This is a genomic window from Streptomyces sp. NPDC032822, from assembly GCF_055578825.1.
This window is the reverse complement of the sequence record NZ_JBVIOL010000012.1, coordinates 55,953-113,623: the sequence shown is the minus strand read 5'-3', so window position 1 is coordinate 113,623 and position 57,671 is coordinate 55,953. Positions and strand designations below refer to the sequence as shown.

General features: G+C 69.9%; 44 protein-coding genes and 4 pseudogenes. 23 read left to right on the top strand and 25 right to left on the bottom strand.

Annotated elements, in window-relative coordinates:
• Nucleotides 1-564: 564 nt before the first annotated feature.
• Entirely contained in the window at nucleotides 565-1,605 is a 1,041-nt protein-coding gene (locus ACZ5VD_RS30435; RefSeq protein WP_468683916.1) for a DUF418 domain-containing protein, read from the top strand.
• Between the two features lie 325 nt (nucleotides 1,606-1,930).
• Here the strand turns inward: ACZ5VD_RS30435 and ACZ5VD_RS30430 are convergent, their stop codons facing one another.
• The 4 genes from ACZ5VD_RS30430 to ACZ5VD_RS30415 form a co-directional block, all read right to left on the bottom strand.
• Nucleotides 1,931-2,710 (bottom strand): IclR family transcriptional regulator, encoded by a 780-nt coding sequence (locus ACZ5VD_RS30430; protein WP_468683915.1) that lies wholly within the window; start codon nucleotides 2,708-2,710, stop codon nucleotides 1,931-1,933.
• A 214-nt stretch (nucleotides 2,711-2,924) separates the two neighbouring features.
• On the bottom strand, nucleotides 2,925-3,863 hold the full coding sequence (locus ACZ5VD_RS30425; RefSeq protein ID WP_468683914.1) for a dioxygenase family protein: 939 nt from the start codon (nucleotides 3,861-3,863) through the stop codon (nucleotides 2,925-2,927).
• Nucleotides 3,864-3,874: 11 nt separating this feature from the next.
• The gene (locus tag ACZ5VD_RS30420) at nucleotides 3,875-4,930 is read right to left on the bottom strand and encodes a maleylacetate reductase (RefSeq protein WP_468683912.1); all 1,056 of its coding nucleotides are present in this window, start codon (nucleotides 4,928-4,930) and stop codon (nucleotides 3,875-3,877) included.
• Nucleotides 4,930-5,526 (bottom strand): nuclear transport factor 2 family protein, encoded by a 597-nt coding sequence (locus ACZ5VD_RS30415; protein WP_468683911.1) that lies wholly within the window; start codon nucleotides 5,524-5,526, stop codon nucleotides 4,930-4,932. Before ACZ5VD_RS30415 ends, ACZ5VD_RS30420 begins: the two co-directional genes overlap by 1 nt.
• Nucleotides 5,527-6,289: 763 nt before the next feature.
• Between ACZ5VD_RS30415 and ACZ5VD_RS30410 the strand changes: the two genes are divergently transcribed.
• From ACZ5VD_RS30410 to ACZ5VD_RS30395, 4 genes and pseudogenes are all read left to right on the top strand, one after another.
• Nucleotides 6,290-6,931 carry a (2Fe-2S)-binding protein gene (locus tag ACZ5VD_RS30410; RefSeq protein ID WP_468551650.1) on the top strand — a complete coding sequence of 214 codons (642 nt, stop codon included), beginning with the start codon at nucleotides 6,290-6,292 and terminating at the stop codon, nucleotides 6,929-6,931.
• 12 nt (nucleotides 6,932-6,943) lie between these two features.
• The gene (locus ACZ5VD_RS30405) at nucleotides 6,944-7,924 is read left to right on the top strand and encodes an FAD binding domain-containing protein (protein WP_468551651.1); all 981 of its coding nucleotides are present in this window, start codon (nucleotides 6,944-6,946) and stop codon (nucleotides 7,922-7,924) included.
• Entirely contained in the window at nucleotides 7,921-10,107 is a 2,187-nt protein-coding gene (locus ACZ5VD_RS30400) for a xanthine dehydrogenase family protein molybdopterin-binding subunit (RefSeq protein ID WP_468551652.1), read from the top strand. The genes ACZ5VD_RS30405 and ACZ5VD_RS30400 overlap by 4 nt, the downstream gene beginning before the upstream one ends.
• 145 nt (nucleotides 10,108-10,252) lie before the next feature.
• Nucleotides 10,253-10,684 (top strand): annotated as a pseudogene (locus tag ACZ5VD_RS30395) (XdhC family protein); the annotation flags it as partial.
• Here ACZ5VD_RS30395 and ACZ5VD_RS30390 read toward each other — a convergent pair.
• From ACZ5VD_RS30390 to ACZ5VD_RS30375, 4 genes are all read right to left on the bottom strand, one after another.
• Complete coding sequence (locus ACZ5VD_RS30390; RefSeq protein ID WP_468551653.1) at nucleotides 10,602-11,267, bottom strand: response regulator; 666 nt, start codon at nucleotides 11,265-11,267, stop codon at nucleotides 10,602-10,604. The pseudogene ACZ5VD_RS30395 and the gene ACZ5VD_RS30390 overlap by 83 nt on opposite strands.
• On the bottom strand, nucleotides 11,264-12,532 hold the full coding sequence (locus ACZ5VD_RS30385; protein WP_468551654.1) for a sensor histidine kinase: 1,269 nt from the start codon (nucleotides 12,530-12,532) through the stop codon (nucleotides 11,264-11,266). Before ACZ5VD_RS30385 ends, ACZ5VD_RS30390 begins: the two co-directional genes overlap by 4 nt.
• 179 nt (nucleotides 12,533-12,711) lie before the next feature.
• On the bottom strand, nucleotides 12,712-13,167 hold the full coding sequence (locus ACZ5VD_RS30380) for a MarR family winged helix-turn-helix transcriptional regulator (RefSeq protein ID WP_468551655.1): 456 nt from the start codon (nucleotides 13,165-13,167) through the stop codon (nucleotides 12,712-12,714).
• A gap of 253 nt (nucleotides 13,168-13,420) precedes the next feature.
• Nucleotides 13,421-13,876 carry a MarR family winged helix-turn-helix transcriptional regulator gene (locus ACZ5VD_RS30375; protein ID WP_468683910.1) on the bottom strand — a complete coding sequence of 152 codons (456 nt, stop codon included), beginning with the start codon at nucleotides 13,874-13,876 and terminating at the stop codon, nucleotides 13,421-13,423.
• 73 nt (nucleotides 13,877-13,949) lie between these two features.
• Here ACZ5VD_RS30375 and ACZ5VD_RS30370 point away from each other — a divergent pair, with 73 nt between their 5' ends.
• A complete protein-coding gene (locus ACZ5VD_RS30370; protein ID WP_468551657.1) occupies nucleotides 13,950-14,741 on the top strand; it encodes an SDR family NAD(P)-dependent oxidoreductase in 792 nt (263 codons plus the stop codon).
• Between the two features lie 472 nt (nucleotides 14,742-15,213).
• On the opposite strand, the gene ACZ5VD_RS30365 is transcribed toward ACZ5VD_RS30370, so the two are convergent.
• A complete protein-coding gene (locus ACZ5VD_RS30365) occupies nucleotides 15,214-15,987 on the bottom strand; it encodes an IclR family transcriptional regulator (RefSeq protein ID WP_468551659.1) in 774 nt (257 codons plus the stop codon).
• Nucleotides 15,988-16,102: 115 nt separating this feature from the next.
• Here ACZ5VD_RS30365 and ACZ5VD_RS30360 point away from each other — a divergent pair, with 115 nt between their 5' ends.
• Genes ACZ5VD_RS30360 through ACZ5VD_RS30335 form a run of 6 tightly spaced genes read left to right on the top strand, consistent with a single transcriptional unit; the run spans nucleotide 16,103 to nucleotide 24,003 of the window.
• Nucleotides 16,103-17,179 (top strand): cupin domain-containing protein, encoded by a 1,077-nt coding sequence (locus ACZ5VD_RS30360; RefSeq protein WP_468683909.1) that lies wholly within the window; start codon nucleotides 16,103-16,105, stop codon nucleotides 17,177-17,179.
• Nucleotides 17,176-18,006, top strand: coding sequence for a fumarylacetoacetate hydrolase family protein (locus ACZ5VD_RS30355; RefSeq protein ID WP_468551661.1), 831 nt, complete (start codon nucleotides 17,176-17,178; stop codon nucleotides 18,004-18,006). The genes ACZ5VD_RS30360 and ACZ5VD_RS30355 overlap by 4 nt, the downstream gene beginning before the upstream one ends.
• Complete coding sequence (locus ACZ5VD_RS30350) at nucleotides 18,003-18,728, top strand: maleylpyruvate isomerase family mycothiol-dependent enzyme (protein ID WP_468683908.1); 726 nt, start codon at nucleotides 18,003-18,005, stop codon at nucleotides 18,726-18,728. Before ACZ5VD_RS30355 ends, ACZ5VD_RS30350 begins: the two co-directional genes overlap by 4 nt.
• Before the next feature lie 16 nt (nucleotides 18,729-18,744).
• On the top strand, nucleotides 18,745-20,298 hold the full coding sequence (locus ACZ5VD_RS30345; RefSeq protein ID WP_468683907.1) for an FAD-dependent monooxygenase: 1,554 nt from the start codon (nucleotides 18,745-18,747) through the stop codon (nucleotides 20,296-20,298).
• Complete coding sequence (locus tag ACZ5VD_RS30340; protein ID WP_468683906.1) at nucleotides 20,295-22,352, top strand: acetate--CoA ligase family protein; 2,058 nt, start codon at nucleotides 20,295-20,297, stop codon at nucleotides 22,350-22,352. Before ACZ5VD_RS30345 ends, ACZ5VD_RS30340 begins: the two co-directional genes overlap by 4 nt.
• Nucleotides 22,345-24,003, top strand: coding sequence for a (2,3-dihydroxybenzoyl)adenylate synthase (locus tag ACZ5VD_RS30335; RefSeq protein WP_468683905.1), 1,659 nt, complete (start codon nucleotides 22,345-22,347; stop codon nucleotides 24,001-24,003). The genes ACZ5VD_RS30340 and ACZ5VD_RS30335 overlap by 8 nt, the downstream gene beginning before the upstream one ends.
• 126 nt (nucleotides 24,004-24,129) lie before the next feature.
• Here ACZ5VD_RS30335 and ACZ5VD_RS30330 read toward each other — a convergent pair whose 3' ends face one another.
• Both ACZ5VD_RS30330 and ACZ5VD_RS30325 read right to left on the bottom strand, forming a co-directional pair.
• The gene (locus ACZ5VD_RS30330; RefSeq protein WP_468551666.1) at nucleotides 24,130-24,501 is read right to left on the bottom strand and encodes an antibiotic biosynthesis monooxygenase family protein; all 372 of its coding nucleotides are present in this window, start codon (nucleotides 24,499-24,501) and stop codon (nucleotides 24,130-24,132) included.
• A gap of 168 nt (nucleotides 24,502-24,669) precedes the next feature.
• Nucleotides 24,670-25,464, bottom strand: coding sequence for an alpha/beta fold hydrolase (locus ACZ5VD_RS30325; RefSeq protein WP_468683904.1), 795 nt, complete (start codon nucleotides 25,462-25,464; stop codon nucleotides 24,670-24,672).
• A 143-nt stretch (nucleotides 25,465-25,607) separates the two neighbouring features.
• On the opposite strand from ACZ5VD_RS30325, the gene ACZ5VD_RS30320 reads away from it, so the two are divergent.
• From ACZ5VD_RS30320 to ACZ5VD_RS30295, 6 genes and pseudogenes are all read left to right on the top strand, one after another.
• Nucleotides 25,608-26,213, top strand: coding sequence for a TetR/AcrR family transcriptional regulator (locus ACZ5VD_RS30320; RefSeq protein ID WP_468551668.1), 606 nt, complete (start codon nucleotides 25,608-25,610; stop codon nucleotides 26,211-26,213).
• 920 nt (nucleotides 26,214-27,133) lie between these two features.
• Nucleotides 27,134-28,285 (top strand): amidohydrolase family protein, encoded by a 1,152-nt coding sequence (locus ACZ5VD_RS30315; RefSeq protein WP_468551669.1) that lies wholly within the window; start codon nucleotides 27,134-27,136, stop codon nucleotides 28,283-28,285.
• A 230-nt stretch (nucleotides 28,286-28,515) separates the two neighbouring features.
• Nucleotides 28,516-29,220 (top strand): response regulator, encoded by a 705-nt coding sequence (locus tag ACZ5VD_RS30310; RefSeq protein WP_468551670.1) that lies wholly within the window; start codon nucleotides 28,516-28,518, stop codon nucleotides 29,218-29,220.
• Between the two features lie 22 nt (nucleotides 29,221-29,242).
• Entirely contained in the window at nucleotides 29,243-30,373 is a 1,131-nt protein-coding gene (locus ACZ5VD_RS30305) for a sensor histidine kinase (protein ID WP_468683903.1), read from the top strand.
• 857 nt (nucleotides 30,374-31,230) lie between these two features.
• Entirely contained in the window at nucleotides 31,231-32,295 is a 1,065-nt protein-coding gene (locus ACZ5VD_RS30300; RefSeq protein WP_468683902.1) for a quinone oxidoreductase family protein, read from the top strand.
• Between the two features lie 616 nt (nucleotides 32,296-32,911).
• Nucleotides 32,912-33,298, top strand: a pseudogene (locus ACZ5VD_RS30295) (DUF6461 domain-containing protein); the annotation flags it as partial.
• Nucleotides 33,299-33,580: 282 nt separating this feature from the next.
• Here the strand turns inward: ACZ5VD_RS30295 and ACZ5VD_RS30290 are convergent.
• From ACZ5VD_RS30290 to ACZ5VD_RS30270, 5 genes are all read right to left on the bottom strand, one after another.
• Nucleotides 33,581-33,967, bottom strand: a complete 387-nt coding sequence (locus ACZ5VD_RS30290; RefSeq protein WP_468551674.1) for a nuclear transport factor 2 family protein — start codon at nucleotides 33,965-33,967, stop codon at nucleotides 33,581-33,583.
• 423 nt (nucleotides 33,968-34,390) lie between these two features.
• Nucleotides 34,391-34,909 carry a cupin domain-containing protein gene (locus ACZ5VD_RS30285; RefSeq protein WP_468683900.1) on the bottom strand — a complete coding sequence of 173 codons (519 nt, stop codon included), beginning with the start codon at nucleotides 34,907-34,909 and terminating at the stop codon, nucleotides 34,391-34,393.
• On the bottom strand, nucleotides 34,887-35,333 hold the full coding sequence (locus tag ACZ5VD_RS30280; RefSeq protein ID WP_468683898.1) for a transposase: 447 nt from the start codon (nucleotides 35,331-35,333) through the stop codon (nucleotides 34,887-34,889). Before ACZ5VD_RS30280 ends, ACZ5VD_RS30285 begins: the two co-directional genes overlap by 23 nt.
• 447 nt (nucleotides 35,334-35,780) lie before the next feature.
• Nucleotides 35,781-38,981, bottom strand: coding sequence for a SpoIIE family protein phosphatase (locus ACZ5VD_RS30275; RefSeq protein WP_468683897.1), 3,201 nt, complete (start codon nucleotides 38,979-38,981; stop codon nucleotides 35,781-35,783).
• A gap of 257 nt (nucleotides 38,982-39,238) precedes the next feature.
• Nucleotides 39,239-39,616 carry a hypothetical protein gene (locus ACZ5VD_RS30270; protein ID WP_468551677.1) on the bottom strand — a complete coding sequence of 126 codons (378 nt, stop codon included), beginning with the start codon at nucleotides 39,614-39,616 and terminating at the stop codon, nucleotides 39,239-39,241.
• A 200-nt stretch (nucleotides 39,617-39,816) separates the two neighbouring features.
• On the opposite strand from ACZ5VD_RS30270, the pseudogene ACZ5VD_RS30265 reads away from it, so the two are divergent.
• Nucleotides 39,817-40,056, top strand: a pseudogene (locus ACZ5VD_RS30265) (hypothetical protein); the annotation flags it as partial.
• A gap of 142 nt (nucleotides 40,057-40,198) precedes the next feature.
• Here ACZ5VD_RS30265 and ACZ5VD_RS30260 read toward each other — a convergent pair.
• Nucleotides 40,199-41,665, bottom strand: a complete 1,467-nt coding sequence (locus tag ACZ5VD_RS30260) for a non-reducing end alpha-L-arabinofuranosidase family hydrolase (RefSeq protein ID WP_468551822.1) — start codon at nucleotides 41,663-41,665, stop codon at nucleotides 40,199-40,201.
• Nucleotides 41,666-42,567: 902 nt separating this feature from the next.
• Here ACZ5VD_RS30260 and ACZ5VD_RS30255 point away from each other — a divergent pair.
• Nucleotides 42,568-43,998 (top strand): endo-1,4-beta-xylanase, encoded by a 1,431-nt coding sequence (locus tag ACZ5VD_RS30255; RefSeq protein ID WP_468683896.1) that lies wholly within the window; start codon nucleotides 42,568-42,570, stop codon nucleotides 43,996-43,998.
• Nucleotides 43,999-44,098: 100 nt separating this feature from the next.
• On the top strand, nucleotides 44,099-45,406 hold the full coding sequence (locus ACZ5VD_RS30250; protein WP_468684003.1) for an RICIN domain-containing protein: 1,308 nt from the start codon (nucleotides 44,099-44,101) through the stop codon (nucleotides 45,404-45,406).
• Nucleotides 45,407-45,493: 87 nt separating this feature from the next.
• Here the strand turns inward: ACZ5VD_RS30250 and ACZ5VD_RS30245 are convergent, their stop codons facing one another.
• Entirely contained in the window at nucleotides 45,494-45,628 is a 135-nt protein-coding gene (locus tag ACZ5VD_RS30245) for a hypothetical protein (RefSeq protein WP_468683895.1), read from the bottom strand.
• A 285-nt stretch (nucleotides 45,629-45,913) separates the two neighbouring features.
• Nucleotides 45,914-46,933 carry a carbon-nitrogen hydrolase family protein gene (locus tag ACZ5VD_RS30240; RefSeq protein WP_468683894.1) on the bottom strand — a complete coding sequence of 340 codons (1,020 nt, stop codon included), beginning with the start codon at nucleotides 46,931-46,933 and terminating at the stop codon, nucleotides 45,914-45,916.
• Nucleotides 46,934-47,409: 476 nt separating this feature from the next.
• On the opposite strand from ACZ5VD_RS30240, the gene ACZ5VD_RS30235 reads away from it, so the two are divergent.
• Nucleotides 47,410-47,763 (top strand): ferrous iron transport protein A, encoded by a 354-nt coding sequence (locus ACZ5VD_RS30235; RefSeq protein ID WP_468683892.1) that lies wholly within the window; start codon nucleotides 47,410-47,412, stop codon nucleotides 47,761-47,763.
• Between the two features lie 176 nt (nucleotides 47,764-47,939).
• On the opposite strand, the pseudogene ACZ5VD_RS30230 reads toward ACZ5VD_RS30235, so the two are convergent.
• The 4 genes and pseudogenes from ACZ5VD_RS30230 to ACZ5VD_RS30215 all read right to left on the bottom strand — a co-directional run.
• A pseudogene (locus ACZ5VD_RS30230) lies at nucleotides 47,940-48,386 on the bottom strand (XdhC family protein); the annotation flags it as partial.
• A gap of 348 nt (nucleotides 48,387-48,734) precedes the next feature.
• On the bottom strand, nucleotides 48,735-49,631 hold the full coding sequence (locus tag ACZ5VD_RS30225; RefSeq protein ID WP_468551682.1) for an aminoglycoside phosphotransferase family protein: 897 nt from the start codon (nucleotides 49,629-49,631) through the stop codon (nucleotides 48,735-48,737).
• A 131-nt stretch (nucleotides 49,632-49,762) separates the two neighbouring features.
• Nucleotides 49,763-50,704 carry an NADP-dependent oxidoreductase gene (locus ACZ5VD_RS30220; protein ID WP_468683889.1) on the bottom strand — a complete coding sequence of 314 codons (942 nt, stop codon included), beginning with the start codon at nucleotides 50,702-50,704 and terminating at the stop codon, nucleotides 49,763-49,765.
• Between the two features lie 327 nt (nucleotides 50,705-51,031).
• Nucleotides 51,032-53,554 (bottom strand): helicase associated domain-containing protein, encoded by a 2,523-nt coding sequence (locus tag ACZ5VD_RS30215; RefSeq protein WP_468683888.1) that lies wholly within the window; start codon nucleotides 53,552-53,554, stop codon nucleotides 51,032-51,034.
• Between the two features lie 297 nt (nucleotides 53,555-53,851).
• On the opposite strand from ACZ5VD_RS30215, the gene ACZ5VD_RS30210 reads away from it, so the two are divergent.
• Nucleotides 53,852-54,862 (top strand): amidohydrolase family protein, encoded by a 1,011-nt coding sequence (locus tag ACZ5VD_RS30210; RefSeq protein WP_468683887.1) that lies wholly within the window; start codon nucleotides 53,852-53,854, stop codon nucleotides 54,860-54,862.
• A gap of 376 nt (nucleotides 54,863-55,238) precedes the next feature.
• Here the strand turns inward: ACZ5VD_RS30210 and ACZ5VD_RS30205 are convergent, their stop codons facing one another.
• Nucleotides 55,239-56,957, bottom strand: a complete 1,719-nt coding sequence (locus ACZ5VD_RS30205) for an acyl-CoA dehydrogenase family protein (RefSeq protein WP_468551686.1) — start codon at nucleotides 56,955-56,957, stop codon at nucleotides 55,239-55,241.
• Between the two features lie 83 nt (nucleotides 56,958-57,040).
• Nucleotides 57,041-57,607 (bottom strand): PadR family transcriptional regulator, encoded by a 567-nt coding sequence (locus tag ACZ5VD_RS30200; protein ID WP_468551687.1) that lies wholly within the window; start codon nucleotides 57,605-57,607, stop codon nucleotides 57,041-57,043.
• Nucleotides 57,608-57,671: the final 64 nt, after the last annotated feature.

Sequence of the window (57,671 nt, the reverse complement as noted above, 5' to 3'; positions counted from 1 at the left end):
AAGGGTACGGATGTATGGCCGAGCAGCGGGTCGGCCCGCCGGCCGATGCGGGCCACGCCGGACCGGCCCGGCGGCCGAGGCCGGAAACGGCGGTACGACGGGATCGTCGACGGCATGCAGATCCTCAATGTTCTCGACATGGCCCTGGCGGCACTCGCCGGGCTGTGCCTCGTCCTGTGCGCCCTCGTCACCGTCGAGGTCACCCGATGAACTCGTACCGCACGACCACCGGCTCTCCCGCCCTGGTGGGCACCGGTCCGAGGGAGTCCTACGGTCCGACCCGGGCCCTGGCCGGGGTCGACGTGACCGTGTCTCGGCGAGCGTGTCGCTCACCGTCGGCAGCGACACCGACCGGGTTGCCATGAGTGGCGCGGCGAGAACAGCCTCCAGGTCACCGTCACCGTGCCCGAGGGCGCCGAGCCGCCGGATCGCGCCCGCACCGCGCTGACGTCCCTCGCACCCGGCCAGTACCCGGCTTCAGGCGGAAAGATCGGCCAGGGGGCCGAAGGCGATCGGCCCCCTGGCCGAAGCGCCCAGCCGCCACTCGGCAGCATCGTGAGCCTCATGAATCTCACGACTCCGGAGCTCAGCGACAGGGCACCGACTCCCGCGCCCCGACGGGAAACCCCACGGCGGATCACCGCGCTCGACGCCCTGCGCGGGTTCGCGCTCTGCGGCATCCTCCTGGTGAACATCAACCAGATCACACCCATGGAACAGATCTCCAGCACCTCCCACTGGCTGCCCATCCCGGCGTTCCTGGACCTGTTCGTCCAGGAACGCTTCTTCCCGATCTTCTCCTTCCTCTTCGGGCTCAGCTTCGCGGTCTTCCTGGACAGCGCCGCCAAGCGGTCGAACCATCCACGGCTGCTTCTGGTGCGCCGCCTGATCGCTCTGGGCCTGCTCGGCGCCGCCCACCAACTCCTCCAGCCCGGTGAAGCGCTGGCTCCGTACGCGGTCATCGGACTCGTCATCCTGCTGCCTGCCACCTGGCTGCCGACCCGGCTGGTGCTGACCGCCGGCCTGGTGGGCACCGCCGCTTCGGTCACTCTGGTCAGCGGCGGCATTGCCAGCATCCCGGGCCTGTTCCTGCTCGGCCTGGCGGTCGCCCGCCTCGGCATCGCCCACACCCTGGACCGCCGCACCGGCCAACTGGCCGCCGTTCTCGCCCTGGCGGCCCCGGCGGCAGCCGCCGGGGTGTGGTGGCAGCACACCTATGCGCCGGCCGGGCCGTATGCCACCCGCATCGCCGCCGGCGCCGGACTGCTCGGCGCCCTCGCGTACGCCACCGCCCTGCTGCTCCTGCTGCGCACGCCGCTCGGCCGCCCGTTGTCTGCGGTGCTGGAACCGCTCGGCCGGATGGCACTGACCAACTACATCACCGCCACGCTCGCCGTGACCGCCGCCACCCCGCTGCTCGGCCTCAAGGACTCCGCGCGGTGGGACACCGCCATGCTGCTGGCCGCGGGGATCCTCGCGGGACAGGCCGTCTTCAGCAACTGGTGGCTGTGCCGGTTCCGCTACGGGCCCTTGGAGTGGTGCCTGCGCTGCGTCACCTGGTGGAGCATCGTGCCCCTGGCCCGCTCCCTGGGCCCAGCCGCCTGAAACCGGTCAGACACACACGACCGGAAGCGGGATGCGACGACGCGAGGCGGCAGGGTCAGGCAGATTGTCGGGGGCACTCCCAAGACCGTCTTCCGGCCTGCGACTTCGGTGCGCAAGGCCGGAAGGCTCCGGCTGGGCGATGATCCTTGCGATGCGCTACCGCCCCGGACCTGGCCGAGATGCCGGTGCCCCCGCACACCAAGCCATCTGACGTGCAGTTTTCACGGTGCACCCGGCTTGTTGACGGTGCGCATCGTGGCTGCCGATGAGCGGTGGTCTGTCCGTCTGACGAACCTGTCCGTCGAGGGGCACAGGCCGGCGGAGATTACGAGGTGTCAATGGGGATGCCCGGCCGCCAGCCGAGACTCCTGGACAGTCCCAGCCCGCTCGCGACCAGGGAGGGAACGGTCGCCTGCAGCTTGATGGAGCCCGCGGCCACCACGACCGACAGTGCCGCGACGACCTTGCCGCGGCCGTCGACGATGCGCGTCGCGACGGACTCGGCCCCCTCGCTCAGCTCCTCCTTGACGACCACCGTTCCGGTCGAGCGACAGGACGCCAGTTCGCGACGGAGTTCGACCGGATCCACGATCGTCCTGGGCGTGAAGCGTTGCAGCCTTCCCGCCAGTACCCCATCGATGAAGGCCGGACTGCTGTGGCTCAGCAGCACCTTGCCCACCCCTGAGCAGTGCAGCGGCAGAAGGCCGCCGACCTGGGATGTCAGACCGACGGCGTTGACGGCCGACAAGCGCTCGATGATCACGGCCCGGTCGCCCTGGAGGACAGCCAGCTGCACATGCTGACGAAGGGCCGTGTACAGGTCCTCCACGAACGGCTGCGCGGCGCTGCGCAGCGTCTCGGCGCGCGGTGCGAGAGTCCCCAGGCGCCACAACCGCAGACCGATCGCGAACCGCTTGTCGCGGGTGCGCTCCAGCGCGCCGGCCTCCACGAGTTCCAGCGCGAGGCGTCTGGCGGTGGCGTGCGGCATGCCGGTGCGCCGGACCAGGTCGGCGAGACTCAGCTCGGTGTGATCGGGATCGAAGGAGAACAGCAGGTCCCACAGTCGAGAGCTGACTGAGCGTCCTGGCTCGTGCGCGCGAGGCATGGGCCTCTCCTCCATTGACCGCTTTCGCGGACTCGGTCCCGCTGCCGGCCGGAGCGGACGACGAAATCCAACGCGTCGAAGTCTCCGGATTGTGCCGCTCCTGGTTGGTCGGGTGCTCACGCTCCGCGCCTGCCGTGCGGACCGCTCCGGTCGTTTGCCACCGGGCCACCTCGCTGTGCGTCGGCATCGGCACTGAACCTGACGGCACACACGGTCATACGTCCTTGGGGGCGAGGACGATGTCGAAGCGGACCCGGCTCCATATGCCGTCGAGGACGCGGCCGTCGGGTGTCGGTGTGCCGGCGGGCTGCCGCTCGAACTGCTTGATCAGGGAGTCCTTCACGCCGAAGACGGTGTCCTTGCGGCCGATCGGGTCGCCCTCGGGAAAGATGTGGGTCACCAGCGTGCGCCTCCCTTCGTGGGACACCATGAAGTGCAGGTGGGCGGCGCGCAGCGGTGAGCGGCCGACGGAGCCGAGCATCTTGCCGACGGGTCCGTCGTCGGGGATGGGGTACGGCGTGGGGGTGAGGCCCCAGAAGCGGTAGCTGCCGTCGGCCGCGGAGAAGAGGTGTGCCCTGCCGGCGCGCTTGCCGGCCTCGTACTGCACGTCGTAGAGCCCGTCCTCGTCGGCTTCCCAGACCTCGATGAGCGCGCCGCCGAGCGGGGTGCCGTCGGTGTCGGTGACGGTGCCCTCGACCCAGCAGGGCTCGCCGGGGGCACCGAAGGCCAGGTCGTCGCCGAGTTCGATGGCGGGGGAGTCCTCGACGAAGAACGGCCCGAAGACGGTGGCCTCGGTGGCGCCCTCGTGGGCCTGGTTGTTGACGTTGATCGTCTGCATGCTCGCGCCGAGCGTGTCGGAGAGCAGGATGAACTCCTGCCGGACGTCGTCGGTGATGTGGCCGGCCTCGGTGAGGAAGCCGATCGCCGTCTCCCACTCCTCCTCGGTCAGCCGGACCTCGCGGATGAAGGAGTGCACGTGCTTGACCAGGGAGATCATGAGTTCCCGCAGCCGCGGGTCCCGGCAGGTGTCGAAGGAGGCCACGACGTTGTCGACGAGTTGCTGCTCGACGGCCTGCTCCTCCGGTGACACCTCGCGGCAGATGGTGCCCCGGGCGCCGGCCGGGGCCGAGCCGGGGTTGACGTAGGTAGCCATGACGGCCTCCTTCAGTTGATCGGTTCGCCGGCCCAAGCCGCCTTCAGCAGCGCGGTCAGGTTCTCGTCGGTGACAGGGGCCGGGTTGTTGTCGGGGATCGCCTGCGTGATCGGCCCCAGCGCCTTGGCGATGCCGTCCTCGGGCATGCCGTAGTCGCGCAGCGCCCTCGGCGCGTCCAGCACCGCGCGCAGGGCGGCCAGTCCGGCACCGGCCTTCCGGGAGCCGAAGGCCTGGGCGATCCGGGCCTCCTCCTCGGGAGCGTGCGGGGCGTTGAAGGCCAGCACGTAGGGCAGCACGACCGCGTGGGTCTGTGCGTGCGGGAGGTGGAACATGCCGCCGAGGACGTGGCAGATCTTGTGATGCATCCCGGAGCCGGCCGAGGCGAACGCGACGGCGGCGAGGTAGGCGCCGTACAGCGTCTGCTCGATGCCCTCGACGCCGGTCGAGTCGTCGGCCACCGCCGGCAGACCGGTCGCGAGTGCGCGGATGCCCTCCTGCGCGAGCGCCCGGTCGAGCGGGTCGGCACGCGGTCCCCACATCGAGTCCACGCAGTGCGCCATCGCGTTCAGGCCGCTGGCCACCGTCATCTCGCCGGGCAGGGAGGTGAGCAGACCGGCGTCGTAGACGACCGAGGCGGGCAGCACTTTGTCGTCCACGCCGGTGGTCTTGGTCTCGCCTTCGGTCAGGCCCCACACGTTGGTCGCCTCGGAGCCCGCATAGGTGGTGGGTACCGCGATGATCGGCAGCCCGGTGGTCAGCGCCACCGCCTTGGCCAGCCCCGTGGTCGAACCGCCGCCGACGCTGACCAGGATGTCCGCGCCCGCGTCGACCGCCGTCCAGCGTGCGCGTCGCGCGACCTCGACCGGTACGTGCATCACGACCTCCTCGTGACGCAGGACGACGGGGATCTCCTGGGCGATCGGGTCGGCCAGCTCCTTCTCGCGGTCCGACGCGATCAGCATGACCTGGGAGCCGCCGAGTGCCTCGACCTCTGCCGCCACGGCGGCGGGTGACTCCCCGGTCGCGAACACCACTCGTTGGGGGAGGGTTTCGTGGGTGAACCTCATCAGGCTCCCGCCAGCCATTGCTCGCCTTCGCCGTAGAGCTGCTCCACTGCTGTGCCGGTGAGGCCGGGAAGCCCGTCCTTCACCGTGAAACCCGCCTTGGTCTGCACATAGCCCAGGTGCCGGTAGCCGGTCGGGAACCGGTTCAGGAGTTCGGGGTCCAACGTCAGTGAGGCGGCGGGGTCCACGACGTCGAGCCGGTCCTTCTCGTAGATCGGCTGCCGGCGCACGAGGGTCCAGCGACCCTCGTGGCGGGAGAGGAAGTCGTAGAAGCGGCCGGTGCACACGACATCGACCTCGACACCGTCGACGCTCGCGCGCTGATTGATGGTCATCTTCGTCTGGGCGACGGCCCGGACGCCGACGATGTCCGCGGTGTGGCCACCCAGGAAGTGCAGGATGCTGACGCCGTTGTCGAAGCCCTCGCGGCTGGCCTTGATGAAGTCGGTGGCGCTTCCCTGGAACCAGGTGGCGCTCATCCGGCCGTCGCGCGGATGCCAGACCGTGGCGAAGCGGCCCCAGTCTCCGGCATCGCGCCACAGCACCCAGTTCTCGACGAGCTGCCGGATCTCATGACGGTCGTTGTCGGTCTGCGACATCGTTCACTCCTTGGAGGGCGGAGATGCTGGAACGGGGGCGTCGTCAGATGGACCGGGAACTCTTTCAGCTCGCGGTCGAGTTGCTGGGACCATCCCTGTACGTCGAACTCTCCGCCCCTGGTGTCACGTCACGAACCCTGATGTCCGTTCATCGAACAGTCGCGTGTGGGTGAGGCGGTCGACTGTCCTCCCCGGCGACCCCTGTTCCGGGCAGGGGCGTCGAGTCTTCGGAGAAGCGAGTATCAAGATGCTTGATGCAAGCGTACTTGCTTGGTGCGAATCAAGAGGTTAATGCTGGGCGGGTGCACCGAACCCTGATCACTGACGGCTCCTCGGTCGGCGGTGACGCTCGCGCCGCGACATCGGCCGACGTCCGTGCCCTCCTCCCGGTGGCTCTGCCGGCGGACCCGTCGAACGGCCTGGCCATCGAACCGCGCGGGTCCGACACGGCCGTGTCGGACCCGCTGACCGCCGGTGACGTCCCGCTGCCGGAAGGCCTCGCCGGAGTTGGCGGCTTCGCGCTGCTCCGCAGACCTCGCCGGGCTGCGCCCGGCGGAATGGGTGTGCCTACCGGGCCTGGAAGGCCGGTGAGCCGCGCTCGACACACCTCTGGGCGCCGAATCGGCCCTGCTGTCCGGCGGCACCACCCCTCTCTTGTCATCGCGCCGGCGGGAACAGCAGTCCGCACGGGTCTTCGCGGTGCGGCTCGGCCATCGATACGCCCCTGACCATCACCCGCACCCCCCACCGAGGGAGAGTGGACATGTCGACCGAACGTCCGCCCCAAGCCGCGACCTCCCCCAGCGAGTCCCCCACACCACCCACCCGGCGTACCTTCATCGCCGCGACCACCGTTGTCGGAGGTGCCGCCGTGGCGGGTGGACTGATCGCGGCGCCGCCCCTGCTCGCCGCCGAGGAAGCGGTGGCCGCCGAGGGCCCGCCAGGCAGCCGCCTCTCCTTGACGGTCAACGGTGTCCGGCACACCGTCACGGTCGACAACCGCACCTCACTGCTGGACCTGCTGCGCGAGCATCTCGACCTGACCGGCTCGAAGAAGGGCTGCAACGCCGGTGCCTGCGGCGCCTGCACGGTCCTGGTCGACGGACGCCGGGTCAATTCCTGCCTGACGCTCGCCGTGCGACTGGAGGGTGCCGAGGTCACCACGATCGAGGGCCTGGCGCAGGGTGACCGGCTCCACCCACTGCAACAGGCGTTCATCGACCAGGACGCCTTCCAGTGCGGCTTCTGCACGCCGGGCCAGATCGTGTCCGGCGTCGGGTGCATCCAGGAGGGTCACACCGGCTCGCCGGAGGAGATCCGGGAGTGGATGAGCGGCAACATCTGCCGCTGCGGCTGCTACGTGAAGATCGAGCGGGCGGTCGAGCAGGCCGTCGGCCGGAAATGAGGGCAGATCCCCATGCACCCCTTCACCTATACCAAGGCCATGGACACGCGAGATGCCCTCAACGCCGGTCGACGCGGCGGCCGTTACATCGCCGGCGGCACCACACTCGTCGACCTGATGCGGGAGACCGTCGAACGTCCCGGCTCGCTGGTCGACATCAACGCCCTGCCGCTGCGCGAGATCACCGTCACCGAGCGCGGGGGCCTGCGCATCGGCGCCCTGGTCCGTATGGCCGAGGCCGCCGCCCATACCAAGGTGCGTGTCCTGTATCCCGTCATCTCCGAAGCGCTGGAGCTGAGCGCCTCGGCCCAGCTGCGGAACATGGCGACCATCGGTGGCAACATCATGCAGCGCACCCGCTGCACCTACTTCCGTGACGTGAGCGCCGCCTGCAACAAGCGCGAGCCGGGCTCCGGCTGCGCCGCGCTGCAGGGCTACAACCGCAGCCACGCCATCCTCGGTACCTCCGACTCCTGCGTGGCCACCCACCCCTCCGATGTCGCCGTGGCCTTCGCGGCGCTGGAGGCGAGCGTGCACCTGCTGGGCCCGGACGGGGAGCGCCGTGTCACCATCGCCGACTTCCTGCTGCGGCCGGGCAGCACGCCCAACCGCGAACAGGCCCTGCGCAAGGGCGAGTTGATTACCGCTGTGGAGATCCCGGCCCATGTGCGCCCGCTGAAGTCCGGTTACCTGAAAGTGCGCGACCGTCAGTCCTACGAGTTCGCGCTCACCTCGGCCGGGGTCGCGCTGCACATCCGAGGTGGCGTCATCCGCGAGGCGAAGGTCGCCGTCGGCGGTGTGGGCACCGTGCCGTGGAAGCTGTCCGCCGTCGAGCAAGCCCTGATCGGCGAGCGGCCCTCGGACCGGCTGTGGGCGGAGGCCGCCGGGCATGCGGCGGACGGGGCGCGCCCCCTCACGCACAACCGGTTCAAGGCCGAGCTGCTCACGCGCACCGTCGAACGCCAGCTGAGCACCGTAGGAGGCAGCAAATGAGCCAGCCGCAGGCAGCGGTCGGTGCGGCGGAGCCCCGGGTCGACGCACGGCTGAGGGTGACCGGGCAGGCGAAGTACGCCGCCGACAACAGCCCTGACGGGGTCGTGCACGCGGTGCTCGTCGAGAGCAGGGTCGGCCGGGGCCGTGTCACCGGCATCGATGCCCGCGCCGCCGAAGCCGAGACCGGCGTCGTGAAGGTGATCAGTCACCTCAACGCGCCCAAGCTGCCGCCCGTCCAAGGGGGATTCCCGCCGGGCCAGCCGCTGCGTCCCTTCCAGGACGATCGCATCCGGTTCTTCGGCCAGCCGGTCGCGGTCGTGGTGGCGACCACGCTGGAGACCGCCCAACACGCCGCCGGCCTGGTGCAGGTCTCCTACGACGCCGAACCTGTCTCCACCGACATCAGCGACGCCGAACCCGCCGACGACCCGGAGACCTATGCGCGCGGTGACGCCGACGCAGCCCTGGAATCCGCCCCTGTCCGGCTGGACCTGACGTACCGGATGGCCCGCAACCACCACAACCCGATGGAGCCGCACGCCACTGTCGCCCGCTGGGACGGTGGCCGGCTGACCGTCTGGGAGAAGACCCAGAACGTGGTGGGCGCCGTGCGCACCCTGTCCGGTGAGTTCGGCATTCCCCCCGAGGACGTCCGCGTCATCTCGCCGTTCGTCGGCGGGGCCTTCGGCAGTGCCGCCCGTACCTACGTGCACTGCGTCACCGCGGCCCTGGCCGCACGCGAAGTGAAACGGCCCGTCAAGCTCGTGCTCACGCGCAGGCAGTTGTACTTCGGCGTGGGATTCCGGCCCGCCTACGAGTACGACCTGAGTCTTGGCGGCAACCGGCAAGGCCGCCTGACCGCGTCGGCGCACGACATCCGCACCGAGAGCTCCCGCTACGAACGGCACAGCGAACACGTTCTGGAACCCGGCCGGATGCTCTACAGCACGCCCAACGTCCGTCAGGCCTACCGTCATGTCCCGCTGGACGTGAGCACCCCGTGGTTCATGCGCGGCCCCGGCTACGCCAGCGGCGCCTTCCCCGTCGAGTCGGCGATGGACGAACTCGCCCACGAACTGGGCCTGGACCCGATCGAGTTGCGGCTGCGCAACGAACCCTCGGCCGACGAGTCCACCCATCTGCCGTTCTCCACCCGCCGCCTACGCGACTGCTACCGGGCGGGCGCCCGCGAGTTCGGCTGGCACCGGCGCAACCCCAAGCCCCGCTCGACGCGTGACGGCGACTGGCTCATCGGTATGGGCATGGCCGCCGGCGTGTACGACACCCAGCGCAGCGCGGCCCAGGCCTCGGTCCGGCTCGACGCCGACGGCACCGCCCTGGTGCAGTCCGCGACCAGCGACATGGGCCCCGGCACGGCGACCTCCATGACCCAGGTCGCCGCCGACGCCCTCGGCCTGACCATGCGCCAGGTGATCTTCCGGCTCGGCGACTCCCTCATGCCCCCGGCTCCCGTCCATGCCGGCTCGCAGACCATGGCCAGTGTCGGATCCGCCGTCCAGGACGGCTGCGACAAGCTGCGCCGGCAGGCGATCACCCTCGCGGTCGAGGACGAGGGATCACCGCTGTACGGGGCCGACGCCGCAGACATCGTCGTACGAGGCGGCCGGCTGTATGTGAAGGACGAGCCCACACGCGGGGAGACGTACCAGCGCCTCCTGGCCCGCAACAACCGCCCCCACCTCGAAGCGATGGGCTCGTACGCCGGGGCGCCGGAATCGGAGAAGTTCTCCTTCTACGCCTACGCCGCGACCTTCGCCGAAGTCGCCGTCGACGCCCGCCTCGGCCTCGTACGGGTGCGGCGCATGGTCGGCGTGTACGACGCCGCCCGCATCGTCAACCCGAGGCTCGCCGACAGCCAGGCGATCGGGGCCATGGTGGGCGGCATCGGTCACGCCCTCCTGGAGCACACGGTCACCGACCACCGCGACGGCCGGATCGTCAACGCCAACCTCGCCGACTACCTCGTGCCGACACACGCGGACATGCCCGACATGAAAGCCATCTACATCGATGGCGAAGACTACGAGGCCGACCCGATCGGCGTGAAGGGACTCGGCGAGATCGTCATCGTCGGAGTGGCGCCCGCCATCGCCAACGCGGTCTTCAACGCCACCGGCCGCCGCATCCGCGAACTGCCCATCACCGCCGAAGCACTGCTCTGAGCCCCCGGGTGGCCGGTGTGCCCACCCGGCCACCCGGGCCCGCAAGCGTCCGGCGGCTTGCGACGCCACACCGCCGGGCACCAGGGCCGCCGCCGCAGCCTTCTCCCCTAGGGCGCGGCGGCGGTCCCCTGAAGTCACTCACGACGCCACGTTCGACATGGCCCGACTGCGTCTGGCACTGGCCCTCCTCGTCGGCCACGTCGACGCCATGGGCTCGCGACGCACTCACGAGCACCGCATCGACCTGCTCCAGGAAGCCGGCATCTCCCCGGGCCCGTTGGCCCGTCCGCACTCACCGATCGGCCTGGAGATCGGTGCCCGTACTCCCGAGGAGACAGCGATCTCCATCACGGCGGAGACCATCGCCCACGCCAACCGCGGCACGGGCCGGCCTCTGTCGCACGGCACCGGCCCCAGCCGCCGTCCCGCGCGGCCTCTGCCCGGCCTGGCGACGGCGGTGTGCACGTCAGCAGCCGCCGTCCGCCTGCAGTCGGTCATGCGCCGGGGTGGGCGTGGCCGGTCTGGTAGGCGATCACGACGAGTTGGGCGCGGTCGCGGACGTCGAGTTTGGTCATGATGCGGTTCACGTGGGTCTTGGCGGTCGAGGGCGAGATGTGGAGCTGTTCGGCGATGGCGTCGTTGGACAGGCCGGCGGCCACGAGGACGAGCACCTGGCGCTCGCGTTCGGTCAGGCTTGTCAGCTCCGGGGGCGGAGTGCTCTTCATGTCGGGTGTGGTGAGGTAGTGGGCGATGAGTGCCTTGGTCGCCCTGGGTGACAGCAGCGCCTCTCCCCGGGCGACCAGCCGGATGGCGTCGAGGAGGTGGGAGAGGTCCACGCTTTTGCCGAGGAACCCGCTGGCTCCGGCTCGCAGCGCCTGGAAGACGTGCTCGTCGGCTTCGAAGGTCGTCAGGATCAGCACCCGTACGCCCGCGAGATCCTCGTCCGCCGAGATGGCGCGGGTGGCGGCGAGGCCGTCCATGTCGGGCATCCGGATGTCCATCAGCACGACGTCGGCGCACGTGCTGCGGGCCAGTGCGACCGCTTCTCCACCCGTCGCGGCCTCTCCGACGACCTCCATGTCCGGCTCCGACTCGATGAGCATGCGGAAGCTGGTGCGTACGAGGGCCTGGTCGTCGACGAGCAGAACGCGGATGATCATCCTTGCCTCCCTTCACCGGCGGTCGCGCGCGGGGCTGTGCCGGACCGATCCGATGCGCGGGTGTCGGTCGGTGGTCCGGCTGCGGGTATCGGCAGACACACAGCGAGGCGATAGCGGCCGTCGGCGTCCGTTCCGGCGCGGAGGCTGCCGCCGACTGCGTGGGCGCGCTCGCGCATTCCCGTCAGCCCGTGTCCGGTGCCCGCCGCGGCCGACGCCGGGGACGGGCTGGTGCGTGGCAGGTTGGTGATCTGGATACGGAGGTCGCCGGGCCCGTAGTCGAGGAGCAGGTCCGCCTCGGCGGTCGCGCCGTGTTTGTGGGCGTTGGTCAGCCCTTCCTGGATGACGCGGTAGGCGGCCAGGTCGATGGTGGTCGGCAGGGGGCGTGGGTGGCCGGCCTGTTGACGGCGGACGCTCAGCCCGGCGGCGGCCAGCGATTCGAGGAGCGCTCCGAGGCGGGACAGGCCGGGCACGGGGTCGGTCGGTTGTGCCTCGTCCGTCTCGTCGTCGGACCGGCGTAGGACGTGCAGCAGCGGGCCCAGTTCGTCCAGGACCATGCGGCCGGAGTCACGGATGTGGCCGAGCGCCACCTCGGCCTGGTCTGGTCGGCCTCGCAGCAAGTGACCGGCGACCCCTGCCTGAATGGTGATCAGGGCGATGTGGTGGGCGATCACGTCGTGGAGTTCCCGCGCGATGCGCAGCCGTTCTTCGGCGACCCGGCGGCGGGCCTCTTCCTCCTTGGTCGCCTCGGCCCGCAGCGCTCGTTCCTCCATCGCGGCGGCGTAGGCGTGCCAGGTGCGGACAGTGGCCCCGACGGCGGCGAACATCCCGGTCCAGGCGAGCACGGCGCCGGCCTCCGGGCCGGTGGCCGAATCGGTAGCGTAGGTGATGACGGCGTACAGGGTGAGGGCCGTGCCCGAGACGGCGATCAAGGCGATCCGTCGGCGGACCGTCCGGGCCACGGTGTAGACCGCGATGAACGCGGTGATCTTGAGTACCCGCGACGGATACGACGCGAGGACGGTGAAGGCCACCTCCCCGAACATGGTCAGCGCCAGGACGGGTAGTGGTGCCCGGCGGCGGGCCAGCAGGAGCAGGAACGCGGCCGCCGCGGCGACGGCGTCGGCGCCCGAGGGGCGTATGCCGTCGGGCCACCGTCCGAACAGCAGGGGCAGCAGGCCGATACCGCCCACGAGGGTGGCGAGGGCGGCGTCCAGCAGGCGTGGGTGAGCGCCGGTGACCCGCTGCAGCGACACAGGTCCGATCACGGCTTCACCGTCCCTTCGTGCAGATCCTCGGTTTCGGACGGAAGTGGCCGCCTGTCCTCACGCCCGAAGACGTACGAGCGGGCGACGGCGTGGCCGCGGCAACCGGGATCACGCGTCGCGTCGCTCGGACAGCACGGCCGCACCGGCCAAGAGGCCCGGGTCGGCAGGCCGCCAGTGGCTCATGCTTCCCGGACCACGTCGGCGACTTCGTCGAGCAGTGTCCTCAGCTGTGTGGCCTTCTGGGGACCCAGCTTCTCAGCGATCAGCTGTTCGATTCCTACGATCACGGTGTCGGCGTCGCGCAAGGAGTCGTGGCCGGCGTCGGTGAGGTGCAGCTCCTGCACGTGCCGGTGGCGCGGGTGCGGTCGGCGTTCCAGGTGGCCGCGCTCCTCCAGGCGGGCCACCTGGGAGGCCACGGCTTGCGGGGTGACGTTCAGGCGGCGGGCCAGTTCCGCGCCGGTCAGGCCGGGATCGCTGTAAATGTTCATCAGCAGGGTGTACTGCGCTGCCGCCAGGCCCAGCGGTCGCAGCCGCTGATCCTTCCGGGCCTGTACCGCCCACTCCGCCCGCCGAAGCGCCCATGTCACTCGCTCCAGTGCGTTGGCAGTGATGGGCCGCTCGTCATCGTGGTTCACGCGGCGAGAATACGGCACCTGGGCAGGTGTAAACCGCCTGGCATGCATAAAGCAGCAGAAGGCCAAGACGGTACGACCGCTCCGCCGGGCGGCTGATGCCCCGCGCGAGGTGCGGGACGGTGTCCAGGTGGTCATCCATGCCCCCGGGATCGGCCTTGTCCGGTTCGTCCACCGGCCGCCGGGCGCTGTGCGGCACGTGACGCGGGCTCTCGCCTGGCCCGACGGCGGTCAGGCGGAGATTGCCGTGGCGCGGTCAGTCCTCGCGTATCGTCTCGGCCACGCGGTTGAGCAGCGCCCGGAGCTGCGCCGAGTCCTCCGCACCGAGACCACGGGTGACCTGCAGTTCGATGCCGGCGATCACTTCGTCGGCCGCGTGCAGCGCCTCCCGCCCGGCGTCGGTGAGATGCAGTTCCTGCACGTGCCGGTGGCGCGGATGCTCGCGTCTTTCCAGCTGTCCGCGGCTCTCCAGGCGTGCCACCAGTGAGGCGACGGCCTGAGGGGTGACGTTGACGCGGCGGGCCAGCTCGGCGCCGGTCAGACCCGGTTCGTCGTGCACCGAGATCAGGAGTGTGTAGTGCGGGGCCGCCATGCCCAGCGGGCGCAGCCGTTGTTCCTTGAGTGACTGCACCGCCAGTTCCGCGCGGCGCAACGCCCAGGTCACCCGGTCAAGGGCGTAGGGCCCGACGGGCTCCTCATTGTTTCGTATCACGGGAGAAGGATACGACACTTCACCACTGTCAAACGTTTGACACATGCTCGTCGTTTGGCTCATACTCATGCTCATGACTCGTACCATCGCTCTGATCACTGGCGCTTCCTCCGGCATCGGCGCCGCTTACGCCCGGCTCCTGGCCGACGACCACGACCTCGTCCTGGTGGCGCGACGCGCCGACCGGCTCGCCGACCTCGCCGGGGAACTCCGCGCCCAAGGCGCAACCGTCGAGGTACTGCCCGCCGACCTCATGACCCACGACGGCATCACTGCCGTCACCGACCGCCTGGCCGCCGGGGACGTACGCACTCTGATCAGCAACGCCGGCGCCGGCGGCTACGCCCCGCTCGCCGACGTCGAGTCCGCGGACGTCGACCGCCTGCTCACCCTCAACGCCGTCGCCCCCGTCCGGCTCGTCCACGCCGCGCTCCCCGCCATGCTCGCGGCAGGCGACGGCACGATCGTCACCGTCGCCTCGCTCCTCGCCTTCAGCGGCGGGCTGGCGGACCCGCGAGCCCCCCGGCGCACCCTGTACGTCGCCGCGAAGGCCGCCACCCTGGGCTTCACCCGCACCCTCGCCAACGAACTCGCCGACACCCCGCTCCGGGTCCAGGTGCTGTGCCCCGGAGTGGTGGCAACCGAATGGAACAGCGGTGCCGGCCACAACATCCCCTGGGCGATGACGCCGGAGGACGTGGCATCGGCCAGCCTGGCCGGACTGCGTCTCGGTGAGACCGTCTGCGCCCCGGGACTGGAGGGCCAGGACTCTGCCCTCGATGCCCTGCTCAGTGCAGAGACGGCCTTTGTCGCAGGTGGCAACCAGCCCGCACTCGCGGCCCGTTACACGACACCGCGGGCCTAGGACGGCCGCGACCGGCAGGCAGCCGACGGCGCCTGCGGCCAGGTGACGGCGGGAAGAGTATTTTGCCGGTCCACCGGTGGCCGTCGACGTAGGTGAGGGCTCCGGCGGGCTCGATGATCCGGTGGAGGCGGTGCCCCTCGCGCGGCGGGTCGACGACTGTCCGGCGCACGTGGTCGCTGGTCGTCCGAGACGGTTCGCGGGCTTCGCGGCCCTTGCGCCGCAGGATCCGACGGCTGCGGTCGTGGAGCTGCGCCGGGCGGTGGAGAAGCTCGGAGAACGGCCAAGGTGTCGGCCTGCGGAATCAACCCGGGCGAGGCCGCGATCCTGCAGTGGCTCTGCCCGACAGGTCTCCGGCGACGTTCCGCGGGGTCAGGCGGCGACCTGGTGGGGGATCATCGACCCCGCGGGCGCGGCGAGGCACGGGACCAAGACGGAGGCTGCGCGGCGGCAGGCGGCAACGTCCTGCACGGCCTCACAGCGCCTGACCGATGTCCCGTGCGGTGCTGAGCAGAGGCTGGGACAGCTCGGCGAGCCGCGCGCGGGTGCAGCGGACGGACGGAGCCGCCACGACCACGGCGGCTACGACGGCGGCCGTGCGGTCGCGCACACAGGTGCCGACGGCGTGTACTCCGCGCTCGCTCTCCTGGAGATTGAGGGCGTAGCCGTGGCGGCGCACGGACACCAGCTCGTTCATCAGGCTCTCGAAGTCCTTGGAGGCTTTGGCGCGGTCCTCGGGGAGTCCGTTGGGGTAGAGGGCCCGGAGCCGGTCGCCGGGCAGTGCCGCGAGCAGGGCCTTGCCGCCCGAGGTCACGTGGGCGGGCAGGAGTGTGCCGGTGCGGTAGCTGACACGCAGCGCCTGGGGGCCCTCCACGCCGTCGAGGAAGCGGCTGCCGTTGCCCTCCAGCACCATCAGGTGGGTCGTCTCTCGGACGGCGTCCGCCAGTCGTCGCAGGTGGGGATGGGCGATGGTGATCAAGTCCGGGGGAGGGGCCACCTGGCTTCCCCTGATGGCCTGCAGCGCGGGACCCGGCCGGTACACCTTGTGGCGGTCCTGCACGGCGAAGCCCTCGAAGACGAGCATCGCGAGGATCCGATGCGCGGTCGAGCGCGCGACGCCGAGCCGGTCGGCGACGTCCATGACGCGAAGCTCGTCGAGCTCGTGCAGCAGGCGGACGACGCGCAGTGCGTTGCCGGCGGCGCTCACCGGATACGAGGGGCCGGGCGAAGGGCTACCTGAATTCTCCATAGCGGAATCCTACTCTTCAAGGATTCCGCTGAGGGGAAACGGTACGTAGCGTCAGGGACAGCGCGGAACGCACTGCGCTTCCGGCGGTCGCCGCGCACACGACCTGGAGGTTTCCGTGACCGACACCACCAGCGAACAGGCCGAGCGCAAGCTGCTCGACGAGCTGTACGCGGACTTCGAGGACGCGGGCCTGATCCCGCTGTGGACCCAGGTGGACGGCCTCATGCCGATGTCGCCGCAGCCCGCGGCGGTCCCGCACCTGTGGCGGTGGGCGGAGCTGCTGCCCATCGCGCAGCGCTCCGGAGAGCTCGTGCCGGTGGGGCGTGGCGGCGAGCGCCGTGCCATGGCCCTGTCCAACCCCGGCCTCCCGGGCCTGCCTTACGCCACTCCCACCCTGTGGACCGCGATCCAGTACCTGGGCCCGCGCGAGGTCGCCCCCTCGCACCGGCACAGTCAGGGAGCGTTCCGGTTCGTCGTCGAAGGCGAGGGCGTGTGGACCAACGTCGACGGGGACGCGGTGGCGATGCGGCGGGGCGACCTGCTGCTCACCCCGAGCTGGGCCTTCCACGAGCACCAGAACGTCTCCGACGAGCCGATGGCCTGGCTCGACGGCCTCGACATCCCGCTCGTCTCCAAGCTGGACGCCGGTTTCTTCGAGTTCGGACCCGACGAGCTCTCCACCCGTGAAACCCCTGCGCGCTCGCGCGGCGAACGGCTGTGGGGGCAGCCCGGTCTGCGCCCGATCAGCCTGCCCGACCAGCCCAACTCCCCGCTGAACGCCTACCGCTGGGAGCACACCGACGCCGCCCTGACCGCCCAGCTGGAGTTGGAGCTGGAGGGCGTACCGGGGGTGCTGGAGCCCGGGCACGCCGGAGTCCGCTTCTCCAACCCCACCACCGGCAGGGACGCCCTGGTCACGATGCGCACCGAGATGCGCCGACTGCGGGCCGGCACCCAGACCGCCACCGTGCGCTCGGCCGGCTCCGCGATCTGGCAGGTGTTCGAAGGCGAGGCGGTCGCCCATGTCGGCGACAAGGTCTTCGAGATCGCCAAGGGCGACCTGTTCGTCGTCCCGTCCTGGTGCGAGGTCTCCCTGTCCGCCCGCACGCAGGTCGACCTGTTCCGTTTCAGCGACGAGCCCGTCTACGAGGCGCTCGGCCTCGCCCGTACCTCCCGAGGAGAACACAAGTGAAGCTCGCCACCATCCGGGTCGAGGGCACCACGCGCGCCGTCCGCGTCGACGAGGACAAGGCCGTCGACCTCGGCGAGAACGACCTGGTGGCCTTCCTGCGCCACAGCGACTGGGCGACGCGTGCCGCGGACGCCGACGGTGAGACGTACGAAGGCGCCCTGGACTACGCCCCTGTCGTCGTCGCACCGGAGAAGGTCGTGTGCGTCGGTCTCAACTACCGCACCCACATTCTGGAGATGGGCCGCGAACTGCCCTCGCACCCGACACTGTTCTCCAAGTTCGCGCGAGCGCTGGTCGGTGCGTACGACGAGGTGACCCTGCCCGCCGCGTCCACGCAGATGGACTGGGAAGCCGAACTCGGCGTCGTCATCGGTACCGAGATCCGGCACGCCGACACGGAGCAGGCGCGGGCCGCGATCGCCGGGTACACCGTGCTCAACGACGTCACCGCCCGCGACTGGCAGTACCGCACCACCCAGTGGGACCAGGGCAAGACCTTCGAGGCCACCACCCCCATCGGTCCGTGGCTGGTGACCGCCGACGACCCCGCGGTCTTGGCCCAGGGCCTGAGCCTGACCTGCGAGGTCGACGGCGACACGGTCCAGAAGGCCGACACCGGTGACCTCGTCTTCGACCCGGCCGCACTGGTCGCCTACCTGTCCGAGATCGTCACCCTGGTGCCCGGCGACGTGATCGCCACCGGCACTCCGGGCGGGGTCGGACACGCCCGCAAGCCCGCCCGCTATCTGCAGGACGGTTCCCTCCTCGTCACCCGGATCGAGGGGATCGGCGAGACCCGCAACACCTGCCGCCGGGAGACACGGTGAGCGCCCGCCCGGCCACGATGCTGGAGCGGGCGGCCAAGGGCACGGCGGCCTTCGAAGCCGCAGTGCACCGGCTGACCGACCCGGCACTCACCAGGCCTTCGTCCCTGCCGGGCTGGAGCCGGGCCCACGTCGTCGCCCACGTCGCCCGCAACGCCGACGCTCTCGTCAACCTCCTGACCTGGGCACGGACAGGCGTCGAGACGCCCATGTACGCAAGTGGCGACCAGCGTGCGCGTGAGATCGAGGAGGGCGCCCGGCGGCCGGCCGGGGAGTTGCGTGCCGAGTTGCTCGCGGCCGGGAGCCGTCTCGCCGAGGAACTGGCCGCGCTGCCCGAGGAGCGCTGGGCGGCGACCGTCCGCACCGCGCGAGGGCGTGAGGTGCCCGCCTGCGAGGTGCCCTGGATGCGGGCGCGCGAGGTATGGGTCCACGCCGTCGACCTGAACATCGACACCGGCTTCGACGACGTGCCGCACGACGTGTGCGCGGCCCTCGTCGACGACGTGGCCGCCTCCTTCCGGGGGCGACCGGAGTGCCCCTCCGTCCGGCTGCGGTCCAAAGACAGTGCCCACACCTGGCTGCTGGGCGACGTGGCCGGCGGCGAGCCGGTCGTGGTGAGCGGTGACCTGCCCGGCCTGGCCGCCTATGCGACCGGGCGGCCCGCGCCCGGCCCCCTGTACCCGACCGGCGGGGGGCCCCTGCCGAAACTGCCCGCGTGGCTGTGAGCGCGAAGGAAAAGCCATGAAAGTTGCCTGCATCGGCGCAGGTCCCGCAGGACTCTTCTTCGCCACGCTGCTCAAGCGGAGTCGGCCCGACGCCGACCTCGTGGTCTTCGAACGCAACCGACCCGACGACACGTTCGGCTTCGGAGTGGTCTTCTCCGACGCCACCCTCGATGCCATCGACGCCGCCGACCCCGTCCTCAGCGAGGCGCTGGACAAGCACGGCCGGCACTGGGACGACATCGAGGTCCGCGTGCACGGAGCACGAGAGCGCGTCGGCGGCATGGGCATGGCGGCTGTCGTACGCAAGACGCTGCTGAGCCTGCTGCAGGAACGGGCCCGCGCCGAAGGCGTTCGGATGCGCTTCCAGCACGAGGTCCGCGACCCCGCCGAGCTGGACGACTTCGACCTGGTCGTGGTGTGCGACGGCGCCAACAGCCGCTTCCGCACCCTGTTCGCCGACGACTTCGGACCGACCGCCGACATGGCCGGCGCCAAGTTCATCTGGTTCGGCACCACCTACGCGTTCGACGGGCTCACCTTCGTCCACCAGGACGGCCCCCACGGTGTCTTCGCCGCCCACGCCTATCCGATCAGCGACGCGCTGAGCACCTTCATCGTCGAGACCGACGCGGACTCCTGGACCAGGGCCGGACTCGACGCCTTCGATCCGTCGACCCCACCGGGCGCGAGCGACGCGAAGACCCAGAGCTACCTGGAGGACCTGTTCCGCGAGCAGATCGACGGGCACCCGCTGGTCGGCAACAACTCCCGCTGGGCCAACTTCGCCACGCGCAGGGCCCGTTCGTGGCGGCGTGGCAAGTGGGTGCTGCTGGGCGATGCCGCGCACACCGCGCACTTCTCTGTCGGATCCGGCACCAAGATGGCCATGGAGGACGCGGTCGCGCTGGCCCAGGCCCTGGGGGAGGCGTCACACAGTGTGCCGGAGGCGCTGGACCTGTACGAGGAACGCCGCCGCCCCAAGGTCGAGAAGATCCAGAACTCGGCACGGCCCAGCCTGTCCTGGTGGGAACACTTCGGCCGCTACGTCCACTCCTTCGACGATCCCACCCAGTTCGCCTTCCACTTCCTCACCCGCAGCATCCCACGGGGCAAACTCGCCGTGCGCGACGCGTCGTACGTGGACCGCGTGGACGGATGGTGGCGGCGACACCACCAGGCGGATCCCCTGCGGACGCCATTCCGCGCCGGGCCGTACCGCCTTCCCTCGCGCCGGGTGACGGCCGGCCAGGACCTCCTGACCGGAACCGACGGCACCACCATCCCGATGGTCCCCTTCAGCGGTCAGTCCTTCGGAGCGGGCGTGTGGATCGACGCTCCGGCCACGGAGGAGAGGCTGCCGCTCGCCTTCGACCAGGTGCGTGAGACGGCGGAGGCGGGCGCCCTGCTCGTCGGTGTGCGAGGCGGCACGGCGCTGACCCGCGTGCTGGTCGCGGAGGAGTCCCGGCTCGCCCACAGCCTGCCCGCCGCGATCATCGGCGCGTACGACGACGACAGCGCGACCACACTCGTCCTCTCCGGCCGGGCCGACCTCGTCGGAGGCACCAAGTGAGCTCCCTGGACGCACTGTTCGCACCCCGAGCCATTGCCGTGCTCGGCGCATCAGCCGCGCCGGGGAAGCTCGGCGCGGCGATGGCCGACTCCCTGGCTTCCTTCCCGGCGCCGGTGATGAAGGTCAACTCCGGCCGCCCGGACCCCGATCGGGGCTTCTATCCCACCGTCGGCGAGGCTGCCGCGGCACACGGCATGCCACCCGACCTGGTCGTCTCCTGCATTCCGGCCGGCGCGACCGCCGACGCCCTGCGCGAGGCGGCAGCCGTCGGTGCCCGCGCCGCACTCGTGTGCGCCGGTGGGTTCGCGGAAGCCGGAGCCGAAGGCGCGCCGCACCAGCAGGCGTTGGCCGAGGTGGTGCGGGACACCGGTATCCGGGTCCTCGGCCCGAACACCTCAGGCTTCCTCGCCCCCCACCGGCGGCTCACGGCCAGTTTCGTCCCGGGGGCGCCCGACCTGAAACCGGGTCCGGTGGCGGTCGTGGCCGCGAGCGGCGGTGTGAATCACGCGCTGGCCTTCGCCCTGGCCGAGGCCGGTGTCGGCCTGCGCCTGGGGGTCGGACTGGGCAACAGCCTGGACGTCACCCAGGGCGACGTCCTGCGCCACCTCGCCGAGGACGACGGCGTACGGGCCGTCGCCCTGCACGTGGAGACCGCAGCGGAAGGCCGCCGCCTCACTGAGGCGGTACGACGCCTGACCGCCCGTGTCCCCGTGGTGGCCCTGGTCGTGGGCCGCAGCGACATCGGCGACTTCGCCCGCTCCCACACCGGAGCCCTGGCCACCTCCTGGCGGGTGACCAGGACGGCCCTGCGCCAGGCCGGAGCCGTCCTCGTCGACGACGAGCGCGACCTCGTCGACGCCGTCACCGCACTCAGCCGCATACGGCTCCCGGCCGGCCCACGTCCAGGCATCGGCCTGGTCACCGCACAGGCCGGACCCGGCCTGCTCCTCACAGACGACCTGCGCTCCCACGGCGTCCAGGTCCCGCCGCTGCTCGAACACACGGTGAAGGAACTGCGCGCTCTGCTCCCGGCCCTCACCTATCTGAACAACCCCGTCGACACCGGCCGCCCTTCGCCCGTGCTCACGCAGGTGGTGGAGCGGGTCTCGGAGGACCCCGGCATCGACGTCACCGCCGTGTACGGACTGCTGGAGCCCACGGCGGTGGACCTCCCGGCCGCGCTGACCGCCGCCCGCCCGGCCACCCCGCTCGTCGCCGTCGTCGCCGGACCCGTGGAGCAGGCGCGGCGGACCCGCCGTGAACTCGGCGAAGCCGGCATTCCCTGCGCGGCCACGCCTGCCTCCGGATCGGCGATGGTGCGCGCGCTCGTCGAGGACGCGGCTGCCCGCACCCGCCGGGAGGCCGTCCGCACCGCCTCCTATGCCCCCACCCTGCCCCCGCCGGGCCCGGTCGACGAACACACCGCCAAGGGCGTCCTCGCGGACCTGGGCATCCGCACGCCCGTCCGGCGCGTGTGCGCCGATCCCGCCGCGGCGCACGCGGCGCTCGATCAGCTCGGCGGCCCGGTCGTCGTGAAGATCCTCGACGCGGAGATCCTGCACAAGACGGAAGTGGGCGGGGTCCAGATCGGCATCCGCACCCCCGAGGAGCTCGACGACGCCCTCGCCCGCATGCCCGCGAGCCCCGCGCTGCTGGTCGAACAGATGGCCCCCGCCGGACCCGAACTCATCGTCGGCCTACGCCGCGACCCGGTCTTCGGCCCCGTGCTGGCTCTGGGCGCCGGCGGGACGGCCGCCGAGATCCTCGGCGACGTCTCCCTGCGTCTGGCGCCCCTGTCCGCGAACGAGGCCCACGCGATGCTCGACGAGCTCGCCACCCGCCAGATGTTCCTCGGCGCGCGCGGCGCCACCCCGGTCGACCGTGCGCGACTCACCCACGTGCTGCTCGCGCTCGCCTCCCTCGCCGCCGACAAGGCCGTGGCCGAGTGCGAGATCAACCCTTTGCGCGTCCTGCCCGACGGCGACGTCGTCGCGCTCGACGCCGTACTGCTGCTGCGTGACCCCCGGGATCAAGGAGGATCCGACGATGCGTGAGGGATTCGTACCCTGGCCCAAGGAGGCGGCCGACCGCTACCGCGAGGCCGGGTACTGGCGTGGCAGGCCGCTCGGCGCCTACCTCCACGAATGGGCCGAGACCTACGACGGCACGGTGGCCGTCGTGGACGGCGACATGCGCCTGACGTACCGTCAACTCGCCGACCGGGTAGACGGGTTGGCGTGCCGCCTGCTGGACAATGGTCTCCACCCCGGTGACGCGATGCTCCTCCAGCTGCCCAACGGCTGGGAGTTCGTCACCCTCACCCTTGCCTGTCTGCGGGCCGGAATCGCTCCCGTGATGGCGATGCCCGCGCACCGCGGTCACGAACTGCGCTACCTGGCCTCGCATGCCGAGGTCACCTCGATCGCCGTCCCGGACCGACTCGGCGACTTCGACCACCAGGCCCTTGGGCGGGAGGTCGCCGATGCCAGCCCGAGCGTACGGCTGTTGCTCGTCGCAGGCGGCACGGCAGGTAGCGACGCCACGGACCTGCGCGCTCTGGCCGAACCGGCCGACGACCCGGCCGCCGCACGGGCCCGGCTCGACGACATCGCTCCGGACAGCGGCGACATCGCCGTCTTCCTGCTCTCCGGCGGCACGACCGGACTGCCGAAGCTCATCACCCGCACCCATGACGACTACGAGTACAACGCGCGGCGCAGCGCCGAGGTCTGCGGCCTCGACTCCGACACCGTCTACCTGGTGGCACTGCCCGCCGGACACAACTTTCCCCTGGCCTGCCCCGGCATTCTGGGCACCCTCATGAACGGCGGCCGGGTCGTCCTGGCCCGCACCCCGGAGCCGGGCAGGGTGCTGCCGCTGATGGCCGCCGAGGGCGTGACGGCCACCGCAGCCGTGCCGGCCGTGGTCCAGCGCTGGATCGACGCGGTGGCCTCCGGCCGCCACCCCGCCCCGCCCGCACTGCGGCTGTTGCAAGTGGGTGGCGCCCGCCTCGCGCCGGAGGTCGCCCGCCGCGCCGAACCCGTGCTCGGCGGCACGCTCCAGCAGGTGTTCGGCATGGCGGAGGGACTGTTGAACTACACGCGCCCCGACGACCCCGACGACATCAAGATCGAGACGCAGGGGCGCCCCATGTGCCCGGACGACGAGATCCTCGTCGTCGACGCCTTCGACCACCCGGTCCCGCCCGGCGAGATGGGCGCGCTGCTCACCCGCGGCCCGTACACCCCACGCGGCTACTATCGGGCCGACGAGCACAACGCCCGGGCGTTCACCCCCGACGGCTGGTATCGCACCGGGGACATTGTCCGGCTGCACCCCTCGGGCAACCTCGTCGTCGAAGGACGCGACAAGGACATGATCAACCGGGGCGGCGAGAAGATCTCCGCGGAGGAGGTCGAGAACCTCATCTACCGCCTGCCCGGTGTCGCCCGCGTCGCCGCCGTCGCGAGCGCCGACCCCGACCTGGGGGAGCGGGTGTGCGCGGTCGTGGTCGTCGAACCGGGGACCCGCCTGACCCTCGAAGCAGTACGTGCCGCCCTCACCGCCATGCAGGTGGCGCGCTACAAGCTTCCCGAAGTCCTGCTGGTCGTGGACGAGTTGCCGCTGACGAAGGTCGGCAAGATCGACAAGAAGCGTCTGCGGGATGTCGTCCGTGACGGGGCGGGTTCCGCCGAGGCGGTGTGAGCGGGTTCGCCGCCGCGGCGGGCGGGCCGACGACGCTGCCGTGATGCTCCCGCTTCCCCGCAGGGAGTCGAAGCGGCCCTGCCGGCCCGATGGCGGTACCCGGGGAAACAGTCCCGGGTATCGCCATCACTCCCCTGCGCAGACGCCCTCGACAGCGAGCTTCTGGTAAAGGTGCGGGTAGGCGACGGTGCCGTCAGGGTAGCCCTCCACGTAGGAGGCGAACTCCGGCATGCCGAGCGCTGCACGGAGGTGTTCGGTGGATTTCCAGACCGCGATGTTGGTGAACTGCCGGCTGCCACCGATGCCCCGGTACAGCTGCACGGAGAGGAGGCTCCCCGACTTCTTCAGGTACTCCGCGTCGGCCGTCCAGGCGGCCACCACTTCGTCCTCCTTGCCTTCCGGGGCGACCAACGTGTTGATGACGGTGACCGGGCCGACCTTCTCCTTCTGCTGGTCGTGGACGTGGGTGGACTCGTCGAGCTGGCCGAACTTGAGCATGATTTCTCCAGGAAATCGAGGCGGAAGCGGGTCTACCGATCCACAGGGGATCAAGTGATCCGGGACCGGGAGGCGGCCCGTCCGCCTGTTGGTGAGTCGTGATCAGTGGGCGGTCCGCGGGAGGGGCTACGCCGGTGACCGCCGCGTGGCCCCTCCCGCGGCGTGCGTTCAGGCGTTGTGCTTGCCGAGGAAGTCGGTCATGAGCTGCAGCCACTCCTCGGTCCGCTCCAGCATCGGCAGGTGGCCGGTGGCGATTTCCGCGAGCTGGGCGCCGGGGATGCTCTCGGCGAGCTGGCGGTGCAGGGCGATGGAGGTGAGCCGGTCGTCGGTGGTCGAGATGACCAGGGTGGGGACCTTGATGTCGGCGAGGTCGTCCCGGACGTCGACCTGGCCGACGAGGTCGGTCTGCTCGGAGCTGCCGTCGGCCGCGCCGGCGGCGACATAGCCGAGGGTCTGGCGCAGTTGCTCGGCCGGCATCGACTCCAGCGCCTGGGTGCCGAGGGCCATCATGAGCTGGAACTCGGCGAGCAGTTCGCGGTCGCCGGACGCGGCGAGCTTGCTCCAGACCGAGGAGGCGAGAGCGAGCCGGTTGTCGCGGTGCGAGAAGGCGGCGGTCAGGACGAGCGCGGTGACGCGCTCGGGGTGACGGGCGGCGGCGCGAATGGCGACCGGGCCGCCGAGGGAGTAGCCGGACACGGCGAAGTGGTCGAGGCCTTCCGCGTCGGCGGCGGCGACGAGCTCGTCGGCGAGGTCGTCGACGGACAGCGGGGTCGTGGAGCGGGGGGTCTCGCCGCTGCCGGGGTAGTCGATGCCGACGACGGTGTGGCGGGCGGCGAGCCCTTCCAGCACGGGGCCGTAGGTGCCGGCCAGGCTGCTGCCGGCGCCGTGGGCGAGGAGCAGGCCGGGGCCGGAGCCGAGGCGAGTGCGGGTGAACGTGGGTGCGATCAGGTTGCGAGCTGACATGGCTTGCTGCCTTTCGAATGCGCCGACACACGAGAATCATCCAGTGCGTGTGATTGCTTCCATAGGTCTATCACACAGTGCGTATGATTAGCACCTGTGACGTCAATCACACGCCCCGTATGATGTGCCGGTAGGGTGGCGACATGAAGCAGCCCCTCCACCGCCGCCAGCCGACCCCGGGCAACCCGCGTGTGCAGCGCACCCGCAATCGCGTACTGGCCGTCGCGCGGGAACTGCTGCCTCAGGTGGGACCGGCCGGGCTGACCTACGCCCTGCTGGCCGAGCGGTCGGACGTCACCCGCCAGACCCTCTACCGGCACTGGCCCACCCGGGCCGCGCTGCTCTTCGACCTCGTCCTCGAAGGCCCCGACCTCGGCACCTACCCCGAACCGGGCAGCGACGTGCGTGACGTGGCCACCGCCTGGCTCAAGAGCCTGCGCGCCGGCGTCAGCGTGCCGGCCGTGCGAGCCGCGGCCCTGGCCGTCACCGCCCAGGCCGACCACGATCCCGACAGCGCGAGGGCGCTCGTCCGCATCGGCGAAGACCGCTACGTCGGCTTCAACAGGCTGCTGGAGCCGTCGGGCATCCAGATCAGCGACGACGAGTTCACCCTGCTGTACGGGCCCGTCCTCGCCCGCCTCTTCCTCGACCGCGGCCAGGTCACCGACGCCTTCATCGACGCCGTCGTGACCCAGTGGATCACCACGCTGCAGCCCGCCGACGCACCGCAGGACCCCTCCCGGCAGTAGTCACCGAAAAGTCCTGACAGAGGGAACGACCGCGTTCGGGCAACGAACCGGACTCAGGTCGACCCGTCAACGCCACCGCTGCCGAGCGAGCCTCGACGCCTTGCTGCCGGGCGCTCCCGTCCACCCGGCAAGGCTGCCGGCCGCCCCGCTGCCTGCGTCCGCGTGTGCAGCGCCGTCAGGTGCCCCCGGATGTGCTCGCCGACCCTTTGGCCGACCGAGCCGGCGTGATCGACCACCGACCTGAGCGACGCCCGACACCGGTACGAAGCTCTCGAACGCGCGGGCGCCGGCCCCGCGCTCGGCTTCATGGAAGCTTCATGCGCTGAGTGGTAGGTGCTTTATGGGCCCGCTGTTGTCTTGCGGTCATGCACGTACTCCTCGTCCCGCCGGTGGACAACGTTGATCACCCTGCTGTGCGGCACCTGACTCCGACGGTTGGCACCGTGCCGTCACGGTCTGTCGTGATCGGCGAGTTCCCTGCCCTGGGGTCGGCCACGCACGTGGACCCCGCCGGGCAGAAGGCCGGCGACGACACGCTGCATGACGAAACCAACGGCCCCCTCACCTGGGTGGGGGCGGCGGCGTTGTCCGCCGGCCCACTCCGCTGCCGACTGTCGGCCGACGCGGCCATAACGGCGCCACGGGGGCCCCACGCCTGAGCGCTGGATCGCCCTGCTGGTGGCAACTGGCGTGGCCGAGGAGCGACTTGGCCGCCATGGCTCCTGGATCGACATGGGCCGTGCGCACGCCCACCCGAGGAGAGAGCGATCTCCAGGACGGCGGGCACCAACGCCGTCCTGTGCAGGCACTGCCCGGCCCGGGCGACGGGGCCGTGGCGCACGCACATATGACCTGACTCGCACACAGAACGAAGAGGGGAACCGGAAATGAACCTGCGACGGAACATCTCGCGTCGAAGGATGATCGAAGCGACATCGGCCGCGGCGCTCGTCACGGGGGCGGCGGTCACGGTGCCGTCTGCCATAGCCAGTCCGGAGGCGGCAGCGTCCGGTTCGGGGCTGCCGAAGGGCAACTGGCGTATCGACACCCACGCGCACTACTCGCCCGACGTGTACAACGACTACCTGCAGCGCTACGGCCTCCTCGGCGCCATCACCGGGGCGTACGGTCCGTGGTCGGTCGAGCGGCACGTGGCCTTCATGGACCAGTACCGGATCCAGGCCAGCGTTCTGTCGTTCGGCGACCTCCAGGTCACGGTCGGCCCGGTCGACGACCGGCGCGCCACCGCCCGCGCGGTCAACAACTACGCCCACAACCTCGTGCAGACCCGCGGTGACCGGTTCGGGATCTTCGCGGTCACCCCGATGCCCGACATCGACGGCTCGGTGGCCGAGGTGGACCGGGCGCTCGGTGAACTGGACCTCGACGGCATCTGCCTGCTCACCAACTACAAGGGCGTCTACCTGGGGGATCCTTCGTTCGCGCCGCTGTACGAGATCCTCAACGACCGCCATGCCTACGTCTACGTCCACCCGACCGGTCCGGAGAACAACCCGGCTCCCAAGCTCTGCTTCGGCCCGGACATCCCGGCCGGCAACAACGTCTTCGAGTACACGTTCGACGCGACGCGTGCGATGACGAGCCTGATCTACAACGGTGTCCTGCGGGACTACCCGAACATCCGCTGGCACTTCACGCACAGCGGCGGGGCACTGCCGTTCCTGGCCTTCCGGCTCGCGACCCGGCACTCGGCCTTCCCGCCGTTCAACGAGGTACTGCCGGAAGGCCCCTTCAAGTACATGAAGCGGATGTTCTTCGACAACGCACAGGCGTTCACCGCCGCGCAGCTGGAGCCGCTGTCGTCCCTGGTGCCCGACGACCACATCATGTTCGGCAGCGACTGGCCGGCCACCCGCCACCTCTACGCGGCCGACAACGCCGAGACGATGCCCTTCCTCAAGGGCAGCCTGCCGAATCTCAGGACAGGCGACCCCGAACCGACCGTCGACGAGATCTACAACCGGCGCCAGCGGATCGCCCTTGAGCGGGACAACGCCCTTGAGCAGTTCCCGAAGCTGAAGGCGCGCATCCGCCGCTCCGGCTCCCGCTGAACCGCGACCGTACAGCCGGCCCGGCCCGCCGCCCAGTGCCCCGTCGAAGCACACCGACGGGGCACTGGGCAAAGGCCGGCGCCGGCTGTACGGGCCCACAGAACGTCGCCGGCCACGAAGAACACCGTACGCTGGCGGCATTCGAAGCCTGCCCCCATGCCACCGCTGCCCCCGCGGTCATGACGGCCTTCCCCCTCCCTCTTCCCCCCCGGCGATGGAAAGCGAGCACGATGAGTACGCAGCGGGTTCTGGTCGTCGATGACGAGCCCAAGATCCGCATGACCGTGCGCGGCTACCTGGAGGCGGACGGCTTCGACGTCGTCGAAGCCGCGGACGGGCCGTCCGCCCTGCAGGCCGTCACCCGTGACCGGCCGGACCTCGTGGTACTCGATGTGATGCTTCCGGGCCTGGACGGATTCCAGGTCCTGCGCCGCATCCGGGAGGCGAGCCAGATCCCGGTGATCATGCTCACCGCCCGGGACGAGGAGGTCGACCGGCTGATCGGCTTCACCACCGGCAGCGACGACTACGTCACCAAGCCGTTCAGCCCCCGTGAACTGGCACTACGGGTGCGCGCCATCCTGCGGCGCACCGACAGCCGGTCCGAGGCGGACGACGAGGACGGCGTGCTGCGCTTCGACGGACTGGCCGTCGATCGCGTGACGCGGACCGTGCTGGTCGATGCCGACCGGACGGTGGAGCTGTCCGCCCTCGACTTCGACCTGTTGTACGCGATGGCCCGTGTCCCCGGGCGGGTCTTCACCCGGCGCGGCCTGCTGGCCCAGGTATGGGGCGATGACTTCTTCGGCGACGAGCGCGTCGTGGACGTGCACATCCGCACTCTGCGTCGCGCGCTGGGCGACGACGCGGGCGCACCCCGGTTCGTGGGGACCATCCGCACCATCGGCTACCGGTTCATCGGGCGCCCCGCCTAGCGGCCAGGAAGGACACCCACCCATGCCCGCCCCCCGCTTCCCGGCCTACCACCGCTCTCGTGCGCGGCTGCGCCGCATCAAGGAGCGTCTGTCGCTCCGCAACCGGCTGGTGGTCTCGCACGTCATGGTGCTCCTCCTGGCCCTGGCGGCGATGGCGGCGATCAGCGCGCTGATCGAGGTGTGGCTCGGTTTCGCCGACGTCGAAGGCGACGTGGTCCTGCAGGTCGGCCTTCTCTTCGGAGGGGCCGCGGCTTTCCCGGCGTCCCTCGCCCTGTCCCGGTTCCTGCTGCGTCCGCTCGACAGGGTGCGCGCCGCCACGCGCCGGCTCGCCGAGGGACACTACGACGACGTCCTCGAACTTCCCAGCGAGCCGGGCCTGGCCGCGCTCGTCCAAGACGTCAACACGCTGGCGGCGGCCCTCGCCGACACCGAGCGCCGCCGTGCCCGGCTGATCTCCGAGGTCGCCCACGAGATGCGCACCCCCATCACCATCCTTCGCGGCCAGATCGAGGGCATCGCCGACGGCATCTTCATCCCCGATGAGGCGATGTTCGCCTCCCTCGCCGACGACCTCGACCGGCTGCAGCGCCTGGCAGGCGACCTCTCCAGCCTGTCCCGGGCGGAGGAGGGCGCCTTCGATCTTCGCCGCAAGCCCACCGACGTGGCCATGCTGGCCCGGAACACAGCCGAGCGCCTGCGCCCCCAGTACGACGACCAGACGGTGAACCTCGTCGTTGACGCCGACACACCCGTCGAGACCGTCTGCGACCCGGACCGGATCACCCAGGTACTGGTGAACCTGCTCGGCAACGCACTGGCCGCATGCGATCGGCAGGGACATGTGGCGTTTTCCGTGCACGCTGTACCGTCTCCCGCGCACCACGTGATCGTCCGTGTCGTGGACGACGGCATCGGCATCGCCGAACACGACCGGGAGCGCATCTTCCACCGCTTCGAACGCCTTGAGAACCCCGGACGACCCGCTGCCGCCGGCGGCAGCGGCATCGGTCTGACCATCGCCCGGGGCATCGCCCGAGCCCACGGCGGAGACATCACCGCGGAATCCGCCGGCCTGGGCAAGGGAGCCACGATGACCTTGCGCCTGCCGCAGGATCACGGTTTTGCGGGCGACCTGCCTCCCCTCACCCGCTGACCCATCGGCCCCGATGCGGCGGTGACGAAGCACATCGCGGTCGCCGAGGACGCCGAGCAGCGAGCCTGCCCCGGTGCATGACAGTCCCGGCGTCTCGCAGGACCCGGCCGGAGACGCTCGGATCACCTCGGCGATCGAGGCCGTCCCTGCCAGTGCTGCCCCAGCCCGCCCCGCACTCGCGCTGTCTCTTCAGCCGCTCAACACCTGTGAAGGACAGGGGGAGTGGCACCGCACCTGCCCAACACAGCGGCGTGTCCCGAATCCACCGCGGCGGCGACCGCACAGGACGGGGCGGTCTGGGCGGGAAGACCATCCTGCACGAGGAACTCGGGCGCTCCGAGGTTCTGCGGCTCGCGAAGATCGAGGTGCCGCACGCCTGCGAGAAGGGAGCGCCAGCGGACAGAGCCCGGCTTCATGGAAGCTTCATACGCTCAGTGGTACGGGTTTTATGAGGCGGCTGTTGCCTGGTGGTCATGCAGCATTCCTCGTCCCGCCTTCGATCACCCTGCTGTGCGGCACTTGACGACGACGGTGCACACGACGCTGACCGTTCCGCCCTGCTCGACGTACTACTCCCTCTGGAGACGCGTGGGCCCGGGGATCCCGCTGGACACACGCTCGGCGAGTGAGCGCTGCATGAGGGAACCGCCGACCTGCGCACGGTCCGTGCGGGGACGGCAGCGGATGCGTGGCGTGCCCGCCGGGTGCGGCGGACTCGGTCGCTGTTCCGTTCGGTGTCTGCCCCTGGTGTGCCGTGTGGCCGGGATCCGGTCGTGCATGGTGTCGCCCGGGACGGGTGGTGCGGGCGGCTGTGTGGAGCCTGCAATGAATTGCTAACGACATGAAGGAACGTGACAGTGGAACAGACCATGATGGCGGTCCGCCTGTTCGAACACGGCGGACCCGAGGTGCTGCAGTACGTCGAGGCACCGATTCCCGAGGTCGGCCCCGACGACGTCTTGATGCGTGTGCACGCCACGGCCGTCAACAGCTGGGACCTGCGCTACCGCGCGGGCAACCTGCCGCAGCCCCTCCCGGGTCGGCCGCCGTGGCCCCTGCCGTTCCAGCTCGGCCGGGACGCGGCCGGTGAAATCGTCGCCACCGGCGAGAACGTCACCCGGTGGCGCCCCGGCGACAGGGCGGTGCAGCTTCCGCACCCGCCATGCCGCAACTGTGCCCTGTGCGTACGCGGACTCGAAAACCTGTGCATCGACACCGCCTACCCCGGGCACCAGGTCTTCGGCGGATACGCCCAGTACGTGGTGCGACGCCAGGACGCCATCCTGCCCATCCCCGGCGGCGTCGACTTCGAGACCGCCGCGGCCACCATGTGGACCTACACCACCCCGCTCAACTGCGCACGCCAAGCACCCGTCGGCCCCGGCGACACGGTGGTCATCACCGGCGCCAGCGGCGGCATGGCGATCGCCTGCGCGCAACTGGCGAAGCTGAGCGGAGCCACCGTCATCGGCACCACCACCAAGCCGGACCGCGACGAAGCGCTCAGCAAGCTCGGCTACGACCACATCGTGCACTCCACCGATCCCCGACTGCCGGCACAGGTAAGGGAGTTGACACACGGCCTGGGAGCCGACGCCGTCTGGGACTGTGTCGGCGGCAACGACTTCTTCCAGCTCTCCCTTTCCTGCATACGGCTCGGCGGCACGGTCATCGTCCTGGGCACACCGACCGACCAGGGATCCCGCCTCGAACTGGACGCACTCGCCCTCATCGGCCAGCAGGTGAAAATCGCCAGCGTGCGCGGTGCCACCCTGCGTGACCAGCAACTGTGCCTGGAACTACTGGCAGCCAAGAAGATCACCCCGATCATCGACCGCGCCTACCCCCTGGAACACGCCGCCGAAGCCCACGCGTACCTCGAAAGTCACCGGCAGACCGGCAAGATAATCCTCCTGCCCTGACACCCCGGCAACCACCGAACAGCGCAGGTGGCAGAGCTCCGTCCGAAGCAGTTGGCGCCACTGTGATCGTCCGTCCTGCAGGCGGCCCCTCATCGCCGACTCCCACAAGGACGTCACCTCATGCCACCCGCGCCCGGGGCCACCTCCCGGCCGATGACCGGGGAAGAACTCCCAGGGTCTGAGGGGCCCCGCTCTCCACGGTCCGCCCCACACATCACACACCAGAACCGGCGCATGCGGGCATCAGCTTCGCGCTGCGCATCTGACCGGGTCGGGCACGTCGACGTCGGGTGGGAGTGACTGCGCAACCTGTGGATGCGCACTCGTCGCGTCGTCTGCGCATCCACACGCTGACGAACAGGCGCGTAGCCGCCCGGATCTGAGGCCAGGCCCTCCGCAGCATCGAGGGCGTCGTACACCCGTATCAGGAAGATCAAACGGCAGCTCTACGGACGGGGCCGGACGCGAACCGCTCCGCAGATGATCCTGCTGCGATAGTCTCCGCGGCCATCAGGCAACATCAGCCTGGCTCCCCGTCGCGCGACGCGCACAGCCGGGAACACGGTGGCCGTGCAGGGCCGGCGAGCGGTACACAAGTGAGCGATGGAGGCCGGACATGAAGGCAGACGCGGACATGGATTCGCTTCGCTGGGCGGTGGCCTGGATGTGCGTCACCTTCACTCGCGACCTGAGCCCCGAGGAGGTCTTCACCCGGTACGGGGCCGACCCGGACCAGGCACGCCTGCTGGACTGGGACACAGCCTCTGACCTGGTCTCGGGCGACTCCGACGACGAGATGGTCTCGCTGCTGCGGTCCGGGAGGATCGGTGCATGGGCCTTCTGCGTCGAGGAGGAAGGCGGCATCGGCCTTGGGGACAGAGCGCTCGCGGAGTTGTCTCGCGGTACGGAGACGTACAGTCTGGCGACGACCGAGGGAATCGACGTCTTCCAGTACTGGCGTGATGGCGAGTGTGTCGAGTACTTCGAGCCCGGCGTCGAGCACACCCGGTCCGAGCCGCTCGGCCCCTGGTGGGATCAGGTGGAAACGGCGCTCGCCGCGCACGAAGGAGCGGACGTGGGGATGGCACCTGCGGTGGCCCTCGTGCTGAACCATCTCGGCATCACCCTGGACGACGCCACTCTCGCCGGTCCCTGGCCCAGCCTGACGCTCGTCGAGGACGACGTGCCGTCGGTGCCACGGGGTGACACCTACGCGGGCGAGGGACCGGTTCCGCCCGGGACCTCGAGATCTTGTAGACCCCACAACGGGCCGATGGGCCAAGCGTCAAGGCGTGTGGGTGTCGTCGTGCCAGGTGCCCGTCCAGTCGTAGAGCGGCGCCGAGGTGGCGTACTCCCGGAGACAGGCGATCTTCTCCCCTTCGAGCCTGGCGATCGTTGCGCCCTGGAAGGTGGCAGGCTCTCCCTGCCAGGTGCAGGAGAAGGTCCATTCGGTGACCAGGGCCTCCCCGGCGGTCGCCTGTGAGGTGATCTCCCAGGCGTCGACCGAACCACCGGCATCGAACCACGTACGCATCCACTGTTCGACCCGTTGCCGACCGCGGTAGACCGGCCCGTAGCACTCCGTGATCACGCAGTCGTCGGTCAACGTGGCCAGCACTCCGGCAATGTCGTGACGCCGCCAGGCATCGATGTAGGCATGCAGTTGGTTCATGAGGCCGATTCCCTCGTCTGGGCTGGCAGGCAGTCCGCCGAGCTGGAGTATTCCAGGGGCGGGCGGTTGACATGTGATCAGACCACAGCCTGCCTGAAGCGCTCGGCCGGTGAGCCGTAGTACGCCTGGAGTTCCTCGGCCTCGCCGGTGATCTTCACGAGGGTCTCGGGCCACTTCGACGCCGAGACCGCGCCCACGCCGCGGTCACCCCCTCGGCGTGGGCGCGGTCTCGGAACCGCAGATCCCCCGCACTGCCTTCGCGACTCCCGGCTGGACGGACTTCGAAGGACAGTCCTTTGCATCCTCCCCTTTGCATTTCTGCCTCCGGGAGCAGCGCGACACCGTTGGCGAACTTGTACAGGCCGGGCTCGCCCTGGAGCGGCCATCGCGGTGGGGGAGCGGTAGCCCTGCAACGGCCCTGAACTACTTCTCCCCGGCCTCGAAGTCTTCCAGGAAGTAGCTGTCGTGTCGGATGCGAAACTGCTTGAGCTCTTCGCCACCGCGCTGCGCCATCTCCGAGACCCGCTCGAAGTACTCCTCGCGTGGGGCGCCTGGGGAGAAGAGCATGAGCATGGACACGGGCTCGTCGGTCACGTTCTTGAAGGCGTGCAGGCCGCCGACCGGTACGTACAGGAAGTCGCCCGCGCGGCCCGTGACCCACTTCTCGCCGTTGTACAGCTCCAGTTCGCCGGAGAGGACGTAGAAGGACTCCGACATCGCCTTGTGGAAGTGGGTCTTGGCCCCAGCGGACCGTGCACCCAACTCCACCTTGTACAGGCCGAATTCGCCGCCGGTCGACTCGTTGGTGGCGAGGTAGTGGGTAGAGGCGCCGGGTGAGGAGATGTCCGGTGGGCTGTCGGCCGTGCGGAAGGCCGCGTTCACCGCGCCCTTGTCGCCGCGGTAGCGGGCTTCCGGGTACTCAAGGTATTCCGGGTACGACATGATGCGCTCCTCTTGGCAGGTTCCACCAGCATGGTGGCTCCCGCCTCCAGAGGGGGGCATCGGACTTGCGGATGATCTTGGGTTGGCCCGGGCTGAGGGCTGGGGACCTAGGACTGCAGTGCTGGGTCGTGGACCCTATGGCCGCCAGGAGAGACGTTCGTGTGCGGACTCGTGGAGTGTCGGTCCACCAGGCGTTGAGGCGTTGGAAGGTCATCGCCGTGACCGTGAGCTGGTGGTGTAGCCGGGCTTCCGCCAGGCCGTGATACCGGCATCGCCGCAGGCCGAAGGCGCGAACGCGCTGACAGAACGTACCTTCGGCACCGGCCCGGTGCGCGTACTGCTCCTTCCGCTCCTGGGTGTCTTCCTGAGCCCCGTGGAGCGGACCAAGGCGTTGACGGCCGGTCCGCCGAGGTGCACCCGGCACTGCTGGGGGAGGTGATCGAGCCGTCCCGCATCGCGAGCAGATGGGGCCGCTGGTTGTTTCGACACGAGCATGACGACACCGCTCACGCCCTGTCCGCGGAGCAGGACCACGCCGCCGTCCGCACGCCACCGGCCAGGCCGATGAACGCCAGGTTGGACAGCGCCCTCCGTAACTTGCTCGATCTTCTTGCACGGCGTTTGCACCTGCTCGGCCACCGGCCACCGGCCACCGGCGTCGCCGAGCGGGCCGGAGCAGGGTGCCATCGGGCGATGCGAGCCCCGGACATCGCCTGCGGTGCGGCCCGCCCTGGCCGACATGCTGAGAACGTCGTATGCGGCTGCTCCGCGGACAGCCGGCACGGGAGTGGGCCGGCCGGTGACGCTGTGATCGCTCAGGTCTCCGGCCTCGCCTCCTTCCTGGTCCACCGGCTATGGGTGGGGGAGTGGCTCACTCGGCATCGTGGGGGGTCGGCGATGGCAGGCGGAGGGTGAACCAGACGGTCTTGCCGCCTTCGTCGGGCCGAGTGCCCCAGTGGTCGGACAGGGCGGAGACCAGGAGCAGACCACGTCCGGACACGTCGTCGGAGTCGGGTGTGCGGGAGCTCGGGAGGAGGGGACTGGCGTCGGTGACTTCGACGGTCAGGTCCCAAGGGGTGCGGCTCAGCCGCAGGGTGAGAGGACCCTGGCCGTGCTGGACGGCATTGGTGAGCAGCTCCGACAGCAGGAGGCGGGCCGTGTCGTCCGGTCCCGGGCAGGCCCAGGTGTCCCAGGTGTCGGCCAGGAGGCGGCGTCCTGCGCCGACGGCCTGTGGTTCGGCGGGCAGGGTGGTGACGATGGTGGTGGGCAGGCGAGTGATGAGCAGGGTGACGTCGTCGTCGTGGCAATCGAGGTCGGGGATGAGTGACTTGAGGAGGTGGTCGGCGAGTTCCTCGGGGTCGTGTCCGGCGTTCAGTCCCTCACGCAGGCTCTGGCGCAGCAGGTCGAGGCGCGTGTCGAGGTCGTGGTGGGGGGATTCGACGAGTCCGTCGGTGTAGAGGGCCAGTGCGGATCCGGGGGGCAGGGTGAGGGTGGTCTGGGTGTGGGGGATGCCACCCACACCCAGCGGCACACTTCCTGAGATCGGCAGTGGCTGGATGTCCTGACTGGGAGTGATCAGCAGGATGGGTAGGTGGCCGGCGCAGCTGGCGGTGAGCTCGCGGGTGCGGGGGTCCAGGGTGAGGAAGCAGCAGGTGGCGATCTGGTCGTCGAGGTCTTCCACGGCGGCGTCCAGCGCCTGCATGAGATGTTGCGGGTCCAGTCCGGCCTTGGCCAGGGCATGGGCGGCCGGACGCAGTTGGCCCATGACGGCGGCGGCTTCCAGGCCGCGGCCCATCACGTCGCCGATGAGGATGCCTAGTCTGCCGTCGGGCAGAGAGATCAGGTCGAACCAGTCCCCGCCCATGCCTTCGCCCCTGGAAGCGGGGATGTAGCGCACGGTGGTGGGCAGCGCGGGGAGTTGGGGAGGCAAAGCCATGAGGGTGCGCTGGAAGGTGGCGGCGACTTTACGCTGGCGCTCCTGGTGCTGGCGGCGGACGGCCTCGCCGCGTTTGCGGCTGGTGATGTCCCGGATGCTGGCCGAGATGCCCACCATGGTGCCCTGCGGGTCGCGCAGCGGCCACAGGGTGACGTCGGCGTCTCGTAGGGCGCCTTCCCGGGTACGCAGGACGGTCTCGATGTGGTCGACGCGCTCACCCCGGCCCAGCCGCCGCAACAGGGCGGTGGTCGCGTCCAGTCGGTCAGTGGGCAGGAACAGGTCGATACCGCGGCCTACGGCCTCCTCGGCGCTGTATCCGAAGATGCGCTCGGCCGCCGCATTCCAGTAGGTGAAGACACGATCCGTACTCAGCGACACCATCGCGTCCTCGCTGGATTCCACCATGGCGGCCAGCTCGTTGAGGCGCCGCTCGGCGCGATGCCGGGCGCTGACATCCCGGATGCAGGCGATGACCAGCGGGCCCTCGGCGGTCTGCAACGGGCTGAGGCTGGTTTCCACCGGGAATCCGGTCCCGTCCTTGCGTCGCCCGTGCAGGACCGGCCCGCCCCCCAGCAGTCGCGTCGGCGCAGGGGCGGTGAACTGTCCCTCGTGGTCCGCATGAGGGGGCTGCAGGCAGTGGGGGAGCAGGAGCTCCACCGGACGGTCCAGCAACTGGGCACGCGGATAGCCGAACATCGCCTCGGTCTGAGCGTTGACCAAGACGATCCGTCCGCTGGCGTCCGCGATGACCACGGCATCGGGTGCGGCTTCCAGCAGCGTGCGAAACCGCTCCTGCAACTCCTCTCGTTCACGCTGGATCCGTGCCCGGTCGGAGATGTCGGTGGACACTCCACCCACCGCGTAGATGCGGTCCATGTGGTCTGCCACAGGAAACAGGGTGGTCAGGTGGCAACGCCCCTCCTCGCCCAGCGCCTCCTCGAACTGGAGCGCCGTGCCTTCGGCCACCACCTGCTCGTCGCGTCGCTGGATGCCCGCGGCCCGTTCCCCGGCCACCCGGTCACCGGCGGCCAGATGCTGCGCCCGTGGGTCGTTTGCCCCGTGGACCGTCTCGAACCGCTCGTTGACCACGAGATACGATCCGTCCAGAGCACGCAGGAACACCGCCGCGGGCATGTGGTCGACGACCGCCTGCATCAGGGCGTGCTCGCGCGCCGCACGCTCGGCACGAGAGCGTGCCCCCTGCAGGCGGTCCGCGACGCGCAGGGCCCGGAAGGTCAGGGCGGTGAAGACCATGACATTGCTCGTGACAAGGACCGCGGTCCCCAACTGAGTTCCGAACAGGCCCGCGTCCTGGGCCCGCAACCGCAGCCACCCCAGCGCCGGCGGTACCAGCAGTGTGGCGGTCAGCATCCACCGGCCCAGCAGCGCCGCCGGTTCCTTCCCCAACAGCAGCCGGGCCAGTCCGACGCCGGGCACGGCCAGGAACAGAGCTGTCCCCAGCAGTGTCAGCGCCACCGCCGTATGCAACCCCATGCCGGTGTAGTCGCCAAAGCGCTCCAGCGGGGGCACGCGGTAGAGGAATCCGTACAGGCGCAGCAACCCCACCGCCACGACCAGCAGTGCCAACACCTGCCCCGCACACACAAGTCGGCGCCGCCCCGATACCAGGGCCCCCTGCGCCAGCGCCGCCCCCACGAGCCCCAGCGCGGTGTTGGGCGCCATCCGGCCCGGCGGGTTCGTCGCCACAGCACGCACATCATCATGGAACAGGACCTGGTCCACCCCCAGATCCGTGCCCAGTACGTACTGCACCAGCGTCAGTGCGCCCACACCGCCGGCCAGACAGGCACAGCCCCGCACCACAGTCCGCGCGCGCCGCCCCGCCGACGGATGCGCCAGTACACAGACCCCGGCGACGAGTACCAGCAAAGCCACCGCCGTGTTCGGCTTCATCGAGGACTGACCCGGCAGCACACTCTTGAACACGGAAACATCGAAACACCAGCCCATCAGCCCCACCACGGCCAACAGCCCCGCCACCGCCACCGCCACAGCCGTCGGCGCCTCCAGCGCCTCCCCGGACCGACCGGCGATCGCCTTCGGTCCTGGGCCACCGCGCGGCCCGCGCACCCGAGCGGCCGCCTCCGAGGGCGCGGCTTCGATTGTGTCGTCCATGTCGGCCCCAACCGGCTGATGTCATACGGTGAACAGAGCCATCACAGCGCGTCGGAGCCCCGCACACGTGCCCATACTTCCTTCTGGTCTGCAGCGACCGAACCTGATCACCGGATGCAATCGAATCGCTGCTTTTCGGTCATTGCTGGTGAGATCTCTCGCATGGCTGTGGGGCAGCTTTTCCGGTGGACGCGCCCCTCAAGGCCGCCGTGGACAACGGGTGGGTGCTCGGTCATCTGGGCACGGCGACAGCCCGCTCAGCGATCGACCACCCGGCGCGCGTCCGCCGGCCACGCGCCTGTGTCAACGATGTGCTCCACGAGCCCGAACGCCTCACCGACGGGCACGGTGTCCTGGTCCGGGTACGCGTCGTGCTGCCCGTTGGACAGGACGAACCCGCCGCTCGCCCCCTCGGCTCCGGGGTCCACGGCATGCTCGCCGGGATCGCCCTCTTCTTCGAGCAGTATCACCATCGCGCGCTCGGTATTCGTCACGAAGGCCAAGGACCGTCCGGACGAACTGGTCAGCCACGTCTCAAGCTGCCCGCTGTCGATCCTCGACCGAAGGGCCTCCCGCACCACCTCGGATGACACAGGGACAGGGCTGTCGTCATTGATCATCCAGGACTCGGTCACGAGCACGACGATTTCACGGACCGACCTAAGAGACGGTGTCCAGGCCCGGCACGCGGACGAGTGCGGGATCCGCCGTGCCGACATGGCCACGTCGGCGCCGTCACTCTGGACCGCAAGGCGGTCCTGTTGAGGTTCGGGCTCACTACCGCCAGCGCCGCGCCGTGGCACCAGGCCGCCCTCGGACCCAGGCCGTCGCGGGCCTGAACGGCTTCGACAACACCTTCGTGGTCGTCCAGCCCGACCAGGAGGATCCCCTCTGGTTTGCCTCGGTCGCCGTCCGGGATGAGGGCGGTTATGAGGTCGTCCTGCGTGATGCCGACCGCCGTGAGCATGAGGACACCACCTCAACCGGCATCAACGACATCGCCCACGACCTCATCGTCTGGTTGGCCGCCCGCCACTTGCCCGGACGGCCGACGAGGCAGGTCAGCGACCTCTAAGTCACGGCTGGGGCCTGTGTGTTGCCCGGCCCCGCGCTCCGTCGCCGGATGAGCGCTGACGTGGTCGCGTGACCGGGCGGGCTCGGCCTGTGCCGAGCCCGCCGTGCCGACTCCCTGCTGGAGCCGGGCTCGTGTCACGCCGTCAGCGCTGCAGTGTCAGCAGACCCGGACGGTAGGGCAGGCGGCCGTAGTCGCCGCCGGAGCTGGGGCTGCGCCCCTGGTAGAGCAACTGCAGATTGCAGGGATCGACGGTCATGGTCTGATCGGCGCTGGTGCGGATCAGTTCGCCATGGCTGATGTCGTTGGTCCAGGTGGCGCCACTGTTGGCCTTGCCGGCGAAGGGATTGCTCTCGGTCGCGGCCTGGGGTGTCCATGAGCCGTTCAGGCTGGTGGCCGTGAACGAGCGGAAGTAGCGGCCCTGCGAACCGATCGCCTCGACGATCATGAGGTAGCGGTTCTGGCCCTGCAGCTTGTAGACCTGCGGGGCTTCGAACAGGTTGTTCGTCGTATCGCTCATGATCGTTGTGTAGGTCGAGCCGAAGCTGCCCGGGAAGTTCCCGATCGGCATGCTGGCCCGGTAGATCTTGCCGTTGTCGCCGGCGAAGAACAGGTACATGTTCGACCCGTCGGCGATGAGCGTCTGGTCGATGGGCCCTGTACCGGAGCCGGTGATGCTCCCGGAGAAGAGCACCTGGGGTGAGGACCAGCCGTTGGGGTTGGTCGGGTCGCTCGACGTTCGGTAGGAGAAGGCGGTACTGCCCCACTGGTAGGCGAGCACCCAGATGTTCTTCGGGGCGAAGTAGAAGAGCGTGGGTGCGACGGTGGAAGACGACATCGTGTTCTGGCTGGCCGAGGCCATATCCGACCAGTTGGTGAACAGGCCGAAGTTCATCGAACCCCAACTCGTCCCCGTGTCGTGCGTCGTCGCGTAGACGAGTTGCCTGCCGTTGTAGGGGACGACGGTGAAGTCCTTGAGCGAGACCCATCCCGGCTTGGGCTGCGCCAGCGCGCCCGTTGATGCCCAGCGGTATGCCGACGGAAGATCGCACGGGCCGGAGTTGCCGCCGCCGACCTTGACGAGCTGCCACTGCTGGTTGGTGCCGCCCCAGTCGTCGTACTGGACGGTGTTCGCGTTGTCGGCGGTGGAGGCGCCTTGTACCTCCAGGGCCTTGTTGCTGTGGCGCGAGATGAACCTGACGTAGCCGTCCGAGCTGTCGGCCAGCCGCCACTGCTGGTTGGTGGCGTTCAGGTCGGTCCACTGGACGATCGAGCCGCCGTTCGCGGTGGACCAGTTGTGGACGTCGAGGACCTTGCCCGAGTGGCGGGATTTGATGCGGTAGTAGCCGTCCCCGGAGTCGACGAACTGCCACTGCTGCTGGTTCTGGTCGTTCCTGGTCCACTGGGTGATGCGGGCGCCGTCGTTGGTCGCCATGTTGTAGACGTCCATGGCCTTGCCGCTGTTGCGGTTGACCAGCACATACGAGGCGTTGGGGTCGACGGTCGCCGCGTCGGCGGGCTGGGCGCCGAGGAAGGTCGCCACGAGCAGGAAGGGCGCAAGGATGGCGAGGAAGCGTCTTGGACGGACCGGGGATGGGTGGCGGAACCACATCATGGGGCCTCCTTTGGGGGGCGGGTGAGGTGACCCCGATGAACCGCGGAGAGGACGTGCCGGGGGACAGGGTCAGTCTCGAATGTTTCGAAGAATTCCCGGATGCTTCGACGCCACAAGCTAGGAATGCGGGGCCCTGCGGTCAAGGCCTGTTGCCGATCTGTCCACAAACAGCGCCTCGCGTCCGGGCCGACAAGTGGTCGCGCCGACCGACGCCACTCCGGGGTTCGCGAGGACAGCTCGCCAGTCCAAGGTGCCCATGGAGGGAGAAGCCGAGCAAGAGGCGTCTGTGCAGTGGTCTCGGGCTCCGGCCCTACGGGATCTGCCGACGACGGCGCCGGGGTCGCCGTCCGACCCGCCGGTGCTCCGGAAAGTTTCGGGAGAGGAACCGAAACTTCTTCTGCGGAGAGTATTGACGATTCATCGTCAACACCTCAATCATCCCTGTCGAAGAACCTGGCCAAGGTTCGAGATGCCGAACCATGGCGGTCCTGGGCAAACCTGTGCTGCACGGCAGATCCACGCATAGCCGCACGACAGATCCGCGCGCCATAAGCAACCTGCGCCACCCCCTCTCGTTCCGGTGAGGTTCGCACCAGCGCATCCTGTGCTCTTCGCGCCATGGGAGAGGTACGCGACGCTGCGTTGCGAACCCCCGGCTGAGCTGCGATGGAGTGCCCCATGCCTGTATCGGAACAGCGCCGCCGCCGGCCGTGCGTCCCCCGACGGCCGACCCGGCCCCGCCCGATCCGGCTGAGATCGTCCCGGTTCTACGACCGCGCTGCCCGCTGATTCCGCACCGCCCGGGCGCCGACCAGCCCCGTCCGTCTGCCGAGTGGGAGCGGACACCGCATTCCCCCGCGCTTCAGTCCTTCCTTGATTTCTACCTTGGAGGCACAGACATGGGCTCGTACGCCCCTCCCAGAACCGTTGTCCGCCGGAAGGTCCACGCCCTGCTGGTGACACTGGTCGCCGCGGTCCTCGCCGCGGTCGCCGCACTGACCGCGCCGCCGAGCGCACACGCCGCCGAGAGCACCCTCGGCGCCGCGGCGGCGCAGAGCGGCCGCTACTTCGGCACCGCCATCGCCTCGGGCAGGCTGGGCGACTCGGCGTACACGACGATCGCGAGTCGTGAGTTCAACATGGTGACGGCCGAGAACGAAATGAAGATCGACGCCACCGAGCCGCAGCGGGGCCAGTTCAACTTCACCGCCGGTGACCGCGTCTACAACTGGGCGGTGGCGAACGGCAAGCAGGTGCGCGGCCACACCCTGGCCTGGTACGCCCAGCAGCCCGGCTGGATGCAGAGCCTCAGCGGCAGCACGCTGCGCCGGGCGATGATCGGCCACATCAACGGCGTGATGGCCCACTACAAGGGCAAGATCGTCCAGTGGGACGTCGTGAACGAGGCCTTCGCCGACGGCAATTCCGGAGCCCGGCGTGACTCCAACCTGCAGCGCACCGGCAACGACTGGATCGAGGTCGCCTTCCGCACCGCGCGCGCCGCCGACCCGGCCGCCAAGCTCTGCTACAACGACTACAACGTCGAGAACTGGACCTGGGCCAAGACCCAGGCCATGTACGCCATGGTCAAGGACTTCAAGCAGCGCGGCGTGCCGATCGACTGCGTCGGCTTCCAGTCGCACTTCAACAGCGGCAGCCCCTACAACAGCAACTTCCGCACCACCCTGCAGAACTTCGCGGCCCTCGGCGTCGATGTGGCCATCACCGAACTCGACATCCAGGGCGCCTCGTCCACGACCTACGCCAGCGTGACCAACGACTGCCTGGCCGTCCCGCGCTGCCTCGGCATCACCGTCTGGGGTGTGCGCGACACCGACTCCTGGCGACCGGGGGACACCCCGCTGCTGTTCAACGGCAACGGCAGCAAGAAGGCCGCCTACACCGCCGTCCTCAACGCACTCAACGGCGGCTCCACCACGGCCCCTTCGGAATCCGGAACGATCAAGGGCGTCGGTTCGGGCCGCTGCCTGGACGTGCCCGGCACCAGCACCACCGACGGCACCCAGCTCCAACTGTGGGACTGCAACAACGGCACCAACCAGCAGTGGACGTACACCGCCGCCGGCGAGCTCAGGGTCTACGGCAACAAGTGCCTGGACGCCGCCGGCACCGGCAACGGCACCAAAGTCCAGATCTACAGCTGCTGGAGCGGCGACAACCAGAAATGGCGCCTCAACTCCGACGGATCCATCGTCGGCGTCCAGTCCGGCCTCTGCCTCGACGCCGTCGCAAGCGGCACCGCCAACGGCACCCAGGTCCAGCTCTACTCCTGCTCGAACGGCAGCAACCAACGCTGGACCCGCACCTGATGGGACCTGCCCAAACGAATGGGGTGAACCGATGAAGACCAACGGTGCGGCCTCCCCCGCCCCTCCTCCCAGACATCGCTGGTGGTCCCGGATCGCCGCTGTGGTGGCGGCGACCCTCGCGATCGGCATGCTCACAGCGGTGAAGCCGGCGCCCGCCGAGGCGGCGACGGTGGACACCAATGCCTGGTACGTCCTGGTCAATCGCAACAGCGGCAAGGCGCTCGACGTCCCCGGTACGTCCAGCGCCGACGGCACGCGGGTCAGCCAGTGGACGCGCACCGACGGGGCCAACCAGCAGTGGCAGTTCGTGGACTCCGGCGACGGCTTCTACCGCCTCAAGGCCCGGCACTCGGGCAAGGTCCTCGACGTGGCCGGCGCCTCGACCGCAGACGGTGCCGCCATCCAGCAGTGGGCCGACCACAACGGGGCCAACCAGCAGTTCCGCCTGGCCGACTCCGACGCGGGCCACGTCCGGCTGATCAACCGCACCAGCAACAAGGCGGTGGAGGTGCAGGGCGCCTCCACCGCCGACGGCGGCAGCGTCGTCCAGTACACCGACTGGTCCGGCGCCAACCAGCAATGGCAGATGATCAAGCTGTCGTCCGGTGGCGGCGGTGCTGCCGGATGCGGCAGTGCCCCGACTCTGACGAGCGGCACGCACACGATTCAGAGCGGCGGCAAGAGCCGCAGCTTCATCCTCAGGGTTCCCGCGAACTACGACCACAGCCGCCCCTACCGGCTGATCTTCGCGTTCCACTGGCGGGGCGGAACAGCCGGCGACGTCGCCTCCGGCGGCACCAGCGGAAACGCCTGGTCCTACTACGGCCAACAGGAACAGTCGAACAACGGCGCCATCCTCGTCGCCCCCCAGGGCCTCGGCAACGGCTGGGCCAATTCGGGCGGTGAGGACATCACCTTCGTCGACGACATGATCCGGCGAATCGAGGCCGGCCTCTGCGTCAACCCGGCACAGCGTTTCGCCACGGGATTCAGCTGGGGCGGCGGTATGAGCTACGCACTCGCCTGCAGCCGGGCGAACGTCTTCAGGGCCGTCGCGGTCATATCCGGCGCCCAGATCAGCGGATGCAGCGGCGGCACCCAGCCCATCGCCTACTTCGGCATCCACGGCGTCAGGGACTCCGTCCTCAACATCGGGCAAGGCCGGTCCCTGCGCGACAAGTTCGTCAGCAACAACGGCTGCACCCCCCAGAGCCCGCGCGAGCCCGCGACGGGCAGCCGGACACACATCACCACCGCCTACTCCGGCTGCCGTGCCGGATACCCGGTCCAATGGGCCGCGTTCGACGGAGACCACATCCCCGGTCCGGTCGACGGCTCCTCCGGCGAAAGCGGCGTCACCACCTGGACCAAAGCAGAGATCTGGAGGTTCTTCGCACAGTTCCAGTGACACACCCCCACCACTGGGTGGAGCCAGGCCCATCCTGGCTCCACCCACTCGACGTCCATCCCGGACGGAAGGACGCAAAGACCCTTCTCAGGAGAGCTCCCACGCGTTCGGACGGGCGTCACGGCCGGCGAACAGGCCGGGGGAGAAGCGGCGTTCGACGAACACGCCCTCGCGCAGAGAGGTCTCGCCCGCCCGCTGCACGGCCTCGCAGGCCGCCGCCAAGCCGGAACGACGAGGAGAGCTCCGGCAAGTCGCCTGCCAGGTGGCGCTGCCCCGCGTTGGGGTGACTCCAGTCGTCTCTGAACTGTGCGGACGGCTCTTTCCGCGCCTTGAGGGGCGTGCGGTGTGACGCGCTCAGTTCTCCCCACGAGCTCCCCAGCGACACCCTGTACTCACCAGATTCTCGCCAGAGCGCGGCCTGCGCGAGCCGGTGTGGCAAGGAACCCGAGGGGGTCGCGCGCCCGGAGCCATTCCGTACGCGCGAACCCCTCGGATTCCGCCTCTGAGCTAGAAGGCCGCGGTCCGGTCCTCGCTGCGAGGGTCGCTCACCTGGTGCTCGGTGTAGAGGCCCGAGCGCGACTCACGACGCCAGGGACGCGCGTAGGTCACCGCACCGACGGCGGCCTCGGAAGTGTCGTCGAGGTTCACGACGGCCACCGATGGGGAACCGTCCGCGAGGCACCGCGCAAGCCAGTCGCCGTTGGGAGCGACGATTCCGGTCGGTGCGGTGACGCTGTCCTGCGCCGGCCCCGACAGGCTGACCCAGTAGCTGTTGAACGCGGCGTGGCCTTGGACCTGGGCTTGGGCGGTGATGTTGCCCGGCGTGCCGCTGGTGGAGAGCAGCACGCAGTCGACGTCCAGCCGCTCGTACTCCGCGAACAACTCCGGATAATGGATCTCCATGCCGAGCAGGCAGCCGAAGCGCACACCGTCGACCTCGAAGGTCACCGGTGAGACACCCGGGGAGTACATGTACGAGACCTTCGTCTTCGACAGCAGGCGCTCGTCATAACGCGTGACGACCTCGCCGCGATCGGAGATGACGTAGAGGCTGTTGTGCGGCCGGTTCGGGCCGGTCAGGCGGTGAACCGACGGGATCACCGTCCACAGCTGCAACTCGCCGGCCAGCTCGGCGATCGCCACCAACTCCGACTGGAGTACCGGCCACCGGCACCTGTCCCAGTCCGCCGGGCCGACCGCGTCCGGGCCGTCGACGGACATGACGAACTTGCTGGGAAAGCAGATCGCGCCTTCCGGGAAGTGCACGATCCTCGCTCCCTGAGCACTGGCCTCGCGCATCAGAGCACGGACCTCACGCCCGCTGTCGCGCAGCGCCTCCACGTCTCGGGGGTCTTCGCGTACGAGGGTCTGCGCTACGGCGAGCCGCACGGTCATGGGATTCCTTGCTTCCGACATGACGTCTCCTGATGGAGTCGGACGGAAGTGCCGGAGGGCGGACGTGTAGGACTCACCGGTCTTGGCGGCGCGGGCACGCACCTGCTGCTTGAAGTTCCTACGGGCTGTCATCGCGGCCTTCCACGCCTTGAGCGACGGCTCCCCAGCAACCTCGCCCGAGGCGATCGGGCTGCGACAACGACCTGAGACGCTGGTCCCTTTGCCTCCGACAGGAGACCGCGCTGGGGACGGTCACGGGAGGTTCGGCGTAGGCCACGCAGTGGGTCATCATGCCGTCGCTCGCAGGCTCCGTCAACATCCTTCAACACGTCCGGTGCACCGTCGCATGGCCGGCTGCTGAAGACACGATCAGGGTGGACAGATCTCCGGTGAGCGCACCGGCCGTTCTGCTCCCCTTCGTGTGCCGGTGTGGCACATCCTGCTGAGATCGCTGGGCGGGTGATGCTCTGGCCGGCGGACGGCTCCGGCCGGAAGGCACTACTCGCCCGCATCGGCCTCACCCCCGACCGGGTCGCCCCGGACATACAGGTGCTGACTTGTCCTCTATTTTCTGGCGCTCCTGAAGTGGTACGGGCAGAGTGGGCGGCATGACAGACAGTTCCGGGCCTGTTCCCGCGGACGTGGAGGAGCGCCAGGCGATGGAGCACATTCTCGGTCCTCCACCGAGCCAGACGTGGCCGGCGGGCGCACTGGCAGCGGGCAGCCGGGTCACGGTCGTTCGCGACCAGGACTGGGAAGGTCCTTGGCAGGCCGAGTTTGCTGGAACGATCGATGCCATGGGTGCACCCGAACCCAACGAGCATGCCCAGTCGCTCAGCGGCGAGCTGTTGTACTGGGTGACCTTTGACGCGCCGCAGTACGACTGCGACGGGGCCGGTCCCTATTACAAGGCCCAGGTCTGGGGTCGGTACCTAAGGGCCGAGGCGGAGACCGAGGCGTAGGGATACCGCGCCTTGTGTCCCGCTTGAATCGGCCGTCGAAGTGGGTGGCTCACCTGGGTATTCGCCGGACGTCGGGGCGGCCCTGGTCTGGTCATGTGCTCCGGCCAGGGTGCGTGTGAGGCAATGAAGTCCCCAGTGCACCGGCCCTTGCCTGGCACCGAGCGGTCAGTCGGTGCTCAGTGAACGGCCCTCGCCGCGCGTTCCCGTTCCGAGTGGACCGGGTGGACCTGGTGGATTCGACCGGACAGGTCAGACAGGGGCAGGCCACTTGCAGCGTTGCCGGAGGCGACGATCTCCGCGGTGATGGAGACCGCCGTCTCCTCGGGCGTACGGGCGCCGAGGTCGAGGCCGATCGGGGAGCGCAGCCGAGCCAACTGCTCATCGGTGAGGCCCGCTTCCTTCAGGAGGCGCAGGCGTTCGTCGTGGGTGCGTCGGGATCCCATCGCGCCGATGTAGGCGACCGGTAGGTCGAGTGCGAGCCGGAGCAGGGGGATGTCGAACTTGGCGTCGTGGGTGAGGACGCAGACGGCGCTGCGAGAGTCCACGGCCGTCCGTGACAGGTAGCGGTGGGGCCAGTCGACCACGACCTCGTCGGCGTGCGGGAAGCGGGCGGGTGTGGCGAAGCCTTCGCCCGCGCGGGCGCCCGCGTCGCCCTCGCCGACCGGTCCCCGGACACCCCGTGGGAGACCACACGGCTCATCGAGGAGACGGGCGGACAGGCTCTGACCCTCGACGGTGACGCCACCCGCGAAGACAACGTGAAACTCGCGCTGACCGGCTCGGAGAGGCCGAAGGTCTCCAGGTCAGCCTGGCCGGCGCCGAGAAGAACCTCCGCCGGCTCGATCGGAGTCGCGGGCAGCCTACGGCCGGGGATGCCGGCATCCCCACCACGCGTGGTGATCGCTGCACCCACGAAGGTGGCTGCCACACGGCCCGCAACCGAGATCGAGAACAGTGCAAAGGCGCGTGCTCTAAACGCCCTTCAGAACACGATCAAGTGCCGCCCGGCCCGCAGGTCCCCAGTGCGGCTTGCCGCCGGGAAGGCCCCGATCACCGTTCTGCCCCATGAGAAGCAGGAAGAGGCTCTTCATGGCGGCCAGCCCGCGGGCGCGCCGGATCGCCGCCTCGTCCGCATGCGCGTACATGTCGAAGAACCGTGAGGCCGTGCCCACGGGGAGCAGCACCCATGCGGCCGCGAGGTCCCAGGCCGGATCGCCGGCGAACAGGGCACCGAAGTCGATGATGCCCGAGAGCGTTCCGTCCGAGACGACGACGTTCGCGGGATGGAGGTCGCCGTGCACCCATACCGGCGGCCCCTCCCACCCGGGGGCCGCGACGGCATCGTCCCAGACGGCCCTGACCTCGTCGGCAATGCCGCCGGGGACAACGGCTTCAAAGAAGTAGTCGAAGCCGTCCGTGCACTTCTTGGGGTGAGCGCCGAAGTCCGAGCTGGTCGGTGCCTCGGCGGGCGCCTCCACGTGGAGCGCCCTGAGGAAGCCCGCCAGCGTGTCGGCCGCGTGCTCGCCGCGGCTGATCGAACCGTGGTCCAGCGGCTCGCCGGGAACCCACGTCATGACGGTCCAGTGCTTGGGGAAGCGCTCGGACGGTTCGCCGAACCGCACCGGAACCGGCACCGGGAGCGGCAGACGAGGGGCCAGCACGGGGAGCCACCGCCGCTCCTTGAGCTGGAGCTCCGGGGTGGGGTCCATACGCTGCATACGCACGGCCAACTCGTCCCCGAGACGCCACATGTGGTTGCCCCAGCCGCCCGCCACCTCGCGGATGGCCAGCCCCGCGAGGTCTGGATGCTGCTCCTGCAGCAGGTCGCGCACCAGGTCTGCAGTGATCTCGCTCTCGGTGTCGGTCATGAGAACTGACTGTACTGAGACGGCAGGCGGGGCGCCTCACGCTCTCCGGCACATCCCGCTGCCATGAGATTCGGCCGCGGAATCCGAGAGGCGCCCGGGCCCAGGTGGCCGTCCCACGAGATCCACCCAACTCACCAAGAGCCATCAGAAACGGCCCAGGGCCGGAGAACGATCTTGCCGTGGGTTCGGCGTTGTTCCAGCTCGCGGAACGCGTCTTGCACCCGTTCCAGCGGATAGGTGCGGGCGATCGGCACCTCCAGTTCCCCGCGCGCGGCAAGCCGGGCCAGCTCGCCGAGAACGACCGCGCACGCTGCCGCGCCTTCTCCGTAGGTTCGCGCGCCGACCCTGGCCGCGGCCTGCCAATCGCGGATCGTGTTGATCCGCTCGGGCTGCACGCCCAACTCCACCGCCAGCTCCACGTAGCCGTCGCCGAACGTGTCGATGAACGCGTCCACGTTCCCGCCGGAAGCCTGCCGGATCCGTTCGGCCATTCCCTCCCCGTACGCGACCGGGACGACACCGCGATCCTTCAACCAGGCGTGGTTCCGCTCGCTCGCCAGCCCGATCACCGTGGCGCCGCGCCGCCGCGCGAGCTGCACGGCGAGGGACCCGACACCGCCCGCCGCACCTGACACGACGACCGTGTCGGCCGGCCCGGGGTCCACCGCGAACACGCAGGCGTATGCGGTCGTGCCTGCCACGTACAACGACCCGGCCACCTCCCAGGACAGCCCCTCCGGACGCGAGACCACATTCACGTCGTCGACCACGACGAACTCCGCATGGCTCGCCCTGGCATGGGTGAAACCAAGGACCTCATCGCCCACCGCGAAGCCGCGCACCTGCGGACCGGTCTCCACCACGACGCCGGCCAGATCGCTGCCCTGCCCGGAGGGAAACACCGACGGCCAGCGTCCGTGTCGCGCACCCTCGCGGATCATCGCCTCGCCGGGCTGGATCCCGGCCGCGTGCACCTCGACCAGCACCTGCCCGGGGCCGGGCGCCGGCCGCTCCACTTCCTCCACCCGCAGCACATCGATCCCGCCATACTCGTGGAACCGCACGGCCTTCATCGCGTGATCACCGCTCTTCCTCGTTCGGACAGGCCTCGGACGGCCACGCACCGGTTGGCCACACACCGGCCGTGCCATCGCACTCAACGGATCGGAACGGAACTGTCTTCCCGGGATCAACGGTCCGAGGACGCGCCGGAACGCATGGTGAAGACCAACCGGCACGGGGATGCGCCGGGGCGACGTCGATGTCCGCTTCCTCCGCCTGCCGGACGCCTTCCTGAGCGATGACGTCCGTGCCGACGTCGGCCACCACAACGCAATGCGGCCGGGCCGGCCCAGTGGGACCGGCCCGGAAACCGTCAGCAGCTGCACCAGGCCGGGTGGCTACCACCTCATGTCGAGGGCATCGAGGTCGGCCCGTCGCTGTGCGGTGAGTTTGGCGGCCCTGCGCCGTGTGTTGTCCAACCAGCCACCCAGCTTGACCTCGGTGCCATCGGCCAGGCGTTCGAGATGCTTGCGCGGGACGGTGAGGTGGCCTTCGCGGGTGTGGAACTGCCTCGCCGCGGAAAGGCTGATCTCCCATCTGGCGTCCTGCGTGTGCCGCATGGGCTGCTCTTCCTCCCGGATGGGGTCGAGGCCGAGGGCGTTTTCCAGGAGCCACCGCTGCGCCGGCAGGAGCTTGTCCCAGATCAGCCGTTGCGTGGCGGTCCAGGCGCCGATGTCTTCGCCGTGGACGATGAGTTCGCCCGCGGCGGCCGGCAGGGTGTCGCCGGCCTGGACGCGGGCCAGAGCAAGCCGGAAGCAGCGCTGCCAGGCGACGTCCCAGCCCAGGGGGCACCAGCCGGGGTCGATGGCCTCAAGCGCCTCCAGGCGGTTCCTGGGGATTTCCCCGGTGCCGGCGAGTGTTTCCCCTGCGGCACGTCGTTCGGAGTTGTGCCGTGTCCTGCGGGCTGCGGCCCGCTGGTTCTTGGCCCAGACACCGATGGGGAATCCTCCCTCCCCGATGGCGGTGGCCGATGGCAGGAACATGCCGTCATGTGTGGCTGCCCAGGCCCGTGCGACGGTGAGGCCTTCCTCGAACGCACTGTCATGGTGCGACCACACCATGCCCAGCCCCTCCAGCTCCCGCACCCGCTCCGCTTCCAAGGTCCCGTCGTTGTAGTACTTGCGCTGATCGGCCACCCAGACCCCCAGCGGATACCCGCCCACTCCTGCCCAGCCGGCCGGCCCCGTGTAGGTGTAGGGCACGCGCAGCTCCGTACTGCCGGTCTCGTGCAGCCATCTGGTGGCGGCCTCGATGCCACGCCGCCAGGAGGCGTTCTCCGGGTCGATCACCCGCAGCCGCATGAATTGGGCGAGGACGGCGGGGGAGCGGTCTTCGCTGAACCGCAGCAGCCCGGCCGCGGCGGCGCTCACCGCCGCGGCGCCGTCGTCCTCCGCCCGCTGGGCCACGTGGGCCTGGCCGGCGTCGTGTCGGGCGTCGAAAACTGCCTCTGCGCCGGTCCGTTCACCGTCTGCGGGGCGGCCGGGGCTGCCGCTGCGGGCGCGGGGGTCGGCGAGTGCCTCGATCGTGTCGGTGTCGTGGGCCCGCAGCGCTCCGAGGACCTTCGCGAGGGTCCCGTAGGCGTCTGAGGTCAGCATGTCGTCCGCTTCCTCGTCCGGTCCGAGGAACACCGGCACCACCAGGGAGGCGAGCTTCCCTTCGCCCGGTTGCAGGCGCAGGGCGCGCCCGACCATCTGCACGATGTCCACCATCGAGCCACGCGCGTCGCAGAAGAACACCGCGTCGCACCAGGCTGTGTCGACGCCCTCTCCGAGGACTTTGACGGAACTCAGGACCCGTACCGTGGCCGGAACATCCCTGCCCTGTGCGGCGCCGTCGCTGAGGAAGTCGGAAGCGAACTCCTCCAGTACGCGGCGGCGGCGAGCAGGGGAGTGCTCCCCGCACAGCCAGTCCGCCCACACCTGCCTGGCCGGCGGGAAACGGCCCGGTTCCGCTCGGGCGAGCTCCACGGCGACGCCGGGCGTGCCGGTCGCCATGGCTTCGGCCTCGCTCACCCGGCTGTGGAAGGCCAGGACGCGACGCAGCCGTTCGTCGGCCGCCGCGGTCAGCAGTCCTGTCTGCAACGCAGCCAGCCGTGCCCCGCGGACCGCCGCTGAACCGCCGGGCCCGGCCGCCATCGCGGCGTGCAGCGCAGGGTCGCGGATATCGACGCACACCACCTGATAGGGCGCCACCAGCCCCCGCCGGATCGCCTCGGACAGCTTGAGCTTGTAGGCCACCGGCCCGAACACGGCGCTGTCCTCGTCCATGCTGGCCACCAGCCGTGGCCGGTCACCGTCGGCTTCCCAGATCCGGGCGGTGGCGGTCATGTACAGCCGACGGGCCGCGGGCACCCGGGCCTGATCGTGCACGGCCGCCCACGGCCTGCCCGCGTCCCCGCTGGTGCGGTGGGCTTCGTCGACGACCATCAGGTCCCACACCGCCAGACCCGCCGCGTGCGCCCGCTGCAGGATGCCCAGCCCGACCGCGGCGTACGTCGCGAAGACCGTCACCGTCTCCCTATCCCCAACCCAGGCCACCAGTTCGTCCGGATCGGTCGTGCAGGGGATGCCGTCGCTGTCCTCTGCCCGTAGCGAGCACACTCCGACCATCGCACCCTGCCGTCCGCCACGGCGCCAGGCCGCAGCCGTCTGCGTCAGCAGGTCGAGTGTCGGCACCAGGACCAGCACACGCCGTGCGGCCAGACGTCGTGCCGCTTCCACAGCGATCAGTGTCTTCCCGGACCCGGTGGCGGCGATGACCTGCGTTCTCAACCCCTGGGAGGGCAGGCGGCCGCCAAGGGGGGACTGGAGGTGTCTCACCACGCTGTCCACAGCTTCGGCCTGGTGAGGGCGGGGCGTCATATGGGGCATGGGAGCCTTCCGGGAGGGCGGGCGGCTGTGTGCAAGAGCGATTGTCCTTCAGCGCCTTGCAGAAGTGTGGCCATCGACCCTCAGCGTGGCCATGGGCCCTCGCAGAGCTCGGCAGTGCTGCACTGACCGGGGACCGCCCTGGTGAGAGGGCAGGCGAGAGGGGCGAGGCGGCGTGATCATTGCGGCCGGCGCCGGTTCACAGGCGGGGCAACCCCAGCGGCGGGGAGACCCCGGTGGTCCCAGCAACACCCCCACAGCCACCGTCTGGCCGCACTGTCCTCTCGCCCCGTGTCCGACAGAGTACGGCGGGTCAAACGCGAGGGCGCGGACTTCGTCAAGGTGTACTCCCGCCTGTCCCGCGAGGCCTACTTCGCCATCGCGGACGAGGCCCGGCGCCAGGGCATCCCCCACCTCGGGCACTGCCCCGACACCGTAGGGATCACGGAGGCGAGCGCCACCGGCCACCGCACCATCGAGCACCTGCACGCGCTGCTCCTGGCGACCTCACGCCACGAGAAAGAGATACGGCGCCGTCTGGCCGCCGTAAGGATCGATCCGCGCGACCCCAGCAGCCTGTCCCGCTACCACAGTTGGTTCCAGCAGGTGCACCCCCTTGAATGGCGGGCGGTGCAGGGCTATGACCGGGAAGCGGCGGACGCCCTCTTCCGCAGCCTGGCGGCCGACGGGACCGCGGTGGTCCCCACGCTCAGCGTGCACCGCACGCTGGAGCTGCCCGACGACGTCGCGTCCGGGGCCGATGAGTGGAAGTACCTGCCCGCCTGGCAGGTGGAGAGCTGGCCGGACCAACTTGCGGCCCTGACCGGTGGGCGCACCCCCGAACAGGCCCGCCAGATCCGCCGGATCTTCGAGCACCGCCTCCGGCTGGTGAACGAGCTGCACGACGCGGGAGTGCGTCTGGCGGCGGGCACCGACACCGGCACCGGATACCTCGTCCCGGGCTTCGCCCTCCACGACGAGCTGGCGCTGCTCGTGGCGGCCGGCCTCACTCCGGCCGAGGCCCTGCGCGCGGCCACGCGGGACGCGGCCCGCACCCTCGGCCTGCCCGCCGTCGGCACCGTGGCCCGCGAACAGGCCGCCGATCTCCTCGTCCTCGACGCCGACCCGCTGCGTGACATCCGCAACACCCGCCGCATTCACGGCGTGGTCGTCGACGGCAGGTGGATCCCGCCGGAGGAACGCCGGCGGCTGCTCGCGGCGGTGGAAGTCGCCGCCGCGCAGACCCCGCCGCCACAGGAGGGCGCGACGATGACGGGCTGCGGCTGCGGCGCACACCCCTGACCGTCCTCCGGCGGCGGCCCCACCCACGAGCCATGCCGGCCGCAGCTCACAAGACGCGCTGCTGCGGAGCCTGCCCGTCGCGATGCCTCACCACAGGCCGGCCGGGAGCCCGAAGCCGTCCGAGGCGCGGGAGACCCTGACGATGCTGCCTCTGCGTGAGACGGCACGGGCGCTCGACGGCAGCGACGGAGACGGCCGGGACAGCGGAGACGGCGGCCGGGACCGGCCGGAGGAGACCGACAGCGGTTCGGGCGTGTTACGAAAGTCCCGTCCGGCCCGCGGGCGGACGCCGCCGCTTTCGGAACACGCCCGAGGAGCTCTACTGCTCCCGGGGACCCCTACCGTCACCTGTCGACGCGGTCCCCTGGGCAGGCTGTCACGGCGTCATCTCGTACGCCCCGGACAGTGCCTCCACACGCTCCCAGACGCGCCCCGAACGCGCTTCGTCGACGACGGGACGCCGGACGGCACCGAGCGCCCAGCGCTGTTGATCCGCAGTGGCGGAGTCCTTGCCGTGCAGTTCGACGGCGGTGGCGGAGAAGTCGCGGACGAGGACGGAGAACAACTCGTCGAGCACCTCCTCGTCAAGGTCCGTCAGACGGGCCTGCTCCAGGATCAGCTGGCCGTGCACCACCAGCGCGAACAGCTGGCCGACGGAGAGGAGAAGATCGAGGTCGCGGCTCTGCCCCTCGTCGGGTGCTGCGGTGGTGACGAACTCGCACAGGGCGTCGGCCTGCTCCCGGAAGCGAGCGACGTTGGGCACCCCCGCGTATGCGTCGTAGGCGGGGCGCCAGTCGTGGAAGCGCACGGAGCCAAGGCCACGGGCCGGTCCCTGCTCGAAGAGGAACGTGTCGTCAGCCGCGTCGAGGCGGGTGGGCACGGCCGCGAACTCGGCCGGGTTCAGGAGATGGTTGCGCATGAACTTGAGGATCAGCGCGAGGTTGACGTGCACCGTGCCCTCAAGCTTGGGCAGGCCCCGGATCTCGACGGCGGCCTGTGCGAAGTAGGTGTCCTTCTCGAAGCCCTTGGCGGCGATCACGTCCCACATCAGGTCGATGACCTTCTCGCCCTCCGTGGTCACCTTCATCTTCGTCATCGGATTGAACAGCAGATAGCGGCGGTCGTCCGACGAGGCGGAGCGGAAGTAGTCGACAGCTCGGTCGCTGAACAACTTCATACCGACGAGGCGGACGTAGGCGTCGGTCAGCTCGCGGCGCACGTGCGGGAACGCGGTGACGGGGCGGCCGTACAGGATGCGGTTGTGCGCGTGGGTGACCGCCTCGTACATCGCGTGCTCGCAGATGCCGATCGAGGCGGTGCAGAGATTGAACTTGCCGACGTTGACGGTGTTGAGGGCGGCGTCGAAGGCCGCGCGGCCCGTGTGCAGGACGTCGTCCGGGCCCACCGGATAGTCGTCGAGGCGGAACTCGCTGACGTACTTCGAGGAGTCGACGACGTTCTTCACGAGGTGATAGGCCGGGTGGCGGCTGTCGGCGGCGAAGAAGACGTAGCCCTCGGGGCCCTCGATGTCGGTGCGCCGGCCGAAGACCGAGACGAGCCCGGCGGCATTGCCGTTGCCGATGTAGTACTTGGAGCCCGCCGCCTTGAAGCCGCCGTTGCCGTCCGGCGTCAGCAGCATGTCGGTGGAGTAGATGTCGGCGCCATGGGTCTTCTCGGAGAGACCGAAGGCGAACACCTCACCCTGGGCGAGGAGTTCCGCCGTGCGCGTGCGAGCCGCGGTGTTCTCGCTCTGCCAGACCGGTCCCAGGCCAAGGATGGTCACCTGCCACGCGTACCAGTAGTCGAGACCGTAGAACCCGAAGATCTCGTTGAGAGCTGCGATCCTCGCCGTGTCCCAGCGCTGGTCCTTATCCCCGGCGGCGGAGGCCGGGGTGAGGAAGGTGGCGAACAGCCCTTCCTTGGCTGCGAACGCGAGGAAATCGGCCAGCCAGGCACGGGACCGGTAGTCCTCGATGAGCTGGCGCTTACCGCGGTTCTCGAACCAGTCGACGGTGGCCCGCAGCAACCTGCGGGTCTCGGGGTCGAAGTGCGCCGGGTCGTACGTGTGGGGGTTGAAGAGAAGGGGGTCGGCCATGGAGGTCCGCCTTCCGGAAGTAGCGGGTTGATGAGGGTGCGGGACTGAAGGTCGCGGGAGCGCGGGCGGCGGTGCGCGGCTCTTCAGGGGTGCGGGTGTGACGTGCCGAGCCGCCGGAGGGTGGCGAGTACGTCGTCGAGCCAGGCGATCGTCATCCGCTCGTACGCGATGCCGCCGCGCAGCACGACATGCTGCAGTTCCTGACCGGCGTCGAGCGGTGTGGGTGCCGCCGGGCCGGTGAAGTCGCGCAGTTCCCCCTCCACATAGTGCGCGAGCCGTTCGCTGTGCATCTGGCGGTGCCGTTCGACCTCGCGGACCAGCACGGACGGGTCGGCGAAGGCCGCGCCGCGGATCTTCACCGCGAGGTCGTGCCGGATGCTCTCGGGCTGAATGGATTCGTGCAGCCACCGAGAGAGGGCGGAGCGGCCGGGGCCTACGACGGAGTACTCCTTCTTGTCCGGTCGACTCTGCTGTGACAACTCGCGGACGGCGAGCAGTCCCTCGCTCTCCATGCGTTTGAGAACGCGGTAGATCTGCTGGTGCGTGGCGGTCCAGAAATATCCGATGGACCGCTCGAACCGCCGGGCCAGCTCATAGCCGGAGCCCGGCTTCTCCAGCAGGGAGACGAGGATCGCGTGCTCGAGCGCCATACCGCGATCCTGCTATGCAACTCGTTGCATAGCCAAGCGGCGCTGCCCAGGTGAGACCGGGCTC

Bases quoted from the DNA above. Each gene is read 5' to 3' on its own strand.
- ACZ5VD_RS30260 (WP_468551822.1), bottom strand. From the start codon at position 41,665: ATGTGGTTCCGCCACCCATCCCCGGTCCGTCCAAGACGCTTCCTCGCC.
- ACZ5VD_RS30345 (WP_468683907.1), top strand. From the start codon at position 18,745: ATGAAAGTTGCCTGCATCGGCGCAGGTCCCGCAGGACTCTTCTTCGCC.
- ACZ5VD_RS30325 (WP_468683904.1), bottom strand. From the start codon at position 25,464: ATGTCAGCTCGCAACCTGATCGCACCCACGTTCACCCGCACTCGCCTC.
- ACZ5VD_RS30335 (WP_468683905.1), top strand. From the start codon at position 22,345: ATGCGTGAGGGATTCGTACCCTGGCCCAAGGAGGCGGCCGACCGCTAC.
- ACZ5VD_RS30430 (WP_468683915.1), bottom strand. From the start codon at position 2,710: ATGCCTCGCGCGCACGAGCCAGGACGCTCAGTCAGCTCTCGACTGTGG.
- ACZ5VD_RS30420 (WP_468683912.1), bottom strand. From the start codon at position 4,930: ATGAGGTTCACCCACGAAACCCTCCCCCAACGAGTGGTGTTCGCGACC.
- ACZ5VD_RS30235 (WP_468683892.1), top strand. From the start codon at position 47,410: ATGACAGACAGTTCCGGGCCTGTTCCCGCGGACGTGGAGGAGCGCCAG.
- ACZ5VD_RS30390 (WP_468551653.1), bottom strand. From the start codon at position 11,267: ATGATCATCCGCGTTCTGCTCGTCGACGACCAGGCCCTCGTACGCACC.
- ACZ5VD_RS30275 (WP_468683897.1), bottom strand. From the start codon at position 38,981: ATGGACGACACAATCGAAGCCGCGCCCTCGGAGGCGGCCGCTCGGGTG.
- ACZ5VD_RS30240 (WP_468683894.1), bottom strand. From the start codon at position 46,933: ATGACAGCCCGTAGGAACTTCAAGCAGCAGGTGCGTGCCCGCGCCGCC.
- ACZ5VD_RS30315 (WP_468551669.1), top strand. From the start codon at position 27,134: ATGATCGAAGCGACATCGGCCGCGGCGCTCGTCACGGGGGCGGCGGTC.
- ACZ5VD_RS30405 (WP_468551651.1), top strand. From the start codon at position 6,944: ATGCACCCCTTCACCTATACCAAGGCCATGGACACGCGAGATGCCCTC.
- ACZ5VD_RS30205 (WP_468551686.1), bottom strand. From the start codon at position 56,957: ATGGCCGACCCCCTTCTCTTCAACCCCCACACGTACGACCCGGCGCAC.
- ACZ5VD_RS30220 (WP_468683889.1), bottom strand. From the start codon at position 50,704: ATGAAGGCCGTGCGGTTCCACGAGTATGGCGGGATCGATGTGCTGCGG.
- ACZ5VD_RS30320 (WP_468551668.1), top strand. From the start codon at position 25,608: ATGAAGCAGCCCCTCCACCGCCGCCAGCCGACCCCGGGCAACCCGCGT.
- ACZ5VD_RS30305 (WP_468683903.1), top strand. From the start codon at position 29,243: ATGCCCGCCCCCCGCTTCCCGGCCTACCACCGCTCTCGTGCGCGGCTG.
- ACZ5VD_RS30435 (WP_468683916.1), top strand. From the start codon at position 565: ATGAATCTCACGACTCCGGAGCTCAGCGACAGGGCACCGACTCCCGCG.
- ACZ5VD_RS30365 (WP_468551659.1), bottom strand. From the start codon at position 15,987: ATGGAGAATTCAGGTAGCCCTTCGCCCGGCCCCTCGTATCCGGTGAGC.
- ACZ5VD_RS30370 (WP_468551657.1), top strand. From the start codon at position 13,950: ATGACTCGTACCATCGCTCTGATCACTGGCGCTTCCTCCGGCATCGGC.
- ACZ5VD_RS30400 (WP_468551652.1), top strand. From the start codon at position 7,921: ATGAGCCAGCCGCAGGCAGCGGTCGGTGCGGCGGAGCCCCGGGTCGAC.
- ACZ5VD_RS30285 (WP_468683900.1), bottom strand. From the start codon at position 34,909: ATGTCGTACCCGGAATACCTTGAGTACCCGGAAGCCCGCTACCGCGGC.
- ACZ5VD_RS30200 (WP_468551687.1), bottom strand. From the start codon at position 57,607: ATGGCGCTCGAGCACGCGATCCTCGTCTCCCTGCTGGAGAAGCCGGGC.
- ACZ5VD_RS30290 (WP_468551674.1), bottom strand. From the start codon at position 33,967: ATGAACCAACTGCATGCCTACATCGATGCCTGGCGGCGTCACGACATT.
- ACZ5VD_RS30410 (WP_468551650.1), top strand. From the start codon at position 6,290: ATGTCGACCGAACGTCCGCCCCAAGCCGCGACCTCCCCCAGCGAGTCC.
- ACZ5VD_RS30225 (WP_468551682.1), bottom strand. From the start codon at position 49,631: ATGACCGACACCGAGAGCGAGATCACTGCAGACCTGGTGCGCGACCTG.
- ACZ5VD_RS30425 (WP_468683914.1), bottom strand. From the start codon at position 3,863: ATGGCTACCTACGTCAACCCCGGCTCGGCCCCGGCCGGCGCCCGGGGC.
- ACZ5VD_RS30415 (WP_468683911.1), bottom strand. From the start codon at position 5,526: ATGTCGCAGACCGACAACGACCGTCATGAGATCCGGCAGCTCGTCGAG.
- ACZ5VD_RS30215 (WP_468683888.1), bottom strand. From the start codon at position 53,554: ATGACGCCCCGCCCTCACCAGGCCGAAGCTGTGGACAGCGTGGTGAGA.
- ACZ5VD_RS30330 (WP_468551666.1), bottom strand. From the start codon at position 24,501: ATGCTCAAGTTCGGCCAGCTCGACGAGTCCACCCACGTCCACGACCAG.
- ACZ5VD_RS30310 (WP_468551670.1), top strand. From the start codon at position 28,516: ATGAGTACGCAGCGGGTTCTGGTCGTCGATGACGAGCCCAAGATCCGC.
- ACZ5VD_RS30255 (WP_468683896.1), top strand. From the start codon at position 42,568: ATGGGCTCGTACGCCCCTCCCAGAACCGTTGTCCGCCGGAAGGTCCAC.